Raw genomic sequence first — 56,142 nt, forward strand, 5'->3', positions numbered from 1 at the left:
GCAAGCATCGTGCGCCTGACCGGGATCTATGGCCCTGGGCGTGAGTGGCTCCTGAGCCAGGTGCGTCAGGGCTATCGGGTGGCCACCGAGCCGCCGCTGTATGGCAACCGTATTCATGCCGAGGATGCCGCAAGCCTGCTGGCGTTCCTGCTGCAGGCCGATGCCGAGGGTGTGGCGTTGGATGATTGCTACATAGGCGTTGATGACGACCCTGCGCCACTGGCCGATGTGGTCGGCTGGTTGCGAGCGTACATGGGCGTTACCGAATGGTCCGATGAGCAGCGGGTGCGCCGCACTGGCAGCAAGCGCTGCAGCAATGCCCGGGTGCGGGCATTGGGCTGGGTACCGCAGTATCCGAGTTACAAGGAAGGGTACGCGGCGATCCTGAAAGGCGAAGGCTGAAGCCTGCTGGCCCTATCGCCGGCAAGCCGGCCCCACGCTGGGCAGTGTCAGACCGCAGGCCTGCACCGTAACTGTGGGGCCCGACTTGCCGGCGATCAGGCCAGTGAAGCCAGGCGGGGCTTGAGTCAGTCCTTCTCCAGCACCCACTGGCGATTACCGGCGGCCAGTTGCGGGATTTCATCGGGCTGTGCACGGTTGAGCGCCTGGAAGATCTCCAGCTTGTCGCCATCGCGCTTGAAGATGAATGGCGCGCCACGCTGGTTACGCTCCAGCCACAGGCTGTCGTTGCTGCCCCCCATGCTGGCGCAATCGCCGGCCAGGCACAGAGCGTAGCGGTCCGGGCCGGGCAGGCCGGTTACGCCGCCGTTGTCGGCGAAGTGGACGACGCTACCTTTGCCCTGGCCTTCGACGATCTTCCAGTCCCCACCCAGGTACGCCTGGTACAGTGCTTTTTCGAAGCTGCTACCCAGGCTCACATTGCCGGGTTGTTTGGCGCGGACGAAGCTGCGTTCGGCGCCGGTTGTGTCTGTGGCCTTCAGTTCGTCGCCATCGAGCGCCAGCTGTTCGGTCTGGCCGCCCGGGAAGCTGGCCTGCCACTGCTTGTCAGTGGCACTCAATTGGCCGTCAGCGGCCTCGAAACCATTGCTGTAGCTGGCCCGCTGGCTGGCCACATCGAGTTTCCACTCGAAGATGGGGCCGTGCTCATCGAGGGCCTGACGCAGGCTGCCACCTTTGACGGCGGCGTCGATGGCGTCCTGGTTGATCCAGGTGCCGTTGAAGTCTTCGGGTTTGTGGCTGGCGCAGCCGCTCAGAAGCAGGGCTGCCAGCGCGAAGGGCAGTGCTTGACGCATGGTAGGTTGACCTTGAACTGAAAGGTGACGGGCAGGGTGCCCGTCACCTGCGGCATCAATCGATGACCAGGATGGCGTCCATTTCTACCTGGGCGCCTTTTGGCAGCGCGGCAACACCAATGGCAGCACGGGCTGGATATGGCTGCTCGAAATAGCGGCCCATGACTTCGTTGACCTTGGCGAAGTGGCTCAGGTCGGTGAGGAAGATGTTCAGCTTGACGATGTCCTTGAACGAACCGCCGGCAGCTTCAGCGACGGCCTTGAGGTTCTCGAAGACCTGTACGGTCTGGGCCTCGAAGCCCTCAACCAGTTCCATGGTGTTCGGGTCCAGCGGGATCTGGCCCGACATGTAAACGGTGTTGCCGGCTTTGATCGCTTGCGAGTAGGTACCGATGGCGGCAGGGGCCTTGTCGCTGTTGATGACGGTCTTGCTCATGATGACTCCTTGCGGTTGGCGGACTACGCACGCATGCGGGTGATGCGGACCACGCCGGTCAGCGTACGCAGCTTCTTGATCACACGAGCCAGGTGCACGCGGTCGTGCACGCTGACCACCAGTTGGACAACGCTGATGCGGCCGTCGCGTTCGTCCATGCTGATCTTCTCGATGTTGCCGTCGGCGGCATTGACGCTGCTGGCCAGCAGGGCGATCAGGCCGCGCTGGTGCTCCAGCTCGACACGCAACTCGACATTGAATTCGCCGGTGATGTCCTTGGCCCAGGAAAGCTGTACGCACTTCTCCGGGTTATGGCGGATTTCACTGATGTTGCGGCAGTTCTCCAGGTGCACGACCATGCCCTTGCCTGCCGACAGGTGGCCGACGATCGGGTCGCCCGGGATGGGCGTACAGCACTTGGCGTAGCTCAATACCAGGCCTTCGGTGCCGCGGATCGCCAACGGGCCTTCCGGCGCCGGCAGCTGCTCGCCTTCGGCTGACAGCAGGCGGCGGGCCACCACATAGGCCATGCGGTTGCCCAGGCCGATGTCTTCGAGCAGGTCCTCGATCAGTTCCAGGCGGTACTCGGCGAGAATCGCGTTGATACGCTCCTGAGGGATTTGCTCGAGGCTGCTGTCGAAACCGGTCAGCACCTTGTTCAGCAGGCGCTCGCCCAGGTTGATCGACTCGGAACGTCGCTGCTGCTTGAGTGCGTGGCGGATGTGCGTACGGGCCTTGCCAGTGACCACGAAATTGAGCCAGGCCGGGTTGGGCCGCGCGCCCGGGGCGCTGACGATCTCAACCGTCGAACCGCTCTGCAGCGGCTCGGACAGTGGCGCCAGGCGCCGGTTGATGCGGCAGGCGATGCAGCTGTTGCCCACATCGGTATGCACCGCATAGGCGAAATCCACGGCGGTGGAGCCTTTGGGCAGCTCCATGATCCTGCCTTTGGGCGTGAAGACATAGACCTCGTCAGGGAACAGGTCGATCTTCACGCTCTCGATGAATTCCAGCGAGTTGCCGGCACGCTGCTGCAGCTCGAGGATGCCCTTGACCCACTGGCGGGCGCGCGCATGGTTGCCTTTGGGCTGCTCGTCGTTGGACTTGTACAGCCAGTGCGCGGCGATGCCGTTGTTGGCCATCTCTTCCATTTCGCGGGTACGGATCTGGATTTCGATGGGCACGCCGTGCATGCCGAACAGCGTGGTGTGCAACGACTGATAGCCGTTGGCCTTGGGGATCGCGATGTAGTCCTTGAAGCGCCCGGGCAGCGGCTTGTACAGGTTGTGCACGGCACCGAGCACGCGGTAGCAGGTGTCGACCTTGTCGACGATGATGCGGAAGGCGTACACGTCCATGATCTCAGTGAAGGCGCGGCGCTTGCCGCGCATCTTCTTGTAGATGCCATAGAGGTGTTTCTGCCGGCCGCTGACCTCGCCTTTAATACCGTCGGCAGCCAGGCAGTTGGCCAGCGAGTGCTCGATCTTGGCGACGATCTCTTTGCGGTTGCCGCGTGCGCTCTTGACCGCCCGATGGATCAGCGACGACCGCATGGGGTGCATGGCCTTGAAGCCAAGGTCTTCGAACTCTACGCGCACCGTGTGCATGCCCAGCCGGTTGGCGATGGGGGCGTAGATTTCCAGGGTTTCCTTGGCGATGCGTCGGCGTTTTTCGCCAGACAGCACTTCCAGGGTGCGCATGTTGTGCAGGCGGTCGGCAAGCTTGACCAGGATCACGCGGATATCGCGGGCCATGGCCATGGCCATCTTCTGGAAGTTTTCAGCCTGCGCTTCGGCCTTGGTCTCGAAGTTCATCTGGGTCAGTTTGCTGACCCCATCGACCAGCTCGGCAACCGTTTCGCCAAACTGCTGGCTGAGCGCTTCCTTGGCGATGCCGGTGTCTTCGATCACGTCGTGCAACATGGCCGCCATCAGGCTCTGATGGTCCATGTGCATGTCGGCGAGGATGCTGGCTACCGCCAGCGGATGGGTCACGTAGGGCTCGCCGCTGCGGCGGCGTTGCCCATCGTGTGCCTGTTCGGCGTAGAAATAGGCGCGCCGAACCAGGTTGACCTGTTCGGGGCCCAGGTAGGTCGACAGCCGTTCGGCTAAGGCTTCTATGCCCGGCATGATTTCACCTCTTGCCGAGGAAGAGGGCCTTGTGCCGCGCGACGTCGACCAGGCATGGATCAGACAGCCTCGTTGGACTCGTCCTCGAAGGCGGCGAAGACCGGATCCTCGGTAACGATCTCTTCAGCAGCAATGAATTCGTTGGTGACGATGCCTTCTGCGATTTCACGCAGGGCAACGACGGTTGGCTTGTCGTTTTCCCACGCTACGCGCGGCTCTTTGCCGCCGGTAGCCAGCTGACGGGCGCGCTTGGTCGAGAGCATGACCAGCTCAAAACGGTTATCCACGTGTTCCAGGCAGTCTTCAACAGTTACGCGGGCCATGGTCTTCCTCAGTAGCAAATGCGATGGGCGTGCAGCCCAATATGGGCAGGCGGACTCGATAGTTTAAAAAATCACCAGCCAATAGGGAAGCGCTGTTTTGCCGGCTACCCAATCAGGCCTGCATCCTTCACCCTGCGCACGCGGCCTTGTCGAGGCGCCGAACCACCGCGAAAGGGCCGTAACAGACACACTCATCTTGTATCTCACAACATCGCGCCGCGCAACCTCGGGGTCAGCTCTTCGAACAATGTCTGCACCGAGCGCAAAGCCCGGCAATCGGGCCGGGTCAGCAACCACAGTTGGGTGTCGCAACCGGCCAGCGGTCCGCTCAGCGCCTCGACGCCAGGCAGCGCGTGGACCATGTAGTCGGGCAGTGCCGCAACGCCCAGCCCCGTGCTCACCAGCTGTGCAATGGTCGACATGCTGCTGCACTGGTAGCGCGGGCTCAGCCCGGGGTACTGCTGGTTGCGCCAGACCACGGTGGGGTGGTCCTGCATGGAGTCGTCCGGGGCAATCCATGGCACGTTGTGGTGAGACTCGCTCAGGCGTTCGCGCCATTGCGCCTGGCCACAGATCACATAGGACGTCGAACCCAGGCAACGGCCGACCAGGTGCTCAGGCGGCGTATTGGTCAGGCGCAGGGCAATGTCGGCATCGCGCCTGCTGAGGTTGGCGAAGGTGTTGGACGTGCCCATCTCCAGCGACAGTGCCGGGTAATTGGGCATGAACTCGGCCAGGGCCGGCAGCAGCAAGCTGTGCATGACCGCCTCGGTGCACGTCAGGCGCACGGTACCGCTGACCACCTGCTCGCCACTGGTCATGGCGATGCGCGCGGCATCCAGTGCCTGCTCGGCGCGTTCGGCCTGCTCGGCCAGGGCCTGGGCCGTGTCGGTCGGCAGGTATCCCTTGCGGCTCTTGACGAACAGTGCGGTGCCCAGTGCCGACTCGAGCCGGCGAATCGAACGGAACACGGTCGATACATCGACCTTGAGCAGTTCGGCGGCCTTGGCCAGTGAGCGCCCGCGCTCCAGGGCCAGGACCAGGGAGAGGTCGGCGTGGGTGATCTGATATTGCATTGGTGCACGCTCTACTTGCCGAAATGCCAATGTCTGTTGCGTTGAGGCCATTTTATAGTGGAACTGCCCCCGGGAATCAATGCGCTCGGTCGGGCAACCAATCCCCACGATGGGAAAGTTAAAAAAACAACAGCTGCAACCATCGTCGCCCGTGAGGCGCCAGCCGTATCCCCCTATCGCCGCAGCCCTTCAAAGGATGTACACCATGACGTCGGTCACCCCGTGCGCCAGTTCTTCCAGCGAGATGAAAGACTTCCTCCAGGCCCATCCGGAAACCCAGTACGTCGATCTGCTGATCTCCGACATGAATGGCGTGGTACGTGGCAAGCGCATCGAGCGGGCCAGCCTGCACAAGGTGTACGAAAAGGGGATCAACCTGCCGGCATCGCTGTTCGCCCTCGATATCAATGGCTCGACCGTTGAAAGCACAGGGCTTGGGTTGGACATCGGCGATGCCGACCGGATCTGCTACCCGATCCCCGGGACGCTGTGCAACGAGCCCTGGCAAAAGCGCCCGACCGCCCAGTTGCTGATGACCATGCACGAGTTGGAGGGCGAGCCGTTCTTCGCTGACCCACGCGAAGTGTTGCGCCAGGTGGTGAGCAAGTTCGATGACCTGGGCCTGGACATCTGCGCCGCGTTCGAGCTGGAGTTCTACCTGATCGACCAGGACAACCTCAACGGTCGCCCGCAGCCGCCGCGCTCACCCACTTCAGGCAAGCGTCCGCAGTCGACCCAGGTCTACCTCATCGACGACCTCGACGAATATGTCGACTGCCTGCAGGACATGCTGGAAGCCGCCAAGGAGCAGGGCCTGCCGGCCGATGCCATCGTCAAGGAAAGCGCCCCCGCGCAGTTCGAAGTCAACCTGCATCACGTTGCCGACCCGCTGAAGGCGTGCGACTACGCGATCCTGCTCAAGCGCCTGGTCAAGAACGTCGCCTACGACCATGAAATGGACACCACGTTCATGGCCAAGCCGTACCCGGGGCAGGCGGGCAACGGCCTGCACGTGCACATTTCGCTGCTCGACAAGAAGACCGGCAAGAACATCTTTGCCCATGAAGACCCGCTGCAGAGCGACGCGCTGCGCCATGCCATTGGTGGCGTGCTGGAGACCATGCCGGCGTCGATGGCGTTCCTGTGCCCGAACGTCAATTCCTACCGCCGGTTCGGCGCACAGTTCTACGTGCCGAACGCGCCGAGCTGGGGCCTGGACAACCGTACCGTGGCTGTCCGCGTACCGACTGACAGCAGCGAAAACGTGCGCATCGAACACCGCGTGGCGGGGGCCGATGCCAACCCTTACCTGATGCTCGCCGCGGTTCTCGCCGGTATCCACCACGGCTTGACCAGCAAGGTCGAACCTGGTGCGCCGATCGAGGGCAATTCGTACGAGCAGCTGGAGCAAAGCCTGCCGAACAACCTGCGCGATGCGCTGCGCGCGCTGGATGACAGCGAAGTCCTCAACCAATACATAAGCCCGGACTACATCGATATCTTCGTGGCCTGCAAGGAAAGTGAGCTGGCCGAGTTCGAAGTATCGATCTCCGACCTCGAGTACAACTGGTACCTGCACACGGTGTAAGCCCATGAGCGCATTTGCGGTCCCCTTGATCGGTGTCAGCGCCTGCCGTCAGCAGGTAGGAAAAAACTCGTCGCACACGGTGGGTGACAAGTATGTCGAGGCGGCCGGCTTTGCCGGGCTCCCACTGATCCTGCCGGCCCGCGACGGCGGCAGCGACACGCAGGCTTTGCTGGCACGGCTCGATGGCATTCTTTTTACCGGCTCGCCTTCAAATGTCGAGCCGCATCATTACAATGGCGCCCCCAGCGCGGAAGGTACCCGGCACGATCTTGCACGTGACCGCCTGACCTTGCCGCTGCTGCAGGCGGCCATCGCCGCCGGCGTGCCGGTGTTCTGTATCTGTCGTGGTTTCCAGGAATTGAACGTGGCCCTCGGCGGCAGCTTGTACCAGCGCGTGCACGAGCTGCCGGGTTACCTGGACCACCGTGAACCTGAGGACGCACCCCTGGAGGTGCAATACGGCCCTCGTCATCCTGTCGGCATTGTGCCTGGCGGGGTGTTCGAGCGCCTGGGCCTGGCTGCGCAGTTCGAGGTCAACTCGCTGCACAGCCAGGGTATCGACCGCTTGGCCCCGGGCCTGCGTGTCGAGGCGCGGGCCCCGGATGGCCTGATCGAAGCGGTGTCGATGCCTGATGCGCCTGGCTTTGTGCTCGGCGTGCAGTGGCACCCGGAGTGGCGTTTTGCCGAAAACCCGGTCTCCAAGCGCCTGTTCCAGGCGTTTCGCGAGGCCTGCATTGCCCATGCTGCACGGTAGGGTCGTTACCCGAAGGTCTTGGATGACTGATACCGATACGCAAGCTTTCAATGAGTGAAAGCGCCTTGTTCGCAGGGCCTGTGACAACAATTCCAATAGTTACGGCAAATACTCATGAGCAATTACACAGAAGCTGGCCGCCCACCCGATGTGGCCGATTCAGGCAGCACTCAGCGCAGCAAAGGCCTGGCAAAAGGGCGTCTTGGCCTGTTGGCCAGCGTGGTGCTGGGCATCTCCACAATCGCCCCGGTCTACACCCTGACTGGGGCCCTTGGCCCCACCGTGCGGGAGGTCGGCCAGCACCTTCCGGCCGTCTTCATCGTTGGCTTCCTGCCTATGCTGCTGGTTGCCCTTGGCTACCGTGAGCTGAACGCGGCGGAGCCGGACAGCGGTACTTCCTTTACCTGGTCGGCCCGTGCCTTCGGCCCGATGATCGGCTGGATCGGTGGTTGGGGGCTGGTCGTTGCCACCACCATTGTGTTGTCCAACCTGGCCGGCGTGGCCGTTGATTTCTTCTATCTATTCCTGGGGCAGATCACCGGTCACCAGGGGTTGGCTGCCTTGGCGGATAACCTGCTGATCAACATCACCACCTGTTGCGTGTTCATCGCCATGGCCGTGTGGATCTGTTGTCGCGGCATGGCCACCACCATGACCGTGCAATATGGATTGGTGGCCTTGCAGCTGCTGGTGCTGATCGGCTTCGCCTTCGCCGCGTTCGGTGAGACCACCGCGCCTGCCCCGCTGGAGTTCGACCTGGCCTGGTTCAACCCCTTCGGTGTGGAGTCGTTCTCGGCCTTTGCCGCCGGCCTGTCCTTGTCGATCTTCATCTTCTGGGGGTGGGACGTGTGCCTGACCGTCAGTGAAGAATCGATCGGCAGCGACGAGGTACCGGGCAAGGCGGCGACCTGGACCGTGCTGCTGATTCTGGGTCTGTATCTGCTCACTGCCATCGCTACCCTGCAATTCGCCGGGATCAGCGAGCATGGGCTGGGCTTGAACAATCCGCGTATCCAGGAGAACGTCTTTGCCCACCTGGCCGGGCCCGTCATGGGGCCGCTGGCGATCCTGATGTCCATCGCCGTGCTGGCGAGCACCGCCGCTTCGCTGCAATCGACCTTCGTCTCGCCAGCGCGCACGCTGCTCGCCATGGGTTACTACGGTGCGGTGCCTGAGCGTTTTGCCAAGGTTTGCCCGCGTTCGCAGACGCCACGTTACGCAACCATCTGTGCCGGCGTCGCCGCAGGCCTGTTCTACGTGACCATGCGTACCCTGAGCGAAAACGTGCTGGCGGACACCATCACCGCCCTGGGCATGATGATCTGCTTCTACTATTCGCTGACCGCGTTCGCCTGCGTGTGGTATTTCCGCCACAGCCTGTTCGACAGCCTGCGCCACTTCTGCATGCGCGGCCTGTGCCCGTTGTTGGGTGGGGTGATCCTTTCGGTGATCTTCGTGCGCACCGCCATCGACAGCGCGTCGCCGGACTTTGGCAGTGGCTCGCATGTGGCTGGCGTTGGGCTGGTGTTCGTGATTGCGGCGATCATCTCGGCACTGGGGATAGTGCTGATGATGCTGTCGCGGATGCGTGCGCCGGCTTACTTCCTGGGCGCTACCCTGCGACAGCAGGCGACCCTGCAGCTGCAGGACTGATGCTTGGGGCGCGCTGTGCGCCCCAGCTCTCTTCAGCCGATCAACTGCTTGAGCAATGCCCCGTGCCGCTCCTGCTGCTTGTTCAGCAGCAGGCGGTTGGAGCGGAACACCGCCTTCAATTCCTCCAGCGCGGCATCGAAGTCATCGTTGATGATGACGTACTCGTACTCGTCGTAGTGCTGCATCTCGCTGACGGCCTCTTTCATGCGGCCGGCAATGATCTCATCGCTGTCCTGTCCGCGCCCGTCCAGGCGCTGGCGCAGCGCCTCAAGGTTCGGCGGCAGGATGAAGATCGAGCGGGCTTCAGGCATCAGCTCACGCACCTGGCGGGCACCTTGCCAGTCGATTTCCAGAATCAGGTCGTCGCCCCGGTCCAGCACTTGCTGCAGCGTGCTACGCGAGGTGCCGTAGAAGTTGCCGAACACTTCGGCGTGTTCAAGGAAATCGTTCTTGTCGATCAGCGCCTTGAATTCGTCATGACTGACGAAGTGGTAGTTGACGCCATGCTCCTCGCCCGGGCGCTTGCCGCGTGTGGTGTGCGAGACGGAAACGCTGATGCGTTCGTCTTCCTTGATCAGGGCGTTGACCAGGCTGGTCTTGCCGGCACCTGACGGGGCCGAGACGATATAGAGGGTGCCGCTGCTGTGGTTCATGGTAGGGGTGGCCTTACTCGATGTTCTGTACTTGTTCACGCATTTGTTCGATCAGTACCTTCAAGTTGACCGCCGCTTGCGTGCTACGCGGGTCGAAGGCCTTGGAGCCCAGGGTATTGGCCTCGCGGTTGAGCTCCTGCATGAGGAAGTCCAGGCGCCGGCCAGCGGCCCCTCCGGACTTGAGCACCCGACGTACTTCATTGACATGGGTACTGAGGCGGTCCAGTTCCTCTGCGACGTCGCTCTTTTGTGCCAGCAGCACCATCTCCTGCTCGAGCCTTTGCGGGTCGAGCTCGGCCTTGAGGTCGCCGAAGCGGTCGATGATCTTCTGCCGTTGTGCGGCCAGCATCTGCGGTACCAAGGCACGCAGTGTGGTGACCTCGCTAGCCATGCTGTCGAGCCGCTCGTTGATCAGGCGGGCCAGCTCTTGGCCTTCGCGCAGGCGCCCGGCTTTCAATTCGGCCAGGGCCTCGTCGAACAGTGCCACCGCTTCGGCATTGAGCGCCTGCGGGTCGCTGGCGTCGGCCACCAGCACGCCCGGCCAGGACAATACCTCCAGCGGGTTGAGCGGTGCCGGCTGCTTGATCAGGCCGGCCACTTCTTCGGCGGCGGCAACCAGTTGCGCGGCGCGCTCGTGGTCGACCTTCAGGGGTTTGCCGTTGCTGTCTTCGTGCAGGCGCAAGGTGCATTCAACCTTGCCGCGCGACAGGCCTTGGCGCAGCCCCTCACGCACCGCCCCTTCCAGGTCGCGCAGGGCGTCGGGCAGGCGCAGATGAGGTTCAAGATAGCGGTGGTTGACCGAGCGCAGTTCCCAGACCAGGGTGCCTTGGCTGCCTGCGCGCTCGACACGAGCAAAAGCGGTCATGCTGTGCACCATGGTGAGTACCTCGCGTAGATGATGTGAACGGGAAAGCCTTTCGGCTGCAAGGCGCAGGATTGTAGCGCAGTGTGCCCTTGGCGCCCAATCCGCCCATGTTACAGAGCCCTCGTCTGCCGGTGGGAAAAGGCGACAGGCTGTGCGCGGCGCGACGATAAGCATGTCCTCACCGGGCTACGGGCTTTATAATGCCCGGCAGATTCAAAGTCCCAGTACAGGTATCCCAGATGAAACGTCCAAGTGGTCGCGCCGCCGATCAGCTCCGCTCGATCCGCATCACCCGCAACTACACCAAGCACGCCGAAGGGTCGGTACTGGTCGAGTTCGGTGACACCAAGGTCATCTGCACGGTCAGCGTTGAAAACGGTGTGCCGCGCTTCCTCAAAGGCCAGGGTCAAGGCTGGCTGACCGCCGAGTACGGCATGCTGCCGCGCTCCACCGGTGAGCGTAACCAGCGCGAAGCCAGCCGTGGCAAGCAGGGTGGTCGCACCCTGGAAATCCAGCGCCTGATCGGCCGCTCGCTGCGCGCCGCGCTGGACATGAGCAAACTGGGTGACATCACCTTGTACGTCGACTGCGATGTGATCCAGGCCGATGGCGGCACCCGCACGGCCTCGATCACCGGCGCCATGGTCGCCTTGGTCGATGCCCTGGCAGTGATCAAGAAGCGTGGTGGCCTGAAGGCCGGCAACCCGCTCAAGCACATGATCGCCGCCGTATCGGTGGGCATGTATCAGGGTGAAGCCGTACTCGACCTGGACTATCTGGAAGACTCCGCTGCCGAGACCGACCTGAACGTGGTCATGACCAGTGCCGGTGGTTTCATCGAAGTGCAGGGTACTGCAGAGGGTGCGCCGTTCCAGCCCGAAGACTTCAACGCCATGCTGGCGCTGGCGCAAAAGGGCATGAACGAGATCTTCGAACTGCAGCAGGTCGCTCTGGCCGACTGAGTGAGCAGCAGGTACAAAAAAGCCGACATCGATGTCGGCTTTTTCGTGCCTGAGCAGTGCTCAGATGGTCAACGTCCAGTCATAGTCGACGATCAGCGGCGCGTGCTGCGAGAAGCGCGGCTGTCGCGGCAGGCGCGCATTGCGCACAAAGCGCCGCAGGCCTGGGGTGAGGATCTGGTAGTCGAACCGGTAGCCCAGGTTGAGCATCTCGGCCTGCTCGTTGTCTGGCCACCAGCTGTACTGGTCACCCTCACGGCTGACTTCGCGCAGGGCATCCACGTAGCCCATGTCGCCAGTGATCGCATCCATCCAGGCACGTTCAGGCGGCAGGAAGCCGGGCGACTGCTGGCTGTCACGCCAGTTCTTGATGTCGAGCTTCTGCTGCGCCACGTAGAACGAGCCGCAATAGATGTACTCACGACGCTTGCGCCGCTGCTTGTCCAGGTACTTGGCGAAGTCGTCCATCAACTTGAACTTCTGGTTCAAGTCGTCGTCGCCGTTCATGCCCGAAGGCAATAGCAGGCTGGCAATACTGACTTTGTCGAAATCTGCTTGCAGATAACGCCCGTAGCGATCGGCTGTCTCGAAGCCCAGGCCGGTGATGACTGCCTTGGGCTGCATGCGCGAGTAAAGTGCCACGCCACCTTGGGCGGGTACCTCCGCGTCGCAGGCATAAAGGAAATAGCCATCGAGCTGGAAAGCTGGGTCGTCGAGTTCAAAGGCCGAGGCGCGGGTATCCTGAAGGCAGATGACGTCGGCATTCTGGGCTTGCAGCCAACTGAGCAATCCACGCTCGGCTGCAGCCTGAATGCCATTTACGTTCACACTGATGATCCGCATAAATGGCCCCAAAAATCTCGTGCGTGTATGATACCCGAGCTCAACCCATTTAGCTAAATCCGTGGTGTCCGGGACTTTCCATGCAGCCGTATCAGCGCGACTTCATCCGTTTTGCCATCGATCGCGGCGTTCTGCGCTTCGGTGAATTCACCCTGAAATCGGGGCGTACCAGCCCGTATTTCTTCAATGCCGGCCTGTTCAACACAGGTTCTGCCCTGGCTCAGTTGGGGCGTTGCTATGCGGCGGCCATCGTCGACAGCAAGATCCCGTTCGACGTACTGTTCGGCCCGGCCTACAAGGGTATCCCGCTGGCTGCGGCCACCGCCGTGGCCCTGGCCGAGCAACATCAACTGGACGTACCGTGGTGCTTCAACCGCAAGGAAGCCAAGGATCACGGCGAAGGCGGCAGCCTGGTCGGCGCGCCATTGGCCGGTGATGTGCTGATCATCGACGACGTGATCACCGCCGGTACCGCCATCCGCGAGGTCATGCAGATTATCAATGCCCAGCAGGCCAAGGCCGCTGGCGTGCTGATCGCGCTTAACCGCGAAGAGCGCGGCAATGGCGAATTGTCGGCGATCCAGGAAGTGGAGCGCGACTTCGGTATCCCGGTAGTCAGCATCGTTTCGCTGACCCAGGTGCTGGAGTTTCTGGCCGATGATCCGCAGCTCAAGCAGCATCTGCCGGCGGTCGAGGCCTATCGGGCGCAGTACGGGATCTGACTGCGGCTCGGAAATGAAAAAGGCGACCTTAGCGGGTCGCCTTTTTTTATGCGCTGCCTATACGGGCGCTATCGCCGGCAAGCCGGCTCCCACATGGATTGCGCCGGCTTTTGGAAGTTGGGCAAGCCGGTTGCTTCCAAAGGTAAAGCGCCGGCCTGAAGAGCTACGCGGTCGTGGTGGGAGCCGGCTTGCCGGCGATGGGCTGCGCAGCAGCCCCCATAGCGGAGCTGCAATAGCCCGAGCGCGATCGATCGGGCCAGCGAGCATCTGGAGCCACTTCCGGCGATCAGTGACGCTTGCGGTTGCTGATCAGGGTGCCCACGCCACTGTCTGTGAAGATCTCCAGCAGCACCGCATTCGGTACGCGGCCGTCGATGATGTGCGAGGTCGTCACGCCGCCCTGAACCGCATCCAGCGCGCACTTGATCTTTGGCAGCATGCCGCCGTAGATGGTGCCGTCGGCTATCAGTTCGTTCACCTGCTCGGTGGTCAGGCCGGTCAGGACCTGGCCTTGCTTGTCCATCAGGCCGGCGATGTTGGTCAGCAGCATCAGCTTCTCGGCCTTCAGTGCTTCGGCCACCTTGCCTGCCACCAGGTCGGCGTTGATGTTGTACGACTCACCGTTGGCGCCCACGCCGATAGGCGCGATCACCGGGATGAAGTCGCCTTTGACCAGCATGTTCAGCAGGTCGGTGTTGACGCTGACCACTTCGCCGACGTGGCCGATGTCGATGATTTCCGGCTGGGTCATCTCCGGCGTCTGGCGGCTCACGGTGAGCTTCTTGGCGCGGATCAGCTCCGCGTCCTTGCCGGTCAGGCCGATGGCGCTGCCACCGTGACGGTTGATCAGGTTGACGATATCCTTGTTGACCTGGCCCCCCAGCACCATTTCAACCACATCCATGGTTGCCGCGTCGGTGACACGCATGCCGTCGATGAAGTGGCTTTCGATCGACAGGCGCTTGAGCAGGTCGCCGATCTGAGGGCCGCCACCGTGCACGACCACCGGGTTGATGCCCACGGCCTTCATCAGCACGATGTCACGGGCGAACCCGGTCTTGAGCTCTTCGCTCTCCATCGCGTTGCCGCCGTACTTGATCACCAGGGTCTTGCCGACAAAACGGCGGATGTAAGGCAGCGCTTCGGACAAAACCTCGGCTACATGGGAAGCGGCATCGCGATCGAGGGTCATGCAGGGCTCCTGTAAGGAACAGATAGTCGGTCAGAACGGCAGTTGCAGCTCAGGGGCAACCCGCAGCAACTGGGCGCGGAAAACATCCTTGATACGTTGCAACTCGGCGTCGGTTTCGGCCTCGAAACGCAGCACCAGCACCGGTGTGGTGTTGGAGGCGCGAACCAGGCCCCAGCCCTGGGCATAGTCGACCCGCACACCGTCGATGGTGGTCAGGCTGGCTTGGCCCCAGTCGGCGTCGCGTTGCAGTGCATCAATGATGCTGAATTTACCCTCGTCGGTCACATCAATATTGATTTCCGGCGTCGAAATATCGTTCGGGAATGCGGCAAACAGGCTTTCGGCGTCCTGCTCGGCCTTACTGAGGATCTCCAACAGGCGTACGGCGCTGTAGATGCCGTCGTCGAAACCGTACCAGCGCTCCTTGATGAAGATGTGCCCGCTCATCTCGCCGGCCAGCAACGAACCACTCTGCTTCATCTTCTTCTTGATCAAAGAGTGACCAGTCTTCCACATCAAGGCGCGGCCGCCGTGTTGCTCGATCAGCGGTGTCAGGCGGCGGGTGCACTTGACGTCGAAGATGATCTCGGCCCCCGGGTTGCGCGCCAGCACGTCCTGAGCGAACAGCATCAGCAGGCGGTCGGGGTAAACGATGCTGCCGGTGTTGGTCACTACACCGACGCGGTCACCGTCGCCGTCGAAGGCCAGGCCGATATCGGCACCGGTTTGCTTGACCTTGGCAATCAGGTCTTCAAGGTTTTCAGGCTTGCCCGGGTCCGGGTGGTGGTTGGGGAAGTTGCCATCCACCTCGCAGAACAGTGGGATGACTTCGCAGCCCAACGCTTCGATCAGCTGCGGCGCGATGACGCCGGCAGCGCCGTTGCCGCAGTCCACCACCACCTTGAGCTTTTTCGCCAGCTTCACGTCAGCGACGATCTGCTGGAAGTAGCGCTCGAGGATCTCGACCTTCTCCACGCTGCCTTCGCCACGGGTCAGGTCATTGGTTTTCAGGCGGGTCAGCAGGGCCTGGATCTGTTCGTTGGCCAAGGTATCGCCGGCGATGACGATCTTGAAACCGTTGTAATCCGAAGGGTTGTGGCTGCCAGTCAGCATCACGCCGGACTTGCCGGCCAGGACGTTGGCAGCAAAATACAGTGCCGGGGTCGGCACCAGGCCAACATCGCTGACCTGGCAACCGGCATCGGCCAGGCCTTTGATCAGCTGTTCGACCAGCAGCGGGCCGGACAGGCGGCCATCGCGGCCAACGGAAATCTGTGGCTCGCCTTGGGCGAGCGTCTGCGCGCCAATGGCGCGGCCGATCCAGTAAGCGGTGTCGGCGTGCAGGGTCTTGCCGACCACGCCACGGATGTCATAGGCGCGGAAAATACTGTCGGGCAGTGCGGGGACCCGTTGGGCCATGTCGTTCATCTCTGGAAGCTCCATTAGTCAAAGGCTGTCTGGGCAGGCGCAAACTGAACGCTTGGACGGTGGTTTCATCAGAGAGTTCGCCATCCATGGCCTGAACGGTCGCCGGTCGCCGGTCGGCTCAGTGGCTGCCGGAATGGCCGAAACCGCCGGTGCCGCGCTGGCTTTCGTCGAAGGCCTCGACGACTTCAAAGTGCGCTTGTACCACCGGTACCAGCACCAGCTGGGCGATGCGCTCGCCAACGGCGATGGTGAAAGGCGTGTTGCCACGGTTCCAGCACGACACCATCAGCTCACCCTGGTAGTCCGAGTCGATCAAGCCGACCAGGTTACCCAGCACGATGCCATGCTTATGGCCCAGGCCCGAGCGGGGCAGGATCATCGCGGCCAGGCCCGGGTCGCCGATATAGATCGACAGGCCGGTAGGAATCAGCAGGGTCTGGCCCGGCTCCAGGACGGTGTCTTCCTTGAGCAGGGCGCGCAGGTCCAGGCCGGCGGAGCCAGGGGTGGCATATTGCGGCAGCGGAAATTCACTGCCCAGGCGTGGGTCGAGGATCTTGGCTTGAAGAGCGTGCATGTAACTTATTGAACCTGGTTGAGCCGTTCGGCGATGAAGGCGACCAGTTGCCGGGCAATCTTGCCTTTGCTGGTCTGCGCGAAGAGGGTTTGATGCTGCTGGCGGTCGATCACGGTCAGGGCATTTTCCTCGCTGTTGAAGCCGATGCTGGGGTTGGCCACATCATTGGCGACGATCAGGTCGAGGTTCTTGTCCTTGAGCTTGCGCGTGGCGTAATCGAGCAGATGTTCGGTCTCGGCAGCGAAGCCGACACTGAACGGGCGGTCGTCGCGTCCAGCAATGGTGGCAAGGATATCGGGATTGCGCACCATCTGCAGCAGCATGCCGTCGCCTGTCGTGGGATCTTTCTTGAGCTTTTGTGTGGCAACGACCTCCGGGCGGTAGTCCGCGACCGCTGCCGAGGCGATGAACAGGTCGCACGGCATGGCCGCCTCGCAGGCTGCAAGCATGTCCCGCGCGCTGACCACGTCGATCCGGTTGACCCGGTCCGGGGTCTGCAGATGCACAGGGCCGGTGACGAGGGTCACCCGAGCACCGGCTTCTGCGGCCGCCTCGGCCAACGCGAAACCCATCTTCCCGGAGCTATGATTGGTGATGTAACGCACCGGGTCGATGTTTTCCTGGGTGGGCCCGGCGGTGATCAGCACATGTTTGCCGGTGAGCGCCTGGCGCTTGAAGCTCTCGGCGGCGCACCAGGCCAGGTCGGTGGCTTCAAGCATGCGACCCAGGCCTATGTCGCCGCAGGCCTGGCTGCCGGAGGCCGGGCCGAACACCTGGATGCCACGGGTCTTGAGCAGGTCCAGGTTGGCCTGGGTCGCCGGGTCGCGCCACATGGCCTGGTTCATGGCCGGCGCCACGGCCACGGTGGCGTCGGTGGCCAGTACCAGGGTGGTCAGCAAGTCGTCGGCCATGCCTTGTGCCATGCGCGCCATGAGGTCGGCGGTGGCGGGGGCGATCAGTACGAGGTCGGCCCATTTTGCCAGCTCGATATGGCCCATGGCCGCTTCGGCGGCAGGGTCGAGCAGATCCATGTGTACCGGGTGGCCGGACAGCGCCTGCAGGGTCAGCGGGGTGATGAATTCAGCACCACCACGGGTCATGACGACGCGCACTTGCGCGCCGTGCTCCAGGAGTCGGCGAATCAGCTCGGCGCTCTTGTAGGCGGCAATGCCGCCCCCCACGCCGAGAACGATGCGCTTGCGATACAGCCGCTGCATAGGCTTGCCTTTTTCCAGAGAGAGCGGGCAGCGACGAACAGGATTGCCTGCGGCAGAACGTCGCATGTACTAGGCGAAATAGATTAACACAGGGCCTAAACGTGTCGCAGCAGGGCGCAGAGGAGATGCAATGAAGATAAGGGAGTGGCCAGCCGAGGAGCGGCCCAGGGAAAAGCTGATGCAGCGAGGGGTGGGCAGCCTTTCGGATGCCGAATTGCTGGCTGTGTTTCTCGGCTCTGGCGTGAGAGGCCGCAACGTGGTGGAGCTGGCGCGAGGGTTGCTCGCCAGGTTCGGCGGCTTGCGCCAGTTGCTTGAAGCTGACAGGGAAGCATTCGTGGGGGAGCTCGGGCTTGGGCCGGTGCGGTATGGGCAGCTGCAGGCACTGCTGGAGATCGGCCGGCGCAACCTTGCCACTGCGATCGAGCGCGACTGCGCCCTGGAGAGCCCGTCGGCGGTGCGCAGGTACCTGAAAGCCATGCTGCGTCATGAGCCCAGCGAAGTATTTGGCTGCCTGTTCCTGGATAGCAAACACCGGCCGCTGGCGTTCGAAATCCTGTTCAGAGGGACGATCGACCGGGCCAGCATCTATCCGCGGGAGGTGGTGCGCCGTTCGTTGATGCATAACGCTGCGGCATTGATTCTCTGCCACAACCATCCTTCGGGTAACAGTGAGCCGAGCCAGGACGATGTGCACATGACGCTTGCATTGAAGCAGGGGTTGGCGCTGATCGACGTGCGGGTGCTCGATCACATCATCGTCGGTGATGGGGAGCCGCTGTCGATGGTGGAGCAGGGGTGGATTATCGCTTAGTTGCTGCCTGGCTGCAGGCTCGACCAGCCGCCGGCAAGCCAGCGGTGGGTCGAGCCTGCAAAGCCAAGGGTCAGCGTTTCACCGAGACCTTGCTCAGGTCCAAACGCCCGAACGGACTCACCTGGTACCCCTCGACCCCGTCGCGCAACAGCGCTGCCGCCGTCGGGTGCGCCAGCGGCACCCAGAGCGCCTGTTGCTGAATCAGCGTCTGCGCCTGCTGGTACAACCGGCTGCGCACGCTCTGGTCGTTGGTGGTGCGCCCTGCACTGATCAACTGGTCCAGCCGGTTGTCACAGAACCGCGCGAAGTTGGTCCCCGACTTGACCGCCGCACAGGAAAACTGCGGGCTGAGGAAGTTGTCCGGGTCGCCATTGTCACCGGCCCAGCCCATGAACAGCAGGTCATGCTCGCCGGCCTTGGCCCGACGGATCAGCTCACCCCATTCGATCACGCGGATTTCAGTCTTGATGCCGATCTTGGCCAGGTCTGCCTGGAGCATCTGCGCGCCCAGGCTTGGGTTGGGGTTGAGCAGGCTGCCCGACGGGCGGGTCCAGATCGTGGTGCTGAACCCCTCTGCGTAACCGGCTTTGCTCAGCAGCGCCTTGGCTCGCTTGAGATCCAGCGGGTAGCCGGGCAGGTCCTTGGCATAGCTCCAGGTGTTCGGCGGGTAGGGGCCGTTGGCGGCGGTGGCGGTGCCTTCGAAAACGGCCTTGAGGTAGGCCTGCTTGTCGAAGGCCAGGTTGATTGCCTGGCGCACTTCAGGTTTGTCCAGCGGCGGGTGCTCGCTGTTGATGGCCACGAAGGCTGTCATGAAGGCCGGCGTCGTGGCGACCTTCAGGTTACCGTCCTTGCTGGCTTCGGCAACGTCCAGGGGCTTGGGCGACAGGGCGACCTGGCATTCCCCACGTTTGAGTTTCTGCAGGCGTACGTTGGCGTCGGTGGTGATGGCGAAGATCAGTGGATCGACCGCAGGCTTGCCATCGAAGTAGTCAGGGTTGGCGCGGTAGCGCACCACGGCGTCCTTCTGGTAACGCTGGAAGACGAACGGGCCGGTGCCGATCGGCTGGCTATTGAGCTTTTCCGGGGTGCCTGCCTTGAGCAGTTTGTCGGCGTACTCGGCGGAGTAGATCGAAGCGAAGCCCATGCTCAAGGTGGCCAGGAACGTGGCGTCGGCGTGGGTCAGGGTGAAGCGTACGCTGTTCGGCTCCGGGGCCTCGATCGATTTGATCAGGCTGCCCAGTTGCAGTGATTGGGCGTGCGGGTAGCCACCCGGTGCGGTCTTGTGCCAAGCGTGAGCGGGGTAGAGCATGCGCTGGAAGCTGAACAGCACATCGTCGGCATCGAGCGCGCGGGTTGGCTTGAAATAAGGCGTGGAATGGAATTTGACCCCGTCACGCAGCTTGAAGTCGTACACCAGGCCGTCAGTCGACACTGTCCAGCTCTGCGCCAGGCTTGGGACGACCTTGCCTTGGCTTGCGTCGAACTCGACCAGGCGGTTCATCAGAACGTCGGCCGAGGCGTTGGTGGTGGTCAGCGAGTTGTACTGGACCACGTCGAAGCCCTCGGGGCTGGCTTCGCTGCAGATACTCAGTGGCGCGGCCTGGGCGATGCCGGCAGCAAGCAGGGTGGTGAGCATTAAGGAAAGGGCGGCGGCACGCATCGTGGCTCCTTGGCTGTCAGTGGCCCATCTGCCAGAGCAGTCTGGAAACGTCCTACCCTAGTGTGCGCATCAGCAAATGACCACCCTCTTTTTATGCGGGTTGGCGACGAGTGGTCGACAGTTCGCCGGGCTAGCCGCTATGCTGCTCGCGCACGATTTGTCTCCGGCAGATGCTCATCAGCAGTTGTTGCAATGCAGTCTTTCTGGTATAAAGCAGCGCTCTTTTCTAGGGGCTCGGCCTGTCGCATCAGCGGATCCGGTCGGTAAGACCTCCAGAATCACGGCGCCTGGCGCCAAAGACTGAGAGATTAAGCGGCCAACCCATGCCGGGTTGGGCATGTGGTTTTAGAGGGCTGAGTCATGTCGAGAGTCTGTCAAGTTACTGGTAAGGGTCCAGTAACCGGGAACAACATTTCCCACGCAAACAACAAAACCCGTCGTCGTTTCCTGCCGAACCTGCAGCACCACCGTTTCTGGGTTGAATCCGAGAACCGTTTCGTGCGTCTGCGCGTCTCTGCCAAAGGCATGCGCGTCATTGACAAGCGTGGTATCGACGTAGTGCTGGCCGAGCTGCGTGCTCGCGGCGAAAAGTTCTAAGGAGAACGTCATGCGTGAATTGATCCGTCTGGTTTCGAGTGCTGGCACTGGCCACTTCTACACCACCGACAAGAACAAGCGCACCACCCCGGACAAAATCGAGATCAAGAAATACGATCCCGTTGTTCGCAAGCACGTGGTGTACAAGGAAGCCAAGATCAAGTAATTGATCGGCGACCTGAAAAAAACCCGCATCCGAAAGGACGCGGGTTTTTTTTTACGTGGATGCCAACAGCAGTGGATATCAGCTGATGCGCAGGCCGTCGATGGTGCCGTTGGCATCGACGCTGATCATCACCCGGTCGGAGCGTATGTCCAAGGTGGTGACGTCGCGTGGGCCGGCGGCGCTCAGCAGGCCAGTAAGTTCGAGAATGTAGGGTTTGACGCTTTCTACATACTGCGAGCCAATCACGTGACGAGCACGGTCGAGGATATCGCTAGTCATGGTGTTCTCCTTGAGTTGTCCCGAATTGGACGCATCAAGGATCACGCCGTTGGCTTGCCGGGCTGTGGTACATAATCACCACGCTGGCGTCGCAATCATTTCTGCTCGAACATCACATAAATCTTGCGGCACGGCTCCAGCACTTCCCAGGTGCCCTTGAAGCCAGCCGGGATGACGAACCGATCACCGGCACGCAGGGTCTTGGCCCCGCCATCCGGGTCGCGCAATACTGAAACGCCCTGCACGATCTCGCAGTATTCGTGCTCGGTGTAGTTCACCGTCCACTGCCCCACTTCACCTTCCCAGACACCTGCGGCGAACTGCCCGCACGGGCTGGAATAGTGGTTGTAGACAGCCTGGTCTGGTTCGCCCTTGAGGATTTTTTCTGCCGCGGGACGGTAGCGTTCAGCCTCGGTGAGGACCTGGGCGAAGTCGATGATGCTGGCGATGTTCATGGTGCGGCTCCTATTTTTGTTTAATAAAATGCACATCAGTAGGCTTTTGAGCCTCTTGTGTCAAATATATTGATAGTTTGCACTGGCTGGTTTAGGGTATCGCTTGCCAGTGTGCGCTTGTCGCCCGGCCAGAATTCTGACAACGCCTGTGAGTCCTCAGTGCGGCGTTGCACCTAAACAAGAGGAGGAGTTTCGTATGACCACCCTGACTCGTGCAGACTGGGAGCAACGTGCCCAGCAATTGAAGATCGAAGGGCGTGCCTTCATCAACGGCGAATACACCGACGCCGCATCCGGTGAAACCTTCGACTGCCTGAGCCCGGTCGACGGACGCTTCCTGGCCAAGGTTGCCAGCTGCGACCTGGCCGATGCCAACCGCGCGGTGGAAAACGCCCGTGCAACCTTCGATTCCGGCGTCTGGTCGCAGCTGGCTCCGGCCAAGCGCAAAGCCAAGCTGATCCGCTTCGGCGACCTGCTGCGCAAGAACGTCGAAGAGCTGGCGCTGCTGGAAACCCTGGACATGGGCAAGCCGATCGGCGACTCCTCCAGCATCGACGTGCCAGGCGCGGCCAATGCCATCCACTGGACCGCCGAAGCCATCGACAAGGTCTACGACGAAGTTGCACCCACCCCGCATGACCAGCTAGGCCTGGTCACCCGCGAGCCAGTGGGTGTGGTCGGTGCCATCGTACCGTGGAACTTCCCGCTGCTGATGGCCTGCTGGAAGATCGCTCCAGCCCTGGCCACCGGTAACTCGCTGGTACTCAAGCCATCCGAGAAGTCGCCGCTGACCGCTATCCGCATCGCCCAGCTGGCCATCGAAGCCGGCATCCCGGCCGGTGTGCTGAACGTACTCCCAGGCTACGGCCACACCGTCGGCAAGGCCCTGGCCCTGCACATGGACGTCGATACCCTGGTGTTCACCGGCTCGACCAAGATCGCCAAGCAGCTGATGGTGTACGCTGGCGAGTCGAACATGAAGCGCGTCTGGCTGGAGGCCGGCGGCAAGAGCCCGAACATCGTCTTCGCCGACGCCCCGGACCTGCAGGCCGCTGCCGAAGCTGCCGCCAGTGCCATCGCCTTCAACCAGGGCGAAGTCTGCACTGCCGGTTCCCGCCTGCTGGTCGAGCGTTCGATCAAGGACAAGTTCCTGCCCATGGTGGTTGAAGCGCTCAAGGGCTGGAAACCAGGCAACCCGCTGGACCCGCAGACCACCGTCGGTGCGCTGGTCGACACCCAGCAGATGAATACCGTGCTGTCGTACATCGACGCCGGCCACAAGGACGGCGCCAAGTTGCTGGCCGGTGGCAAGCGCACCTTGGAAGAAACGGGCGGCACTTATGTCGAGCCGACCATCTTCGACGGCGTGACCAACGCCATGAAGATCGCCCAGGAAGAAATCTTCGGCCCGGTGCTGTCGGTCATCGCCTTCGATACCGCCGAAGAAGCCATCGCCATTGCCAACGACACGCCCTATGGCCTCGCCGCTGGTATCTGGACCTCGGATATTTCCAAGGCCCACAAGACCGCCCGTGCCGTGCGCGCGGGCAGTGTCTGGGTCAACCAGTACGACGGCGGCGACATGACCGCGCCGTTCGGCGGCTTCAAGCAGTCGGGCAACGGCCGTGACAAGTCGCTGCATGCGCTGGAGAAGTACACCGAGCTGAAGGCGACCTGGATCAAGCTGTAAATCCATAGGGGCTGCGCTACAGCCCCAACAACAGCCGGGCCGGTTCACGCCGTCCCGGCTGTGTCGTTTCTGCTATTCAAGAATTCTGCCTGGGAGGCTGCTATGCGCTGGGGAACCTACTTTGCCGTGCTGGCATCGGTGCTGAGCGTCGGGCTCGCGCTCGGCGTGAGCATGCCGCTGGTGTCCCTGCGGCTGGAGGCCTGGGGCTACGGCAGCTTCGCCATCGGCGTGATGGCGGCTATGCCGGCGCTGGGTGTGCTGCTCGGGGCGAGCCTGGCCAGCCGCCTGGCCGGGTGGGTCGGCGTGCCTGCGGCCATGCGCTTGTGCCTGTGGGGCGGGGCGTTATCGATCGGCCTGCTGGCGGTGTTGCCGAGCTACCCGCTGTGGTTGGCGCTACGCTTGCTGATCGGTATGTCGCTGACCGTGGTGTTCATCCTTGGCGAGAGCTGGATCAACCAGTTGGTGGTGGAGCAGTGGCGCGGGCGCCTGGTGGCGCTGTATGGCAGCAGCTACGCCTTGAGCCAGCTGGCCGGGCCACTGGTACTGGGCTTTCTCGGCTCCGACGATGACTTTGGCTTCTGGGCTGCGACGGGCCTGTTACTGCTATCGCCCTTGCTGCTGTTGGGCCGTGGCGGCGCACCGAGTACCGAGGCCTGCAGCGTTACCTTCCGCGACCTGTTCGCCTTCTGTCGCCGACTGCCGGTGATCGCCTGGGCCATCGCGCTGTTCGCTTCCTTCGAGGCGATGATCCTCACCCTGTTGCCGGTGTATTGCCTGCAGCAGGGTTTCACCACCGAGCTGGCGCTGTTCATGGTCAGTACCGTGGTGGTGGGTGACGCGGTGCTGCAATTGCCGATTGGCGCCTTGGCCGACCACATGTCGCGGCGCGCACTGTTCACCGCTTGTGCGGTGACCTTGCTGTGTTCCAGCCTGGCGATTCCGTTGCTTTTGCACACGCCGGCGATCTGGCCGTTGTGGGTGCTGTTCGGTGCCAGTGCCGGTGGCCTGTTCACCTTGTCGCTGATACTGATCGGCGAGCGGTACCGGGATGATGCCCTCGTGCGGGCCAATGCCCATGTGGCGCAGCTGTGGGGTATCGGCTGCCTGCTGGGGCCGTTGCTGGCAGGTGCTGGTAGCCAGTGGCTCAGTGGCCATGCCTTGCCGCTGCTGATGGCAATTGGGGCGGCCGGATTGGTGGTGTTGACCCAGCGGCGCGGTGCCTTCGAGCCCGCCGCCGCCTGAGGCCCCGGGCTAAAGCATTTTCTCCAGCCCGACGGCCTTGCTGATCCACGCATTGAACCGCCGCCAGAGCCCGCCGGGCTCTGCCGTCAGGGTGTGCAGTTGGCCGTTGTCCTCGGTCACCCAGGCCAGCTGGTCATTTTCGAGCCTGACCTGATAACTGAGCGCTGGCGCCATACCCTGAACGGCCAGCTCGCGGGTGTATTCGGCCAGCTCCGGGCTGTCCACCAGCACCCCGACCTCGGTATTCCACAGCACCGAACGCGGGTCGAAATTGAACGAGCCGATGAAGGTCTTGCGCCGGTCGAACACGATCGCCTTGCTGTGCAGGCTGGAATCCGAACCGCCTTGGTAACTCAGGCGTCCGGCACTGGGGTCGCCCGGCTGGCGGCGTAACTCGAACAGCTGCACGCCGTGTTCGAGCAGCGCCCGGCGGTAGGGTGCATACCCGCCATGCACCGCCGGTACATCGGTGGCCTCCAGTGAGTTGGTCAACAGCTTGACCGACGTACCGGCGTCCGCACGGCCGGTCAGGTACAGCAGCCCCGGCTCGCCAGGGACGAAATAGGCCGAAACCAGGATCAACTCGTGATGCACGTTAGCCAGGTCAGGGGCCAACTGCTGGCTCATCAGCAGCTGCGGATCCGGCTCGTCGTCTGCCAGCACCTTGCTCGGTGCGTCCCACAAGGCCTGACTGTGGGCCCAGATCAGCTCATTACGCCAAACATCCAGGCGTGGCTCTGACTGATAGGCCATCAGGCGGTCATACAGCGCCTTGCGTTGTACCCGCGCCTCGGCCAGGGACACTTCCAGGCGGTGGCGGCTGGCGGCAAGGTCGGCGGCATCCGGCAGTTGCCAGAGGAAGTCAGTGACAGGCCTGCTCAGGGCACTGTTCCAGTATTGGTCGAAGCTGTGCCCGAGCTGCTCGGCCACCGGGCCCACGCCGAGCATGTCGATGTCAGTGAAATTCAGGTTGGGCTCGGCATCGAAATATTCATCGCCCAGGTTGCGCCCGCCGACGATGGCCATGCTGTTGTCCACCAGGAACAGCTTGTTGTGCATGCGCCGGTGCTGGCGCGACAGGTTGAACAGGCGCCCGAACGCCCGCGTCACCCCTGTGCTGCGGCCAAGGTGCAGTGGGTTGAATACACGGATCTGGATGTTCGGATGGGCATCCAGGGTGCCCATGATGGTGTCCAGGCCATCGCTGGTGGTGTCGTCGAGCAGAATGCGCACGCGTACGCCCCGATCGGCCGCGCGCAGCAGTTCATGGACCAGGGCGCGGGTGCTCAGGCCGTCGTGGACGATGTAGTACTGCAAGTCGATGCTGGCCTGGGCGTTGCGGATCAGCTCGGCGCGGGCACGGAAGGCCTCGTTGCTGTTGGGCAGCAGACGGAAACCGGACCGTCCCTCATAGGGTGCGGCCTGGCGCAATACCGAGCGGCCGAAAGCTGAATCTTTGGCCGGCAATGCCTGGCTGGTCTCGCGGGGTGTACCGACGCTGGCGCAGCCTGCAAGGCCTAGCAGCGCCAGCAGCAGGGGCAGAGCTCGCTGGAGTCTCAAAGGTGGATCGTCCTGTGCGGCAAGGGCTTGAGAGGTAGGACCGTCAAGGGCGGCGCAAAGTTACCCGTCGGTGTGACTTTCATCCAGTAGACGAAGGGCGGTTTCCCCCACTTTGCGCACCGCGTCCTCGATTTGCGGGGTTGGCCGCGCGGCAAAATTCATCCGCAGGCAGTGGCGGAACTTGCCAGAGGCCGAAAAGATGCTGCCCACGGCAACCTGCACGCCCTGTTCCAGTAAAGCGCGGTTCAGCCGCAGCGTGTCGAAATGTTCTGGCAGCTCCACCCACAGCATGAAGCCGCCCTGAGGCCGGCTGACGCGTGTGCCAGGCGGGAAGTAGCGGTTTACCCAGTCGCTCATCAGGTCGCGGCCGCGCTGGTACTGGCTACGCATGCGCCGTACATGGGGGTGGTAGTGGCCGCTGGCGATGAAATCGGCGATCGCCAGCTGCGGCTGGGTGGCCGTGCTGCCGGTGCTGATGTACTTCATGTGCAACACCCGCTCCAGATAGCGCCCTGGCGCCACCCAGCCGATGCGCAGGCCCGGGGCGAGCGTCTTGGAGAACGAACTGCACAGCAGCACGCGACCGTCGCCGTCGAACGACTTGAGGGTGCGCGGGCGAGGGTAGGTGTAGGCCAGGTCGCCATACACATCGTCTTCGAGGATGGCGACATCGTAGCGCTGGGCCAGGTTCAGCAGGGCCTTCTTGCGCGCTTCGGGCATGATGTAGCCAAGCGGATTGTTACAGCTTGGCGTGATCTGGATGAGCTTGATCGGCCACTGTTCAAGTGCCAGTTCCAGCGCTTCCAGGCTGATGCCGGTGATAGGGTCGGTAGGGATTTCCAACGCCTTCATGCCCAAGCCTTTGAGGGTTTGCATGGCGCCGTGGAAGCTCGGCGAATCTACCGCGACAATGTCGCCCGGCTCGCAGACTGCGCGGATACTGCACGACAACGCCTCGTGGCAGCCGGTCGTCACCACCAAGTCCGCCGGGCCAAGGCGGCAGCCCGAGTCCAGCACCAGGCGGGCAACCTGCTCGCGCAAGGCGAGGTTGCCGTGGATGTTGTCGTAGTACAGCCCCGGCATGTCCTGGCGCCGGCTGAGCTGGGCCAGGCTGCGCAGCAGGGGCTTCAGGCTCGGGCTGTCGATGTCGGGCATGCCGCGGCCGAGCTGTATGACGTCTTGACGAGGCGTGCTGCGTACCAGCTCCAGGACCTGTTCCCACTGCGAGATGTCCACTGGCCGCTGGGCCGGGCGGCTGACGGCGGGCAGTGCGGCGAGGCGGCGATGGTCGTTGACGAAGTAGCCGGATTTGGGACGTGGCGAAACCATGCCGTTGTCTTCCAACAGGCGGTAGGCCTGCTGCACCGTACTCAGGCTGACCCCGTGCTCCACGCTCAGGGCGCGCACCGATGGCAGGCGCTGGCCGGGGCGGTAGAAGCCCTGCTCGATACGGGTGCCGAGCAGCTCGGCGAGGTTCAGGTAGAGCGTCACGGCATACTCCTGTGGCGATTGCCCGCCCGACCAGTACAGTTGCGCTGAAAATACAGCATTCAGGCAGAAATTGGCCAATTCTGTATGGGAATAATAAGGGTGTATTGAATCTGTATTGCTGGTGCTGGCAACGCGCATGCTTTCTCCACGTAATCACTGAACGGGAGAACGCAGCGATGGGCGGGATGAGCGATGTGCGCTTGCAATTGTTGGCCAGGGAGCTGGAAGCCGGGCAGCAGGCCAAGGTGTTCAACGCCCCGCAAGGGATGGGGCGCTGGGGCCTGATGCTGCATCGCTGGCACACCCGCAGGGCGTTGCTGCAGTTGACTGATGCCGAGCTGCGCGATGTTGGGCTGAGCTGGGAGCAGGCGCTGAGCGAAGGGCGTAAACCCTTCTGGAAAGACTGACCTGCATGACCCTGCGCGGTCCTTGCTGGACCGCTCAGGTTTCAGGCCAATTCTTTGAGCCTGTGCCAGAGCATCCCCAACGCCAGCAGCGGCGAACGCAGGTATTTGCCGCCAGGGAAGGTGATGTGTGGCACCTTGGCGAACAGGTCGAAGCGCCCGCTTTGCTGGCCGCTGATGGCTTCACCCAGCAGGCGCGCTGCCAGGTGAGTGGCGTTGAGCCCATGGCCAGAGTAGGCCTGGGCGTAATAGACATTCGGCTGGCTGGCCAGGCGGCCGATCTGTGGCAGGCGGTTGGCGCCGATGCCGATCATCCCACCCCACTGGTAATCGATGCGTACATCGGCCAGTTGCGGGAACACCTTGAGCATCTTCGGCTGCATGTAGGCGGCAATGTCCTGTGGGTCGCGGCCGGAGTAATGGCAGGCACCGCCGAACAACAGGCGGTGGTCGGCGGACAGGCGATAGTAGTCCAGTGCCACGCGCTGGTCGCACACCGCCATGTTCTGCGGCAGCAGCTGGCGCGCGCGTTCCTCACCCAGCGGTTCGGTGGCGATGATGTAGCTGCCTGCTGGCAGCACCTTGCCGCCCAGTTCGGGGTTCAGGCCGTTGTGATAGGCATTGCAGCACAGCACCAGGGTTTTGGCGCGCACCCTGCCTTGGGCGGTGTGCACTTTCACTTCAGGGCCGTACTCGATGCGGCTGACGTGCGATTGCTCGAATAGCTGCACACCGAGGCGGCTGGCCACGGCTGCTTCGCCCAGCGCCAGGTTGAGCGGGTGCAGGTGCCCTGAGCCCATGTCGATCAGGCCGCCCACATACCGCTCGGAGCCGACCACGCTGTGGATAGCGTCTTTGTGCACCAGACGCAGTTCGTGACGGTAGCCCAGGCTGCGCAATTCTTCGGCATCTTCGGCGAAGCCTTGCAGCTCGCCGGGCTTGTTGGCCAGGTCGCAGTAACCCCAGGTCAGGTCGCAGGCGATGGCGTGGCGCTCGACCCGCTCGCGGACGATGTCCACGGCTTCCAGGCCCATCAGCTTCATGCTGCGTACGCCTTCTTCACCGATCACCGCACGGAACTGCTCCAGGCCGTGGCCCACGCCCCGGATAAGCTGGCCGCCATTGCGACCGCTGGCACCCCAGCCGAGCTTGCGCGCTTCGAGCAGGATCACCGACAGGCCGCGTTCGGCCAGCTCGATGGCGGTATTGAGGCCCGAGTAGCCGCCGCCAACGATGCACACGTCGGCGCTGTGCTCGCCTTGCAGGTACGGATGATCGGGGTGTGGCGCGCTGCTGGCGGCGTAGTAGGAGGCGGCGTGCTGCGCGCTGTGGATCATTGGCGGGTCCTGGGTGTCGAGACAGAGGAGGGAGGATAAGCCGGGTTTTCGGGGTCGGGCAACCGGCCTCATTCTGGGCAAGCCGGCGATGAGGCCTATAATCGAGCCTCAATCTTCAATGTGTTTGTCACCATGTCCTGCAACCGCCACAAGATCCAGTTCCTGCGTGAACTCATCCCTTCCTTCGAATGCGAGCCCGGTTGTCACGACTGTTGCGGCCCGGTAACCACGTCTGCCGAAGAGATGGCCCGCCTGCCGCGCAAGTCGCAGGCTGAGCAGGATGCGGCACTGGAGCGCCTGGACTGTGTGCACCTGGGGCCCAATGGCTGCACCGTCTACGAAGAGCGGCCGATGATCTGCCGCCTGTTCGGCACCTCCCCGCGCATGGCCTGCCCACGCGGCCGTGGCCCGGAACAGATGATCGAACCGCAGGCCGAGGAGCTCGTCCACCGGTTCATCGCCACCACCCGGCAGGTGCTGGTCTAGCGTCAATCCGGGATCGGCAGGCAGAGGCTTTCCTTCACCTCCTCCATCACGATGTAGCTCTTGGATTCACGCACATGCGGCAGCTTGAGCAGGATGTCGCCAAGCAGCTTGCGGTATGAAGCCATCTCCGAAATACGTGCCTTGACCAGGTAATCGAAATCGCCCGACACCAAGTGGCATTCCAGCACGTGGGGCAGCTTGAGTACCGCGCGGCGGAACTCCTCGAAGGTGTCGCCCGACTTGTAGTCCAGGCTGATTTCCACGAATACCAGCAGGCTGCCCTTCAGGTGCTGAGGGTTGAGCCGGGCGTTGTAGCCCATGATGATGCCCTCCCGCTCCAGGCGGCGCACGCGCTCGGTGCAAGGGGTGGTGGAAAGCCCGACTTTCTCGCCCAGTTCGGTGAAGGAAATGCGCCCGTCATTCTGCAGGATCCGCAGGATGTTGCGGTCGATCTTGTCCAGTTCACGCTTGCTCTGGTGCTGGGTTCTCATAGGGGATGCCCCTCCGTGAAAGGCGTTTTTGCCGAGAATTCTCGCCAAATATAGGCTTTTATATAGTGAATTGCACTGGCCTGTAATTTTTATACTGCGCGCATCCATGCCATTTCAACAAAAATGCGGTGCGCCGCGTGCGAGGGATCAACGATGCGAGTTCTGGTACTTGGTAGCGGTGTAATCGGAACCGCCAGTGCCTATTACCTGGCCCGGCAAGGTTTTGAAGTGACTGTGGTCGATCGCCAACCGGCGGTGGCGATGGAAACCAGCTTCGCCAACGCAGGCCAGATCTCGCCCGGCTACGCCTCGCCGTGGGCCGCCCCAGGCGTGCCGCTCAAAGCCATCAAGTGGCTGCTGGAGCGCCACGCGCCGCTGGCCATCAAGCTGACCGGCGACGTCGACCAGTACCTGTGGATGGCGCAGATGCTGCGTAACTGCACCGCCAGCCGGTATGCAGTGAACAAGGAGCGCATGGTGCGCCTGTCTGAGTACAGCCGTGATTGCCTCGACGAACTGCGCGCCGAAACCGGTATCGCTTACGAAAGCCGCACCTTGGGTACCACCCAGCTGTTCCGCACCCAGGCTCAGGTCGATGCTGCTGCCAAGGACATCGCTGTGCTCGAGCAGTCGGGGGTGCCCTATGAGCTGCTGGACCGCGATGGCATTGCCCGTGTCGAGCCCGCCCTGGCCGGGGTCAAGGGCATTCTTGCCGGCGCCCTGCGCCTGCCCAACGACCAGACCGGCGACTGCCAGCTGTTCACCACCAGGCTTGCTGACATGGCCCTCAAGCTGGGTGTCGAATTCCGCTTCGGCCAGGACATCCAGCGCCTCGACTTCGCCGGTGACCGAATCAATGGCGTATGGGTCGACGGTAAGCTTGAAACCGCCGACCGCTACGTGCTGGCGCTGGGCAGCTACTCGCCGCAGATGCTCAAACCGCTGGGCATCAAAGCACCGGTCTACCCGCTCAAGGGGTATTCGCTGACCGTGCCGATCACCAACGCCGACATGGCGCCTACTTCGACCATTCTCGATGAGACCTACAAGGTCGCCATCACCCGCTTCGACAACCGTATCCGTGTCGGCGGCATGGCTGAGATCGCCGGCTTTGACCTGTCGCTGAACCCGCGCCGGCGCGAAACACTGGAGATGATCGTCAACGACCTTTATCCTCGCGGCGGTGACCTGAGCCAGGCCAGTTTCTGGACCGGCCTGCGGCCGGCGACCCCGGACGGCACCCCGATCGTGGGGGCTACCGCGTTTCGAAACCTGTTCCTCAATACCGGCCACGGTACGCTGGGTTGGACCATGGCCTGTGGTTCCGGGCGCCTGCTGGCTGACCTGATTGCGCGCAAAAAGCCGCAAATCAGCGCTGAGGGGCTGGATATTTCACGCTATGGCAACACCCGGGAAGCCGCCAAGCAAGGCCATACGGCGCCTGTGCACCAGTAATCGCCTGGCGTCACCGGCCCATCGCTGGCCTGCCGGCGATGGGTTCAACACTGTTTTCAACCTGAACCACCATAAGGCTGCCGCCATGCGTCCCGCCCGCGCCCTGATCGACCTCCAAGCCCTGCGTCACAACTACCGCCTTGCCCGTGAACTGACCGGCGCCAAAGCCCTCGCCGTGATCAAGGCCGACGCCTATGGCCACGGTGCCGTGCGTTGCGCCCTTGCACTGGAAGCCGAAGCCGATGGCTTTGCCGTGGCGTGCATCGAAGAGGCGCTGGAGTTGCGTGCGGCAGGCATCAAGGCGCCGATGCTGCTGCTCGAAGGCTTTTTCCAAGCCAGCGAGCTTTCCCTGATCGCCGAGCATGACCTGTGGTGCGTGGTGCACTCGCTGTGGCAGCTGGAGGCCATCGAAAATACCCCCGTGCATAAGCCATTGACCGTTTGGCTCAAGCTCGACAGCGGCATGCACCGTGTCGGCCTGCACCCCAAGGACTATCACGACGCTTACCAGCGCCTGCTGGCCAGCGGCAAGGTTGCGCGCATCGTGCTGATGAGCCATTTCGCCCGTGCCGATGAACTGGATGCCGACGCCACTGAGCAGCAGATTGCCGTGTTCGAGGCCGCCCGCCAGGGGCTGGCTGCCGAATGCAGCCTGCGCAACTCGCCCGGCGTGCTCGCCTGGCCTCATGCCCCCAGCGACTGGGTGCGCCCTGGCATCATGCTGTATGGCGCAACCCCGTTCGACGTGGCGCAAGCCCAGGCCGAGCGCCTGCAGCCGGTAATGACCCTGCAATCGCAGGTGATCAGCGTGCGGGAACTGCCCGCTGGCGAGCCCGTAGGCTATGGCGCCAAGTTCATCAGCCAACGCCCCACCCGGGTGGGTGTCGTTGCCATGGGCTATGCCGATGGCTACCCCCGCCAGGCCCCGACCGGTACCCCGGTGATGGTCGCCGGCAAGCGCAGCCAGCTGATTGGCCGGGTTTCCATGGACATGCTGTGCATCGACCTGACCGACGTGCCCGAAGCGACCATCGGCAGCCCGGTCGAGCTGTGGGGCAAGCACGTGTTGGCCAGTGACGTCGCCATGCACGCAGGGACCATCCCCTACCAGATCTTCTGCAACCTCAAACGCGTGCCACTGGACTACGTCGGCGAATGACACGCTGAAGCGGACAGCCTGAGGGGCGGTGTGTTGTAAATACTGAACGGCATTGCCATGATATCGTTCACATTCACCCCGCCATCTCACCGTTTCAGGAGGCTCCAGCTTTGGACGTCGGCGAACGACTGCAAGCCATCCGCAAGCTCAAGGGCCTGTCCCAGCGTGAACTCGCCAAGCGTGCGGGCGTGACCAACAGCACCATCTCGATGATCGAGAAGAACAGTGTGAGCCCCTCGATCAGTTCGCTGCGCAAGGTGCTCAGCGGCATTCCCATGTCCATGGTCGAGTTTTTCTCCGTGGAACTGGAAGCGCAAAGCCAGGCCCAGATTGTCTACAAGGCCCACGAGCTGATCGACATTTCCGACGGCGCGGTGACCATGAAGCTGGTAGGCAAGTCGCATCCCAACCGCGCGATCGCCTTTCTTACCGAGGTCTACCCGCCGGGTGCCGACACCGGAGCGGAGATGCTCACCCACGATGGCGAAGAGACCGGCATCCTCCTGGAGGGCCGGCTGGAACTGGTGGTAGGCACCGAGACCTTCATCCTCGAAGAAGGTGACAGCTACTACTTCGAAAGCACCCGCCCGCACCGTTTTCGCAACCCGTTCGATGAGCCGGCCCGACTGATCAGCGCGGCAACGCCCTCGAACTTTTGATCCAGCGCAGTGCATTGATTCGGCAATACCCCTTTCCTGAGTAGGGTCGTTTCACGGCTTGTGGGTTCCCGCTATACTTTTCAACGCTCGCATTACCGTGGCCGCGGGCGTGATTAGCCACCATGAGGGTGTTCGCGTGAACCAAATCAAGAAGATGCTGGCCGTACCAGCAGCCGTATTCGCCCTTTGGGCAATGAGCGCAACCGCTGCGACCAATGATGACATTGCCAAACGCCTCGAGCCGGTGGGTCAGGTGTGCGTCCAGGGCCAGGAATGCAAGGGCATGGAGGTGGCCGCTTCGGCTGGCGGTGGCGGTGCCAAGACACCGGATGAAGTCATCGCCAAGCATTGCAACGCCTGCCATGGCAGCGGCCTGCTCGGCGCGCCGAAAATTGGCGATACCGCCGCATGGAAAGAACGTGCCGACCACCAGGGCGGCCTCGATGGGATCCTTGCCAAGGCCATAACCGGCATCAATGCCATGCCCCCCAAGGGCACCTGCGCCGATTGCTCGGATGAAGACCTCAAGGCCGCCATCCAGAAGATGTCCGGGCTTTGAGCCAGCGTTGAATTGCCGATAGCCCGCCTTCCATGGCGGGCTTTGTCTTTGCGCAGGCAACGAACCGCTGTCGATTCCTGTCCAACCCCTGAACCTACGGAAGACTCAGGAGGCCAAGATGCACCTCTGCTCCATCGACCAGGCCGTCGAGCAGGTCTTGTCACGCTTGCCCGCCCACATTCACATGGGCCTGCCGCTGGGGCTTGGCAAACCCAATGCCTTCGTCAATGCGTTGTACGCCCGGGTGCGTGACCTGCCAGAGCGCCGCTTGACGATCTACACGGCTTTGTCGCTTGGCCGCCCACCCTTGGGCGACGGCCTGCAACGACGTTTCCTCGAGCCCTTCGTCGAGCGTGTGTTCGCCGATTACCAGGAACTCACCTACCTGGCCGACCTGCGCAACGACCAGCTGCCGCCGAACATCCGCGTCGAGCAGTTCTTCATGCAGCCCGGCGGCCTGCTACACAGTGATTGCGCGCAGCAAGACTACGTCAGCAGCAATTACAGCCACGCAGCCCGCGACATCAACGCCAAGGGCCTGAACCTGATCGCGCAATTGGTCGCCGCCACGCCGGAAAGGCCGGTGCACTTGAGCCTGGCCTGCAACCCCGACATCACCCTCGACCTGCTGCCGATGATCGCCAAGCGCCGCGAGGCCGGCGAAACCATCCTCATGCTCGGCCAGGTGCATGCCGAGCTGCCCTACATGCCAGGCGATTCGGAGTTGGGCATGGAGGCGTTCGACCTGCTGATCGATCAGGTGGAACAGCGTCGGCTGTTCTCCACACCGAACATGCCGGTAACCACCCAGGACCATTGTATCGGCCTGCACGCCAGCACCCTGGTGCGCGATGGCGGCACCCTGCAGATCGGCATTGGCGCCATGGGTGATGCCGTGACCGCTGCGTTGCTGGCGCGCCAAGGCGACAACCCTGGGTATCGGGCATTGATGGGTGAGCTGGATGTAGGGCCCTGGCACACCCTGATCGAGCGTGAGGGCGGGCTGGATGCGTTCGCCCAAGGCCTCTACGGGTGCAGTGAGATGTTCGTCAACGGCCTGCTGGCGCTGGCCGAAGCCGGGGTGGTGCGGCGCCCGGCTGACGAGCAAGGCGTGCTGGTACATGGCGGCTTCTTCCTTGGCCCGCAGGCGTTCTATCAACGCTTGCGGGAGATGCCACTGGAGCAGCGCGCGCAGTTTGCCATGACGCGTATCAGCTTCATCAACGAGCTGTATGGCCAGGAAGAACTGAAGCGCCGCCAGCGGCGTGATGCCCGCTTCATCAACACAGTGTTCACCATGACCCTGCTCGGCGCGGGGGTAGCCGACCAGCTGGAAAATGGCCGCGTGCTCAGCGGCGTGGGCGGGCAGTACAACTTCGTCGCACAGGGCCACGCGCTGGAGGGCGGGCGATCCATCCTGTTGCTGCGCAGTTGGCGTGAGGCGGGGGGCGAGGTCAGCTCCAACCTGCTCTGGGCCTACGGCCACTGCACCATCCCCCGGCACTTGCGTGACATCGTGGTGACCGAGTACGGCATCGCCGACTTGCGGGGGCAGACCGACAGCGAAGTGATCGCCCGGCTACTGGCAATCACCGACTCCAGATTCCAGGGCGAGCTGATCGAACAGGCCAAGCAGGCAGGCAAGCTCGCAAAAGACTTTCAACTCGATGCGCGGTTTACCGACAACACGCCTGAGCGACTTGAGCAGATCAGGGCGCGGCATGCACGGCTGTTCCCTGAGTACCCGTTGGGGACTGATTTCACTGCCGAGGAACGGGACTTGCTGCGGGCGCTGGGCTGGCTCAAAAGCAAGTTCAGGTTGAGCGAGGTGCTGGAGCTGGGCAAGGCAGCGCTGGATGCGCCGGGGCCGGAGGGGTATGCGGCGCAGTTGGCGCGCATGCAGCTCGATGAGCCGCGAGGGCTGAAAGAAGAGCTGTATCAGCGGTTGGTTTTGGCAGGGTTGGCGGCTACGCGATAATTACGGGCCTGCTTTGCAGCGGACTGCCGGCACGCCAGCTCCTTTGGGAGCCGGCTTGCCGACGATGAGGCCGGTACAGGCTCAATCGATGAAGCTGACCACGCCACCTTCCAGCGACTTCACCCGGGCCAGGGATTCAACGCGGTAACCTTGGCTATCCAGCTCGGCACGGCCACCCTGGAACGATTTCTCGATGACGATACCCAGGCCGGCAACGGTGGCACCGGCTTGCTTGATGATCGAGATCAGCGCCTGGGAGGCCTTGCCGTTGGCCAGGAAGTCATCGATCACCAGCACGCGGTCGCTGCTGTTGAGGTGGCGCGGGGAGATGGCCACGGTGTTTTCGGTCTGCTTGGTGAAGGAATACACCGAGGCCGTCAGCAGGTTTTCGGTCAGGGTCAGGGACTGATGCTTGCGCGCGAAGATCACCGGAACGCCCAGCTTCAGGCCAGTCATCACCGCCGGCGCAATGCCCGAGGCTTCGATGGTGACGATCTTGGTCACACCGGCATCGGCGTAAAGGCGAGCGAATTCGTCACCGATCAGCTGCATCAGCGCAGGGTCGATCTGGTGGTTGAGAAACGCATCGACTTTGAGAACCTGATCGGAAAGCACGATGCCTTCGTCGCGAATCTTCTGCTGCAGTGCTTCCACTGTGTATCTCCGATGTAGCAAAGGTGGCCGCAAAGAGCGGCAGAGTTAAAGAGTAATGGTTGATCAGCGTTTGAGCATTGCCCGGATATCGGCCAGTGCGTTGTTGCCACGCGCGGCTTTGACTTCCACTGGCGCATCGTCCAGGCCTTCCCAGGCCAGGTCGTCCGGCGGCAGTTCGTCGAGAAACCGGCTGGGCGTGCAGTCGATGATTTCGCCATACTGCTTGCGTTTGGCAGCGAAGGTGAAGGCCAGGGTCTGGCGGGCGCGGGTAATGCCCACGTAGGCCAGGCGGCGTTCCTCTTCGATGGTGTCGGCTTCGATGCTCGAGCGGTGGGGGAGGATTTCCTCCTCCATGCCCATGATGAACACGTACGGGAATTCCAGGCCTTTGGACGCGTGCAGGGTCATCATCTGCACCCCCTCGGCGTTTTCTTCCTCTTCCTGCTGACGCTCGAGCATGTCACGCAGCACCAGCTTGCCGATGGCGTCCTCGATGGTCATGTCACCCTCTTCGTCCTTCTCGAGGGTGTTCTTCAGTGCTTCTACCAGGAACCAGACGTTGCTGATGCGGAACTCGGCGGCTTTGTCGCTGGCCGTTTGCTGGCGAATCCAGTTTTCATAGTCGATGTCGCGGATCATCTCGTGCAGCGCTGCGATCGGGTCTTCCAGGGCGACTTTGTGGCGCACGCCGTCGAGCCAATGCTTGAAACGCTGCAGACGCTCGGTATAACGCGCGTCCAGATGCTCGCCCAAGCCCAGTTCTTCGCTGGCGGCATACATCGACACGCCCCGTTCGGTCGCGTAGTTGCCGAGCTTTTCCAGGGTGGTCGAGCCGATCTCGCGGCGCGGTACGTTGATCACCCGCAGGTAGGCGTTGTCGTCATCCGGGTTCACCAGCAAGCGCAGGTAGGCCATCAGGTCCTTGACTTCCTGGCGGCCGAAGAAGCTGTTGCCGCCCGACAGGCGATACGGCACCTGATGGTGCTGCAGTTTCAGCTCGATCAGCTTGGCCTGGTAGTTACCGCGGTAGAGGATGGCGAAGTCACTGTAAGGGCGGTTGGTGCGCAGGTGCAGGGTGAGGATTTCCATGGCCACACGCTCGGCCTCGGCGTCCTCATTCTTGCAGCGGATCACACGGATCTCGTCGCCCACGCCCATCTCGCTCCACAGCTGCTTCTCGAAGGCATGCGGGTTGTTGGCGATCAGCACGTTGGCGCAGCGCAGGATGCGGCTGGTGGAGCGGTAGTTCTGTTCGAGCATGACGATTTTCAGGGAAGGGTAGTCTTCCTTGAGCAGCATCAGGTTCTCGGGGCGCGCACCACGCCAGGCGTAGATCGACTGGTCATCGTCACCCACCACGGTGAACTGGTTGCGCATGCCGATCAGCATCTTCACCAGCAGATACTGGCTGGCGTTGGTGTCCTGGTATTCGTCCACCAGCAGGTAGCGCACGCGGTTCTGCCAGCGCTCCAGCACTTCGGGGTGCTCCTGGAACAGCTTGACCGGCTGCAGGATCAGGTCGTCGAAGTCCACCGCGTTGAACGCCTTGAGCGTGCGCTGGTAATGGGTGTAGACGATGGCGGCGGTCTGCTCGCGCGGGTTTCGCGCTTTTTCCAGGGCTTCGGCGGGCAGGATCAGGTCATTCTTCCAGGCACCGATCATGTTCTTGATCTCGTCGATGCCGTCGTCGCCGGAATACTCCTTCTGCATGATGTCCGACAGCAGCGCCTTGATATCCGACTCGTCGAAGATCGAAAAGCCCGGCTTGTAGCCCAGCTTGTCGTGCTCCTTGCGGATGATGTTCAGGCCCAGGTTGTGGAAGGTACACACCGTCAGGCCTCGGCCTTCCCCCGGGCGCAGCAGGGTGGCGACCCGCTCCTTCATCTCGCGCGCAGCCTTGTTGGTGAAGGTCATCGCGACGATGTACTGGGCACGGATGCCGCAGTTCTGGATCAGGTGGGCAATCTTGCGCGTGATCACGCTGGTCTTGCCGGAGCCTGCACCGGCGAGCACCAAAAGAGGGCCGCCGACGTAGTCACGGGCTTCCTGTTGCCTGGGATTGAGTCGGGACATGCTAGAAACCGGGGGTCGCCAGAAAATAGCCGCGCATTCTAACAGGCATGGGGCCATTGTGGCGCGACCGTCTGACGTCTGAGTCAGACTTTGTGTCGCGTATAGCATTAGTCAGGCTCATGCTATTCATGGAAAAAATCGTATTTGCTGGTTTAACCGCTTTCGAGCAGGATGCACGTCAAAATGTGTCGGGACGCACTGTGGGCAAGGATGTGTCTAAAAGTGAAAATCATTTTCATTTATCCAGTAGCATACCCGGCCACCCTTTTGCCACCGTCCTCGCTTTAAGGAGCCCGCTTGTCCACGCCTGTCGAACCTTTGCGTTTGCTGTTGTTGGCTGATGAGCCGGAATGGGCCGCCTTGTTGCGCGAATGCCTGCTGCCGCTGAACGGTACAGCGGTACTGCTGACTGCGCCCAACTGGGCTGCAGTGGACAGCCTGTTCAGCCAAGACCGCCAGGCCGTGATCCTGGCCACCCAGGCCCTGCAACCTGCGCCGGGGCGTTGCGAGCTGCCGACCATCTTGTTGCTGGACGAGGAGCCGCTGACCCCACCCACAGGCGTCAGCGACTGGCTGGTGCGCAGCCAGTTGAATACCGATGCGCTTCGCCGTTCCTTGCGCCACGTACGCGAACGTGGCGTGCTGGTGGCCACCTTGCAGCGCCTGGCCGAGCAGGACCCGCTGACGGGCATCGCCAACCGCCAGGGTTTCCAGGCCCTGCTGACCGCCCGGCTGGCTGAGAACGACGGGCGCGGAGTAGCCCTTGGGCACCTGGACCTGGACAACTTTCGTCATGTCAACGATGCCCTCGGCCACCAGGGTGGCGATCGGCTGATCCTGCAGGTGGTGTCACGCCTGAAGCAGCAACTGGCGGCCGGCGACCAGCTGGCGCGCCTGGGCAGTGATGAATTTGCCCTGCTGATCGACACCCGCCGCGACAACGGCCGCGCCGAACGCATCGCCGAATGCATCGTCGAAGCCCTGGCCGAGCCTTACTGGATCGACGGCGAAAGCCTGTTGCTTGGCTGCAGCCTGGGCCTTGCCCATGCCCGCGCGCAAAGCGGCGCCGACCCATTGATGTGGCATGCACATATCGCCATGCGCCAGGCCAAAAGCAGCCAGGGCTGTACCTTCCATGTGTTCAATGAGCGAATCAACCGCAACGCCCGCAGCCTCGCCGACCTGGAAGGCGAACTGCGCAGGGCCCTGCGTCGTGATGAGCTGGAGCTGCACTACCAGCCACGGCTGAACCTGGGCGATGGCAGCATCGTCGGCCTTGAGGCGCTGGTGCGCTGGCGTCATGCCGAGCGCGGCCTGTTGCCGCCGAGCGAGTTCGTGCCGTTGGCCGAGCAGAGCGGGTTGATCGTGCCGTTGGGCTACTGGGTTATCTCCCGTGCCCTGCGTGACATGCAGGCCTTGCGCGAGAGCGGCCTGGCCCCCCTGCACATGGCGGTCAACCTGAGTTTTCGCCAGTTCCAGGACAGCCAGCTGCTGGCGACCCTGAGCCGGCTGATCATCGAACATGGCGTCGACGCCCGCTGGCTGGAGTTCGAACTGACCGAAACGGCGGTGATGCGCCGCAATGAGCTGGTCCGCCAGACCATGGATGCTCTGGGGCGCCTTGGCGTGCGCTTCTCGCTCGACGATTTCGGCACCGGTTTCTCATCCTTCGTGCACCTGAACAGCCTGCCGATCACCTTGCTCAAGGTCGATCGCAGCTTTGTCGCCGAAATGGAGATGCGCGAGGAAAACCGCAAGCTGGTGCACGCGATGATCAACCTGGCGCACAATCTCAACCTCGAGGTAGTGGCCGAGGGCGTTGAAAGCCCTGAGCAGATGGCCTTGCTACGCGAGTTCGGCTGTGACCAGGTGCAGGGGTTTCTGGTCAGCAAGCCACTGCCGGTGGATGAGCTGGTGGCGTACCTGCGGCAGGCGTGTGAGCGCAAGCTGACGCAAGTGCTCTAGCGCCGTATCGCTGGCAAGCCAGCTCCCCGCGACTGCCTGGTTCTTCAGGTCTGTGTTTTACCTTAGGGAGCCGGCCTGCCGGCGATGTGGCCCAGCAGTCAGGCCGAAACAGCAGCCTGTGCACCCGCTCCCGCCTTGCCCAGCATCCGCTTCATCCGCCACTCAAAGGCCAGGGTCAGCGCCACCGAAGCACACGCCAGCCCCAATGCCAGCCCCCACCACACACCGACTGCACCGCCACCCAGGTTGAAGGTCAGCAACCACGCACTTGGCGCTCCGACCAGCCAGTAGCAGCAAAGGCCGATCAGGAAGGTGGTCTTGGCATCCTTCAACCCGCGGATCGAACCCATGGCGATGGTCTGCACACCATCGAACAGCTCGAACCAGGCCGCCACCATCAGCAAGCTCACTGCCAGCTGGTAGATCGGCGCAAACGCTGGATCATTACCATCGATGAACAGGCTCACCAGCATCTCCGGGCGCAGCCAGAACAGTGCCGCGAAGGCGAACATGATCAGCGCGCCAAAGCTGATGCCTACCCGCCCGGCACTGCGCGCCGCCGGCAGGTTGCCGGCACCGTAATACAGCCCTACGCGCATGGTCACCGCATACGAAAGCCCGGTCGGCACCATGAATGCGGTAGAAACGATCTGCAGGGCAATCTGGTGGGCCGCAAGCTCGGTGCTGCCAAGTACACCCATGCACAGCGCGGCAAACGCGAACAGGCCGACCTCCACCATGTAGGTGCCCCCGATCGGCAAGCCCAGGCGCCACAGCTCGCGCAAGGCCGGCAGCGAAGGGCGCGACAGGCCCTTGCGCAGCGGGTAGGCGGCATAGGCCGGGTGCCAGCGGATGTACAAGGCCAGCGCGATGGCCATGCCCATGGACACAACGGCGGTGACCAGGCCGATGCCCATCAGCCCAAGCTTGGGCAGGCCGAACATGCCTTCGATCAGCGCGACGTTGAACAGGTAGTTGAGCACCGTACCGATCAGGCTGATGACCATCACCGGGGTCGAGCGGCCCAAGGCGCTGGTGAAACCGCGCAGGGCCATGAAGGTCAGGTAGCCCGGCAGCGCCAGTGGCAAGAGGGTGAGGAATTCGGTGGCCGAGGCGACGTTTTCAGGCTGTTGGCCGAACAGCAGCAACACCGGTTTGAGGTTCCACAACGCCAGCGCGGCCACCAGCGCCAGCCCCCAGGCCAGCCACAAACCGTTTTGCGCCAGCCGGGTGGCGCCTTCGATGTCATTGGCGCCCTTGCGGATCGCCACCAGCGTGCCGACTGCAGCGATCACCCCCAGGCAGAAGATCGACACGAACGAATAGCTCGCAGCCCCCAGCCCACCGCCGGCCAAGGCCTGGGGGCTGATGCGGGCCATCATCAGGGTGTCGGTCAACACCATCAGCATGTGCGCCAACTGCGAGGCAACCAGCGGCCCGGCCAGGCGCAGCAAAGCCTTGAGTTCTTTAGTGGGCGCGACGTGCATGGGGGTGGTCCTTCTGACTCTGTGAGCGAGGGACGATTCTGAGGCTTCGGTCAACTTTGCACAAAAGGATAAAAACGATGATTGGCATGAGTTGAACTCATGCATATATGATTCCATGCATCCCCTTTCTGCCCCCGTATGCAGGTGCCATATGTCCCGTCAGCTGCCTGCGCTGTATGCGCTGCGCGCATTCGAAGCCGCCGCCCGGCTCAGCTCGTTCACCCGTGCCGGCCAGGAGCTGTCGATCACCCAGAGTGCGGTCAGCCGCCACATCCGTACCTTGGAGGAGCACTTTGCCTGTCGCCTGTTCATCCGCAGCGGCCGCAGCCTGCAATTGACCGAGGCCGCCCGGGTGCTGCTGCCCGGCGTGCGTGAGGGCTTTGCCGCGCTGGAGCGCGCGTGCGACACCTTGCGCGGTGAGGACGACATACTGCGCATGAAGGCGCCGTCGACGCTGACCATGCGCTGGCTGCTGGCGCGCCTGAGCCAGTTCCGGCACTTGCAGCCGGGCAATGAAGTGCAGTTGACCAGCGCCTGGATGGATGTCGACCACGTGGACTTCAACCAGGAACCTTTCGACTGCGCGGTATTGCTCAGTGATGGCGCTTTTCCGCCGGACTGGGAGGTACGCCGGCTGTTTTCCGAGCTACTGATCCCGGTGGGCGCACCCGACCTGCTCAAGGAAGGCCCTTTGGACGAGCGCAGGCTGGCCGGCATCGAGCTGTTGCACCCGACCCCCGACAAGCGTGACTGGCGAGAATGGCTGGAGCGCATGGGGCTGGCTGACAGCGTTTCACTCAAGGGTGGGCAGGTGTTCGACACCTTGGAGCTGGGGATGATTGCGGCGGCGCGTGGCTACGGGATATCCATGGGTGACCTGCTGATGGTCGCCGAGGATGTTGCGCAGGGTCGTTTGAGCCTGCCATGGCCGACGGCGGTGCCCAGTGGCATGGATTACTACCTGGTCTGGCCGAGAACCCGGCCGGGTGGGGAGCGGTTGCGGCGGTTGAGTGTATTTCTGCAGGAAGAGGCCGCGGCGGTGAGCCTGCCGGCTGTGCAAATACTGCCGGCCGTCTGATTGCCTGCGCCGGCTCTATTGCCGGCAGTCCAGCCGGTGGGGGCCAGCTTGCCAGTGATTAGCGCCGCTGCAGCAGTGGAAAACGTTTGCGAATATCCCGGCCCGACACTCAAGTATTCGCCAGCGACGCCGATCTAGTTGCACCAGCGTCCCGGAAGAGGGCGCGACTCTCCGTTGATAACAGCAGGTGGTCGGGGTGATCAGGATGATCCGGGCCGCCTGCCAGGAGCTCCCCATGTCTCAACCGCGTGCCCGAATCGCCTCGCAGCTTGGTATCGCTCTCGCCATCGTGCTGGCGCTGGTGATTACCGGCAGTACCTTGTTCGCCCTGCGTTCCCTGGACGACGCCAACCTCATCACTCGCCAGGAACACCTGGCCAGCGAGGCGCGGCTGTTGGCCGACCAGCTCGACACTTTCCATGGTTCGCTCAAGGACAACACCCAGCGCCTGAGCGGCCTGTTCGAGCGCCGCTTCGCTTCGGGGCTGTCGCTGCATGCCGGTGAAACCGTGCAGGTGGCCGGCCAGCCCACACCGGCGCTGTACCTGGGTGATCAACTGCTCAACAACGACTTCCACCAGGTCGATGAATTTCAGCAGCTGACCGCAGGTGTAGCGACCCTGTTCGTGCGCAGTGGCGACGACCTCGTACGCATCAGCACCAACCTGAAGAAACAGGATGGCAGCCGGGCCATCGGCACCCAGCTCGACCGCCAGCACCCGGCCTACGCAAAACTGATGGCGGGGCAGACTTATGTCGGCCGTGCCCTGCTGTTCGAGCGCAACTACATGACCCGTTATGTGCCAGTGACCGATGGCAGCGGGCGGGTGATCGCGGTGCTGTTCGTTGGCTTTGACTATACCGACGCGCAAAACGCGCAGTTCGCCAACCTCAAGCGCTTCCGGATTGGCGATACCGGGTCGCTGGCCTTGCGCGACGAGCAAGGCAAGTGGCTGGTACCCCCAGCCAATGCCGACCAGCCTCTGTACAGCGCTTCTGCACCCTTTGCCGAAGGCCCCTGGACGGTAGTCGCCAGCATGCCCCTGGAGGAGATCCGTGCGGTGACCTGGAGCGTTGGCTTGCGCCTGGCCATCGGCAGTTTGCTGGCAATGCTGCTGGCAGTGGCCGCCACGCTGTGGCTGTTGCGCCGCAAGTTGCGCCCGTTGGATGACCTGGTGCGCCAGGCCGAGGCGCTGGGCGCAGGCGACCTGAGCGCGCGCCTGGCCGTGACCAGCCATGACGAGATCGGCCAACTGGCACGCAGCTTCAACAAGATGGGCGAAGCGTTGGCGACCATGGTCGAACACATTCGCGGGGCTTCCGAGCAAGTCAGCAGCCGTGCCCGCTCGCTGTCTGGCCTGTCGGCCGGTGCCTGCGAAGGCATGGACCAGCAGTCCGGCGAAATCACCAGCATGGCCGGTGCGGTAGAGGAGTTCAGCGCTACCTCGATGAACATCGCTGACAACATGGCGGGCACCGAGCGCATGGCCCGTGACAATGCCCAGCAGACCCGCATCGGCCGTAGCGCGATGGATGAAGCGTCGAGTTCGTTGCGCCAGATCGCCGAGGCCCTGGGTGGCACTGCAACGGTGATGGACACACTGGGTGCACGCTCCCAGGAAATCGGTGGCATTGTTGGGGTGATTACCGCCATTGCCGAACAGACCAACCTGTTGGCGCTCAACGCGGCCATCGAAGCGGCGCGGGCGGGCGAGCAGGGCCGTGGATTTGCCGTGGTGGCTGACGAGGTTCGTGGCCTGGCGGCGCGTACGCGTCAAGCGACGGATGAAATCTCCGGGATGATCGCCAGTATCCAGCAGCAGACCGGCCATGCCATCAGCACCCTGGAGCAGGGCAACCAGCTGATGCAGGAAGGCCTGACACGCAACGACAAGGTGGCTGAAGCGCTGGCGCGTATTGACGAGCAAAGCCGCGTCGCGGGTGAGCAGTTCACGGTGATCAGCACTGCCACCCAGGAGCAAAGCAGCACCGCAACGGTGCTAAGCCGTAACCTGCAGAGCATTGCCCAAGCCAACAGCGAACAGCGTGACGTGGCCAATGAGCTGGCCTTTACCGCCAAGGAGCTGGAAGGGTTGGCGGCGCAGTTGCGCCAGGAAGTCGACCGGTTTCGTTGAGTAAACCGGGGCCGCGCCTGCGGATCTTCGTAGGCGCGGCCTTGGTCGCCAAAGGGCGCACCGCGCCCCCAGCAATCCTGAGGCTTACACCAACTCCAGGTTCAATGCCTGCGCACAAGCCTGCACCGAGCGCTGCTCAGTCTGCGCGTACAGCGCCAGCTCATCCAGTACCTGCAGCCCCAATGCCGCTTCGAAGGCCTCGCGGTTGGCGTTGCTGCCATACTCGGCCTGGGCATCGTCACCCAGGTTGGACTGGAAGATCCCCGCCGCGCTCACTGGCAGGAAGTCTTCGTAGACCAGCGCCTCGAAGTGCACATGGCCGGCCTCGATCAAGCCCTGCAGAGTGGTCGGGCGCTCAGCCTGCTCGCGTGCGGCCATGCCCTTCTCGGTCGCGAAATAGCGGAAGTACGCCAGCCCTTGCTCACGCATCTGTGCCAGGTCATCCGGAAACGCGGCAAAGTGCTCTTTCAGCAGTGCCATGTAGCGCTCGGCATTGGCCTCTGCCGGTGCGCCGCCCAAGGCTGCACGGGTAGCGTCGAGCAGCGTGTCATACAGCTGCCGGCCTTTGGGCGTGAGTGCCGCGCCGCGCTGCTCGATCTCGCCGAAACGTGCGGTGTGGCTGCCTTCGCTACCGTGCTGGTCCCTGAACGCAACCTTCTCCTGCAGAGCCTTGAAGCTGGTCTGGCGCAGCAGGATTGGGTGGCGGCGAGTGGGCGGGCCTTCGACAACGGCTTTGGGCGGGATACCTTTGGCCGGCATGCCCAACTGGATCGCATCGATGTCCAGGGTGCGCGGGGTCAGGTGATTGATGTGCGGGCCCTTGAACGCCACCACGTCAGCGATCAGGCGGTGCTGGTCGTGTAACTGCTGGTACTGCTCGGCGGTAACCGTAGCCTCCTGGTGCCAGCGGAAGGTGTGCAGGGCCTCCTGCACGAACGCCTCGGCGTCGGTCGCGTTCAGGCCGCCATCGCGCTCGCACTGGGTGATCAGCTCAAGGGCGCGGGCGGTGAAGATCTTGCGTTTGGCCAGGAGGCTCTGTGCCAACTCACGCAGTGCGGGATCGTCGATCAGTTCCAGGCGCAGCAGCGAGGTGAAGACGCGGAACGGGCTGATGTGCAGTGCCTGTTCGTGCACGGCGCGAAACGCGGTGGAGTGCACGGGCACGCCTGCGCTGCTGAGGTCGTAGTACCCAACCGGCTGCATGCCCATCACCGCGAACAACCGGGCGATGGTGGCCAGCTCTTGTGCTGTGCCGACCCGGATGGCGCCGTGGCGCTCCTGGTCCAGGCGCTCCACCTCGCCGGTCCAGCGCAGCGCCTGGGCCACCTCAGGCTGCTGGGCCATGACCTGCTGGTTGATTTCGCTCACCAGCGCCAGCAGCGTGCCGTACAGCGGCACTTCCTGTTTGTACATGAGCGACATGGCGGCAGAGAACTGCGCGCGGATGCTGTCGGGGCTGACGAAATCGTGGGCGGGCATCGCTAGCTTCCTGGTTGGGTTCGGACGCTTACATGAAAGCTGGGAATGCACTATGGCCACAAGCGAAAAAAAGTGGCTGTGTCATTCCTTTTTTGATCGACCTTCGAGGCCTTTCGCCGCAATGGCGATTCTCAAGCCTGCAACTGCTCCAGAACCCATTGCGCCAACGCCCGCACCTTCGGCACCTCTGCCGCATGCTCGGCATAAGCCAGGTAATGCGCCCCGGTACTGTTCATCGCATGGTTCCAAGCAATCACCAGGCTGCCTTCGCTCAACTCCTTGGCCACCAGGTAGCGCGGTACCAGCGCTACCCCGCAGCCCGCCTGGGCCGCACTCAGCGCCATGTAGAAGGTATCGAACCGTGGCCCGTGGTAGGCGCTGACGCTGTGCAGCCCCAGCTCCAGGAACCACTCGTGCCAGGCTTCGGGCCGCGACGTGCTTTGCAGCAGCACCAGCTCCGCCAGCTCGGCCGCATCCCCCAGTTCACGCCCGGCCAGCAGCTCCGGAGCGCACACCGGCACCACTTGCTCGCGGAACAATTCGATGCAGGTCGCCCCCGGCCAGGTGCCTTGGCCATAGAAAAACACCACATCCGCCGAGCCCTGCAGCAAGGCGAAAGGCTCCATCTCGTTACGGATGTCCAGATGGATGTTGCTGTGGCGCTTGCCGAAGCCTTTGAGGTGCGGGATCAACCAACGCACGCCAAAACTCGGTTGAGTGGCTACCTTCAATATCTCGGTCTGCTCGCCATAGGTCAGCACGTAGCGGCTGGACATGTCCACCTGGGTGAGGATCTTGTTGACCTCGGCCAGGTACAGACTGCCAGCGGGGGTTAGTTGCAGGCGCCGGCGGATACGCAGGAACAGGTGGTGGCGCAGCATCTCTTCGAGCTGTGCGACCTGCTTGCTGACCGCGCTCTGGGTCAGGTGCAGCTCTTCGGCGGCACGGGTAAAGCTCAAGTGGCGGGCTGCAGCTTCGAAGCACTGCAGGGCGGTCATGGAAGGCACGAGGCGTTTGGACATAGCGGTCTCTGCAGCTCAAATCATTACCTGACGGAATGATATGCGGAATAAAGGTCGTTTGTTGCACTGGTGTGATCGGATTAATACTGATCCACATCATTTTTCCACCCCATCACCCGATGTAGGAGAAGCACAATGGTTGCTGGATTGCTCGAGCGCCTTGGCGTTGCCGCCACGGCTTACACCCAGGGCGACTACCCTGTTCACACCCCGATCGACGGTAGCCAGATCGCCTCGGTGAAACTGCTTGGCAAGGCCGAGACCACCGCCCGCATCGACCAGGCGCAGAGTGCCTTCCAAGCCTGGCGCAGCGTGCCGGCCCCGCGCCGTGGCGAACTGGTGCGCCTGTTCGGTGAAGTGCTGCGTGAACACAAGGCCGACCTGGGCGAACTGGTGTCGATCGAAGCCGGCAAGATCACTCAGGAAGGCCTGGGTGAAGTCCAGGAAATGATCGACATCTGCGATTTCGCCGTTGGCCTGTCGCGTCAGCTGTACGGCCTGACCATCGCATCGGAGCGCCCTGGCCACCACATGCGTGAGAGCTGGCACCCGCTGGGCGTGGTCGGCGTGATCAGCGCCTTCAACTTCCCGGTGGCCGTGTGGGCCTGGAACACCGCGCTGGCCCTGGTGGCCGGTAACGCGGTGGTGTGGAAGCCTTCGGAGAAGACCCCGCTGACCGCACTGGCCTGCCAGGCACTGTTCGAAAAAGCCCTGAAAGCTTTTGGCGATGCCCCGGCTGGCCTGGCACAACTGGTCATCGGTGGCCGCGAAGCGGGCGAAGCCTTGGTCGACGACCCACGCGTGCCGCTGGTCAGCGCCACCGGCAGCACCCGCATGGGCCGTGAAGTCGGCCCGCGCGTTGCTGCCCGTTTCGGCCGCAGCATCCTGGAGCTGGGCGGTAACAATGCCATGATCCTGGCACCGAGCGCCGATCTGGATCTGGCCGTGCGTGGCATTCTGTTCTCCGCTGTGGGCACCGCCGGCCAGCGCTGCACCACCCTGCGCCGCCTGATCGTGCACCGCTCTATCAAGGACGAAGTGGTTGCCCGTGTGAAAGCCGCCTATGCCAAGGTGCGTATCGGCGACCCGCGCAAGGACAACCTGGTGGGCCCACTGATCGACAAATTGTCGTTCGACGCCATGCAGGGCGCGCTGGCCAAGGCCCGCGACGAGGGTGGCCAGGTATTCGGTGGCGAGCGCCAGCTGGCCGACCAGTTCCCTAACGCCTACTACGTGTCGCCAGCCATCGCCGAGATGCCCGCGCAGAGCGACGTGGTGCGCCACGAAACCTTCGCACCGATCCTCTACGTACTGGCCTACGATGACTTCGAAGAGGCCCTGCGCCTGAACAACGAAGTACCGCAAGGCCTGTCGTCGTGCATCTTCACCACCGACATCCGTGAGGCCGAGCGCTTCCAGAGCGCCTCGGGCAGCGACTGCGGTATCGCCAACGTCAACATCGGCACCAGCGGCGCCGAAATTGGCGGCGCCTTCGGTGGCGAGAAGGAAACCGGCGGCGGTCGTGAGTCGGGTTCCGACGCCTGGAAAGGCTACATGCGTCGCCAGACCAACACCGTGAACTACTCGCGTGAGCTGCCGCTGGCGCAGGGTATCGTGTTCGACTGATGCTGCATGGCCGGGGGCTTTGCCCCCGGTTCGCCGGCAAGCCGGCTCCCAGTGATCGTGCGGGCGATGCGATCCTTGTGGACGCCGGCTTGCCAGCGATGGGTCGCGCAGCGGCCCCAACAAGAACAATAGTGCTGGAGCCGGCCATGTCCGAACTGCGTCAACAATGCTTGTGGGAACACGTCAGCCAACCTACCGTCGCCGCTCAGGCCCTGGCCGGTGAACACAAGGCCGACGTCTGCGTCATCGGCGCCGGCATCACCGGCCTGTCGGCGGCCATCCACCTGCTCGAACAGGGCAAGTCGGTGATCCTGCTGGAGGCCTGGAAGATCGGCCACGGCGGCTCCGGACGTAACGTAGGCCTGGTCAACGCTGGCACCTGGATCCGCCCTGACGATGTCGAGGCAACGTTGGGCCAGAAGCAGGGCAGCCGCTTGAACAAAGTGCTCGGCGAGGCGCCAGGCGAGGTTTTCGCCATGATCGAACGCCTCGGCATCGATTGCCAGGCGCAGCACAAAGGCACCCTGCACATGGCGCACAACGCCACCGGCATCGCCGACCTCGAAGCGCGCCATGAGCAATGGCGCCGACGCGGCGCCGATGTGCAGCTGCTGACCGGCGCCCAGTGCCAGGAGTACTGCGGCACCGACAAGATTTCCGCTGCGCTGCTCGACCGCCGCGCCGGCACCATCAACCCCATGGGGTATACCCAAGGCCTGGCCGCGGCGGTTGCGCGCCTGGGCGGCAAGTTGTTCCAGCAATCGGCCGTGGAAGGCCTGGAGCGCGAAGGCGATGCCTGGCGGGTCAAGACTGCCCGCGGTTCGGTGCGCGCCGAGAAGGTGGTGATCTCGACCGGCGCCTACACCGAGGGTGATTGGAGCAACCTGCAGAAGCAGTTCTTCCGTGGCTACTACTACCAGGTCGCTTCCAAGCCGCTGCACGGTGCTGCTGCCGACAAGGTTCTGCCACATGGCCAAGGCTCGTGGGACACCCGCACGGTGCTCAGCAGCATCCGCCGCGACGACCAGGGCCGCCTGCTGCTTGGCAGCCTTGGACGGGTAGATAACAAACCTGCATGGTTCGTGCGCAGTTGGGCTGACCGCATCCAGAGCCATTACTACCCTGAGCTGGGCAAGGTCGAGTGGGAGATGCACTGGACCGGCTGCATCGACTTCACCCCTGACCACCTGATGCGCCTGTTCGAGCCGGCGCCGGGGTTGGTTGCGGTGACGGGCTACAACGGGCGCGGCAATACCACCGGCACGGTGATTGGCCGGGCGTTCGCCGAGTTTCTGCTCAAGGGTGAGGCGGACAGCCTGCCGATCCCGTTCTCGCCGATGACCGGGGTGAGTGCGCCATCGTTGCGCACCGCGTTCTACGAGTCCGGGTTCTCGCTGTACCACGCGGGGCAGTGTTTGCGGGTAGTGCTGTAGGTGTTTGTACCGGCCCTATCGCCGGCAAGCCGGCTCCCGCAGGGTTCTGCGGCGCTGCGGATGGCGCAGGTGGCACAGACTCATTTTGGGCGCCGCTTGCCGGCGATAGGGCCGGTGCAGGCGTCAGCATTACCTGTGCAACCAGCTGAGAAAGCCACCTTTCTTGATCGCTGTCGGCTTTTGCAGCAGCAATGACTCCCGGCTCTGGCGCCGGAACCGCTGCAACTTGGTCAACGCCGTCTGCACCTCGCCGCGCTGTACCAGGCAGCTGCGCACCTGCTCCTTCTCGATGCGATACAGCACGCAGCTGGTCAAGGTACGGAATTCGGCAAACGAGTCATCCTCATCGATGAGGCCCTCGATCCCCAGCACTTCCCCCGGCCCCATGCGCCCGGCTTCCACTAACGTCTCGCCATCGCGAATCGCCGCCGAAACCACGCCGCTACCGATCACCAGCAAGTGATCGGAATGCTCGCCCACGCCCAGAATCACTTGGTCTGCCAGGTACTCGACGGCAGTCATGCGCTGGCTCAAGGCATCGCGCTCCTCGTCAGTCAACGAACGGAACACCCGTACCTCGTCCAGCACTTCACGCTGACGGCTGCGCGGCGGCATGGCCAGGTCGACGTTCCACATCACGCCACTGGCCTCCAGGTGCCGATGTGCAAGGTCGAACAGCTGGTTGCGCGCCTCGGTCTTGCCGCCCATGTCAGCGACGAAGCCGCTGGCTTCGTACTCCACCGATTCCAGCGTCGAGGCCTTCACCGTCACTTTCGGCTTGGGTGATGCGAGTATCGCGCGGGTGCCTTGCAAGGCCTTTTCCAGCGCATCGAAGACCCGCTTCGGCCTTACCTTGGCGGGTACCACCACACTGATCGACACCCCATGCACATCGGCCGGGCGACTGTGGTTGAGCAACTTGGCCTTGGCCGCCACCGAGTTGGGGATCACCGCCAGGCTGCCGGAGCCGGTGAGCAGGCGGGTGGCCCGCCAGTCGATGTCCAGCACCTTGCCTTCAGTGCCGTCGATCGAGATCGCATCGCCGATCTGATAAGGCCGCGTGGTGTTCAGCACGATCCCGCTGAACACGTCGGCCAAGGTGCTTTGCAACGCCAGGCCAATGACGATGGCCATCACCCCGGAGGTGGCCAGCAAGCCCTTTACCGGCAGCTGCATCACATAGCCTGCAGCGGCGACCACCGCCGCCAGGAAGATCAGCGCCCCCAGCACATCCTGCAGCAACCGCCCGCCATGGCTGCCGCGCGCCCCCAGCAGCAGGCCGAACACCACCGTCACCGTGCGTGCGCCGAACAGCCACCAGCCGATCGCCAGCACCGTGGCCATCAGGTTGCGCGACACGTCGTCGACCCAGGGCGGCGGTTGCAGCGGGCTCATCCCGGCAGTCACCAGCACCCAGCTGAACAGCAGGAAAATCGCCAACCGTGCGCCGATACGCCATGCCCTGCGCTGAACAGGGATCAGTTGCCAAAGCACGAGGTCGAGCAGGATCAGGGCACAACCGAGCAACAAAGGGGACGACTGGATGAAAGCCAGCATGGTGGTCTCGGGCGTGAGGGGAGGGCTGTGTGTAGTAATAGAGCAGGTTGAGGTGGCCGGCAATGGGGGCGAGTGAACCTTACAGGCGCATTTCACCCGCGCGGCATCGACGGCTGTGGGAGTGCCGTCCAGCCTCCAGCGTGGCTCGCCTTCGATGACGGCGCCTGGAACCCCGCAATGCGGGCGAAGGTGGTTTTGGCGAGCCGGCCCAGGACCAACAATCATCGTTCACAAAACAGAACGCTAAAGCCAAAAATCACTATCTACCGCTCCAAAGGTGGTGGTTTTAAGCTTCTCCCATCAACGCGAAACACCCAACTTACTGCACATCCAAACCCTTAGGAGCACGACCATGACCTACTTCAAATACAACCGCCTGAACAAAGACGACGCCGCCGTTCTGCTGGTCGACCACCAGGCTGGCCTGCTGTCCCTGGTCCGTGACATCGAACCGGATGCGTTCAAGAACAACGTGCTGGCCCTGGCGGACCTCGCCAAGTTCTTCAACCTGCCGACCATCCTCACCACCAGCTTCGAACAAGGCCCCAACGGCCCGTTGGTACCGGAGCTCAAAGCACTGTTCCCGGACGCCCCGTACATCGCCCGCCCTGGCCAGATCAACGCCTGGGACAACGAAGACTTCGTCAAGGCGGTGAAGGCCACCGGCAAGAAGCAGCTGATCATCGCCGGTGTGGTGACCGAGGTGTGTGTAGCCTTCCCGGCGCTGTCGGCACTGGAAGAAGAGTTCGAGGTGTTCGTGGTGACTGACGCTTCCGGCACCTTCAATGCCATGACCCGCGACGCTGCCCACGACCGCATGAGCCAGGCTGGCGCACAACTGATGACCTGGTTCGGCGTGGCGTGTGAGCTGCATCGCGACTGGCGCAACGACGTCGAAGGGCTGGCGGCGCTGTGCTCCAACCACATCCCGGATTACCGCAACCTGATGACCAGCTACAACGCCTTCAACGCCGGCAAGTAAGCCGACCGCCTCGGGCACCGGCAGCGGTGCCCGCCCAGGGCAGCACACTCATCCAATCATCCGCCCGTCCGCCGTTGCACAGTGGATGCGGGCAAGCTCATCCCAAGGAACGCCGATGAACACCGCATTCCAAGACAACCGCAAAGTAGTGACGCTGGTCATCCAGCACAAGGTCCGCGCCCAGGCACTGGCCAGCTACGAGGCTTGGCTCAAGCGTACGGTCAGCACCGCACGGCGCCAGCCGGGGCACCTCGACGTCAACGTGATCCGCCCGGACGACGGCGGGCTGCACTTCACCACCGTGGTGCGCTTCGCAGATGCCAGCCTCTTGCAGGCCTGGGTCAACTCCAGCGAGCGCCAGACGCTGGTCAACGAGGTGCTACCGCTGCTCGACGGCGGCGACCACACCCAGGTGCATGAAGACCCGGAGTTCTGGTTCACACCGCCCAGCATGACGTCCGCGCAACCGCCGCGCTGGAAGCAGGCCCTGCTGACCTACCTGGTGATCTGCCCGATGACCATGATCATTCCGCAATTGCTGGCGCCGTTCTTCACCCGCTTCCCGCAGTTTGGCGGGATGGTCACAGGCAACCTGATCGTCAACCTGTTCGTGATCCTGCCCGTGGTGTTTTTCATCATGCCCTGGGTAACCCGTCGTTGCGCCAACTGGCTGCGCAGCTGATTCATCTCTCGACCAAGACACTTCAAGGAGATACAGACATGACTACGCTCGTTACCCGCGATGGCACTTCGATCTATTACAAGGACTGGGGCAGCGGCAAGCCCGTGCTGTTCAGCCATGGCTGGCCGCTGGATGCCGACATGTGGGACTCGCAGATGGAGTACCTGGCCAGCCGCGGCTACCGCGCAATCGCCTTCGACCGCCGTGGTTTCGGCCGCTCGGGCCAGCCGTGGAACGGTTATGACTACGACACCTTCGCTGACGACATCGCCCAGCTGATCGAGCACCTCGACCTGCGCGACGTGACCCTGGTGGGCTTCTCCATGGGTGGCGGCGACGTCAGCCGCTACATCGCTCGCCACGGCAGCGCACGGGTTGCCGGGCTGGTGTTGCTGGGCGCGGTGACCCCGGTGTTCGGCAAGCGTGACGACAACCCGGACGGTGTCGACACCTCGGTATTCGATGGCATCAAGGCCGGCCTGCGGGCTGACCGGGCGCAGTTCATCGCTGATTTCGCCACGCCGTTCTATGGGCTGAACCATGGGCAGCAGGTGTCTCAGGGGGTGCAGACGCAGACCCTGAACATTGCGCTGATGGCTTCGATCAAGGCCACGCTGGATTGCGTCAGTGCGTTCTCTGAAACCGACTTCCGCCCGGACATGGCCAAGATCGATGTACCGACCTTGGTGATCCACGGTGACGACGATCAGATCGTACCGTTCGAGACTACCGGCAAGCGGGCTGCGGAGTTGATTCGGGGGGCTGAGCTGAAGGTGTACAGCGGGGCGCCGCACGGGTTCGCAGTGACCCATGCGCAGCAGCTGAATGAGGATCTGCTGGCGTTCCTGAGCCGCTGAGCAGGCTAGGGCCGCGTTGCCGCCCATCGCCGGCAAGCCGGCTCCTACCTCGGCCGCATCCGCTTCAAGCCCTGTGCGGTGCCTGTGGAAGCCGGCTTGCCGGCGAAGAGGCCGGCCCTGCCAGCACAAAACGTGAACAGGGCTAACCTTCTTCAACCCACCGCACATCCATGCAATCCCTAGCCAGGCTTGAAGCGGCATGCTCCGCAGTTGCCGCTGCCGCTGCCGCCGCCGCACCCAGACGGAGAAGACCATGTCCCAGGACCCCAACGACAAGACCCGTCGCCAGTTCCTTGCCACCAGTACCGTGCTCGGTGCCGCCGGCGCGCTCTGGTCCGCATTGCCCTTCACCGGCGCCGCCGGCTCCGCCCACGCATCCATCCAAGGAGGTTCCATGACCGCCGACCTGATCCTGTTCAACGGCAAACTGCATACAGTCGACCGTGAAAAGCCCACCGCCACTGCCGTCGCAATCAAAGACGGCCGCTTCATTGCCGTGGGCAACGACGCCGAGGCCATGGCCCACAAGGGTGCTGCCACGCAGATCATCGACCTGAAGCAGCGCACGGTGATCCCGGGCCTGAACGACTCGCACCTGCACCTGATCCGCGGCGGTCTGAACTACAACCTTGAACTGCGTTGGGAAGGTGTACCGTCGGTAGCCGATGCCCTGCGCATACTCAAGGACCAGGCGGCGCGCACCCCAACGCCGCAATGGGTGCGCGTGGTCGGTGGCTGGAACGAATTCCAGTTCGCTGAAAAACGCATGCCCACCCTGGAAGAAATCAACCAGGCTGCGCCCGATACCCCGGTGTTTCTGCTGCACCTGTACGACCGCGCACTGCTCAACCGCGCCGCGCTCAAGGCCGTGGGCTACAGCAAGGACACGCCGAACCCACCGGGCGGTGAAATTCAGCGCGACAAGTTCGGCAACCCGACTGGCATGCTCATCGCCCGCCCCAACGCGAT

General features: G+C 63.0%; 52 protein-coding genes and 2 pseudogenes (2 of these 54 cut by a window edge). 29 read left to right on the forward strand and 25 right to left on the reverse strand.

The genetic code is table 11. The features are described from left to right. Positions 1–402, forward strand: partial view of an SDR family oxidoreductase gene (locus OSW16_RS00825; protein WP_267820032.1) — the 3' end only. Its footprint begins 456 nt before the window's first position; 402 of the gene's 858 nt are visible here — the last part of the coding sequence; the start codon falls outside the window, past its left edge; it ends in the stop codon at positions 400–402. 125 nt (positions 403–527) lie between these two features. Here the strand turns inward: OSW16_RS00825 and OSW16_RS00830 are convergent, their stop codons facing one another. The 5 genes from OSW16_RS00830 to OSW16_RS00850 all read right to left on the reverse strand — a co-directional run bounded on the left by OSW16_RS00830 (position 528) and on the right by OSW16_RS00850 (position 5,217). Next, positions 528–1,253 carry a hypothetical protein gene (locus OSW16_RS00830; RefSeq protein ID WP_241806744.1) on the reverse strand — a complete coding sequence of 242 codons (726 nt, stop codon included), beginning with the start codon at positions 1,251–1,253 and terminating at the stop codon, positions 528–530. A 55-nt stretch (positions 1,254–1,308) separates the two neighbouring features. Continuing rightward, positions 1,309–1,689 (reverse strand): RidA family protein, encoded by a 381-nt coding sequence (locus tag OSW16_RS00835; RefSeq protein WP_012312121.1) that lies wholly within the window; start codon positions 1,687–1,689, stop codon positions 1,309–1,311. A 23-nt stretch (positions 1,690–1,712) separates the two neighbouring features. Beyond that, positions 1,713–3,818 carry a bifunctional GTP diphosphokinase/guanosine-3',5'-bis pyrophosphate 3'-pyrophosphohydrolase gene (spoT, locus tag OSW16_RS00840; RefSeq protein WP_267820035.1) on the reverse strand — a complete coding sequence of 702 codons (2,106 nt, stop codon included), beginning with the start codon at positions 3,816–3,818 and terminating at the stop codon, positions 1,713–1,715. A gap of 59 nt (positions 3,819–3,877) precedes the next feature. Then, positions 3,878–4,141: a DNA-directed RNA polymerase subunit omega gene (gene rpoZ, locus OSW16_RS00845; RefSeq protein WP_012312123.1), complete on the reverse strand. Its 264-nt coding sequence runs from the start codon at positions 4,139–4,141 to the stop codon at positions 3,878–3,880. 203 nt (positions 4,142–4,344) lie between these two features. Continuing rightward, positions 4,345–5,217, reverse strand: a complete 873-nt coding sequence (locus tag OSW16_RS00850; RefSeq protein ID WP_241806746.1) for a LysR family transcriptional regulator — start codon at positions 5,215–5,217, stop codon at positions 4,345–4,347. 244 nt (positions 5,218–5,461) lie between these two features. On the opposite strand from OSW16_RS00850, the gene OSW16_RS00855 reads away from it, so the two are divergent. The 3 genes from OSW16_RS00855 to OSW16_RS00865 all read left to right on the forward strand — a co-directional run bounded on the left by OSW16_RS00855 (position 5,462) and on the right by OSW16_RS00865 (position 9,212). Next, a complete protein-coding gene (locus OSW16_RS00855; protein ID WP_372490517.1) occupies positions 5,462–6,805 on the forward strand; it encodes a glutamine synthetase family protein in 1,344 nt (447 codons plus the stop codon). Positions 6,806–6,809: 4 nt separating this feature from the next. Then, complete coding sequence (locus tag OSW16_RS00860; RefSeq protein WP_267820038.1) at positions 6,810–7,559, forward strand: gamma-glutamyl-gamma-aminobutyrate hydrolase family protein; 750 nt, start codon at positions 6,810–6,812, stop codon at positions 7,557–7,559. Positions 7,560–7,673: 114 nt separating this feature from the next. Further along, positions 7,674–9,212, forward strand: coding sequence for an APC family permease (locus OSW16_RS00865; protein WP_241806750.1), 1,539 nt, complete (start codon positions 7,674–7,676; stop codon positions 9,210–9,212). A 32-nt stretch (positions 9,213–9,244) separates the two neighbouring features. Here OSW16_RS00865 and gmk read toward each other — a convergent pair whose 3' ends face one another. After that, positions 9,245–9,865 (reverse strand): guanylate kinase, encoded by a 621-nt coding sequence (gene gmk, locus OSW16_RS00870; RefSeq protein ID WP_241806752.1) that lies wholly within the window; start codon positions 9,863–9,865, stop codon positions 9,245–9,247. Positions 9,866–9,878: 13 nt separating this feature from the next. Next, positions 9,879–10,742, reverse strand: a complete 864-nt coding sequence (locus OSW16_RS00875; protein WP_267820041.1) for a YicC/YloC family endoribonuclease — start codon at positions 10,740–10,742, stop codon at positions 9,879–9,881. 227 nt (positions 10,743–10,969) lie between these two features. Here OSW16_RS00875 and rph point away from each other — a divergent pair, with 227 nt between their 5' ends. Then, on the forward strand, positions 10,970–11,692 hold the full coding sequence (rph, locus tag OSW16_RS00880) for a ribonuclease PH (protein WP_012312130.1): 723 nt from the start codon (positions 10,970–10,972) through the stop codon (positions 11,690–11,692). Positions 11,693–11,752: 60 nt separating this feature from the next. On the opposite strand, the gene OSW16_RS00885 is transcribed toward rph, so the two are convergent. Continuing rightward, the gene (locus tag OSW16_RS00885; protein WP_012312131.1) at positions 11,753–12,532 is read right to left on the reverse strand and encodes an exodeoxyribonuclease III; all 780 of its coding nucleotides are present in this window, start codon (positions 12,530–12,532) and stop codon (positions 11,753–11,755) included. 80 nt (positions 12,533–12,612) lie between these two features. On the opposite strand from OSW16_RS00885, the gene pyrE reads away from it, so the two are divergent. After that, positions 12,613–13,254 carry an orotate phosphoribosyltransferase gene (gene pyrE, locus OSW16_RS00890; protein WP_011536401.1) on the forward strand — a complete coding sequence of 214 codons (642 nt, stop codon included), beginning with the start codon at positions 12,613–12,615 and terminating at the stop codon, positions 13,252–13,254. Between the two features lie 286 nt (positions 13,255–13,540). Here pyrE and argB read toward each other — a convergent pair whose 3' ends face one another. From argB to coaBC, 4 genes and pseudogenes are all read right to left on the reverse strand, one after another. After that, positions 13,541–14,446 carry an acetylglutamate kinase gene (gene argB / locus OSW16_RS00895; protein ID WP_241806754.1) on the reverse strand — a complete coding sequence of 302 codons (906 nt, stop codon included), beginning with the start codon at positions 14,444–14,446 and terminating at the stop codon, positions 13,541–13,543. A 30-nt stretch (positions 14,447–14,476) separates the two neighbouring features. Then, positions 14,477–15,856: pseudogene (locus tag OSW16_RS00900) on the reverse strand (phosphomannomutase/phosphoglucomutase); the annotation flags it as partial. Between the two features lie 136 nt (positions 15,857–15,992). Next, the gene (gene dut / locus OSW16_RS00905) at positions 15,993–16,448 is read right to left on the reverse strand and encodes a dUTP diphosphatase (protein ID WP_012312134.1); all 456 of its coding nucleotides are present in this window, start codon (positions 16,446–16,448) and stop codon (positions 15,993–15,995) included. A 5-nt stretch (positions 16,449–16,453) separates the two neighbouring features. After that, positions 16,454–17,665, reverse strand: coding sequence for a bifunctional phosphopantothenoylcysteine decarboxylase/phosphopantothenate--cysteine ligase CoaBC (gene coaBC, locus OSW16_RS00910; RefSeq protein WP_267820047.1), 1,212 nt, complete (start codon positions 17,663–17,665; stop codon positions 16,454–16,456). A 130-nt stretch (positions 17,666–17,795) separates the two neighbouring features. On the opposite strand from coaBC, the gene radC reads away from it, so the two are divergent. Further along, the gene (radC, locus tag OSW16_RS00915) at positions 17,796–18,476 is read left to right on the forward strand and encodes a RadC family protein (protein WP_267820049.1); all 681 of its coding nucleotides are present in this window, start codon (positions 17,796–17,798) and stop codon (positions 18,474–18,476) included. Positions 18,477–18,546: 70 nt separating this feature from the next. On the opposite strand, the gene OSW16_RS00920 is transcribed toward radC, so the two are convergent. Next, positions 18,547–20,136: an ABC transporter substrate-binding protein gene (locus tag OSW16_RS00920; RefSeq protein WP_267820051.1), complete on the reverse strand. Its 1,590-nt coding sequence runs from the start codon at positions 20,134–20,136 to the stop codon at positions 18,547–18,549. Positions 20,137–20,496: 360 nt separating this feature from the next. Here OSW16_RS00920 and rpmB point away from each other — a divergent pair, with 360 nt between their 5' ends. Both rpmB and rpmG read left to right on the forward strand, forming a co-directional pair. Beyond that, the gene (gene rpmB, locus OSW16_RS00925; RefSeq protein ID WP_012312138.1) at positions 20,497–20,733 is read left to right on the forward strand and encodes a 50S ribosomal protein L28; all 237 of its coding nucleotides are present in this window, start codon (positions 20,497–20,499) and stop codon (positions 20,731–20,733) included. A gap of 10 nt (positions 20,734–20,743) precedes the next feature. After that, positions 20,744–20,899: a 50S ribosomal protein L33 gene (gene rpmG, locus OSW16_RS00930; protein WP_003253507.1), complete on the forward strand. Its 156-nt coding sequence runs from the start codon at positions 20,744–20,746 to the stop codon at positions 20,897–20,899. Positions 20,900–20,977: 78 nt separating this feature from the next. On the opposite strand, the gene OSW16_RS00935 is transcribed toward rpmG, so the two are convergent. Together OSW16_RS00935 and OSW16_RS00940 are read right to left on the reverse strand one after the other, a co-directional pair. Continuing rightward, positions 20,978–21,178, reverse strand: coding sequence for a hypothetical protein (locus tag OSW16_RS00935; protein ID WP_267820053.1), 201 nt, complete (start codon positions 21,176–21,178; stop codon positions 20,978–20,980). Between the two features lie 95 nt (positions 21,179–21,273). Continuing rightward, positions 21,274–21,633 (reverse strand): cupin domain-containing protein, encoded by a 360-nt coding sequence (locus OSW16_RS00940; RefSeq protein WP_039604882.1) that lies wholly within the window; start codon positions 21,631–21,633, stop codon positions 21,274–21,276. 196 nt (positions 21,634–21,829) lie between these two features. Between OSW16_RS00940 and OSW16_RS00945 the strand changes: the two genes are divergently transcribed. Continuing rightward, a complete protein-coding gene (locus OSW16_RS00945; RefSeq protein WP_267820056.1) occupies positions 21,830–23,323 on the forward strand; it encodes an aldehyde dehydrogenase in 1,494 nt (497 codons plus the stop codon). A gap of 102 nt (positions 23,324–23,425) precedes the next feature. Next, positions 23,426–24,565: an MFS transporter gene (locus tag OSW16_RS00950; RefSeq protein ID WP_267820058.1), complete on the forward strand. Its 1,140-nt coding sequence runs from the start codon at positions 23,426–23,428 to the stop codon at positions 24,563–24,565. Positions 24,566–24,574: 9 nt separating this feature from the next. Here the strand turns inward: OSW16_RS00950 and OSW16_RS00955 are convergent, their stop codons facing one another. Both OSW16_RS00955 and OSW16_RS00960 read right to left on the reverse strand, forming a co-directional pair. Next, positions 24,575–26,125, reverse strand: a complete 1,551-nt coding sequence (locus tag OSW16_RS00955; RefSeq protein WP_267820060.1) for a phospholipase D family protein — start codon at positions 26,123–26,125, stop codon at positions 24,575–24,577. Positions 26,126–26,185: 60 nt separating this feature from the next. Next, positions 26,186–27,616 (reverse strand): PLP-dependent aminotransferase family protein, encoded by a 1,431-nt coding sequence (locus tag OSW16_RS00960; RefSeq protein ID WP_267820062.1) that lies wholly within the window; start codon positions 27,614–27,616, stop codon positions 26,186–26,188. 176 nt (positions 27,617–27,792) lie between these two features. Here OSW16_RS00960 and OSW16_RS00965 point away from each other — a divergent pair, with 176 nt between their 5' ends. Further along, positions 27,793–28,023 (forward strand): DUF1127 domain-containing protein, encoded by a 231-nt coding sequence (locus OSW16_RS00965; RefSeq protein ID WP_241804944.1) that lies wholly within the window; start codon positions 27,793–27,795, stop codon positions 28,021–28,023. A 41-nt stretch (positions 28,024–28,064) separates the two neighbouring features. On the opposite strand, the gene OSW16_RS00970 is transcribed toward OSW16_RS00965, so the two are convergent. Next, positions 28,065–29,357: an NAD(P)/FAD-dependent oxidoreductase gene (locus tag OSW16_RS00970; RefSeq protein ID WP_267820066.1), complete on the reverse strand. Its 1,293-nt coding sequence runs from the start codon at positions 29,355–29,357 to the stop codon at positions 28,065–28,067. Between the two features lie 132 nt (positions 29,358–29,489). On the opposite strand from OSW16_RS00970, the gene OSW16_RS00975 reads away from it, so the two are divergent. Further along, complete coding sequence (locus tag OSW16_RS00975; protein ID WP_267820068.1) at positions 29,490–29,843, forward strand: YkgJ family cysteine cluster protein; 354 nt, start codon at positions 29,490–29,492, stop codon at positions 29,841–29,843. Between the two features lie 2 nt (positions 29,844–29,845). Here the strand turns inward: OSW16_RS00975 and dadR are convergent, their stop codons facing one another. Further along, on the reverse strand, positions 29,846–30,334 hold the full coding sequence (gene dadR, locus OSW16_RS00980; protein WP_003258963.1) for a transcriptional regulator DadR: 489 nt from the start codon (positions 30,332–30,334) through the stop codon (positions 29,846–29,848). 153 nt (positions 30,335–30,487) lie between these two features. Here dadR and dadA point away from each other — a divergent pair, with 153 nt between their 5' ends. From dadA to OSW16_RS01005, 5 genes are all read left to right on the forward strand, one after another. Continuing rightward, positions 30,488–31,789 carry a D-amino acid dehydrogenase gene (gene dadA / locus OSW16_RS00985; RefSeq protein ID WP_267820070.1) on the forward strand — a complete coding sequence of 434 codons (1,302 nt, stop codon included), beginning with the start codon at positions 30,488–30,490 and terminating at the stop codon, positions 31,787–31,789. Positions 31,790–31,874: 85 nt separating this feature from the next. After that, positions 31,875–32,948, forward strand: a complete 1,074-nt coding sequence (alr, locus tag OSW16_RS00990; RefSeq protein WP_267820072.1) for an alanine racemase — start codon at positions 31,875–31,877, stop codon at positions 32,946–32,948. Between the two features lie 110 nt (positions 32,949–33,058). Further along, positions 33,059–33,607, forward strand: a complete 549-nt coding sequence (locus OSW16_RS00995) for a cupin domain-containing protein (RefSeq protein ID WP_241804949.1) — start codon at positions 33,059–33,061, stop codon at positions 33,605–33,607. A gap of 154 nt (positions 33,608–33,761) precedes the next feature. Next, positions 33,762–34,166, forward strand: a complete 405-nt coding sequence (locus OSW16_RS01000) for a c-type cytochrome (RefSeq protein ID WP_267824149.1) — start codon at positions 33,762–33,764, stop codon at positions 34,164–34,166. 118 nt (positions 34,167–34,284) lie between these two features. Next, complete coding sequence (locus tag OSW16_RS01005) at positions 34,285–36,144, forward strand: acetyl-CoA hydrolase/transferase C-terminal domain-containing protein (RefSeq protein ID WP_267820074.1); 1,860 nt, start codon at positions 34,285–34,287, stop codon at positions 36,142–36,144. A gap of 81 nt (positions 36,145–36,225) precedes the next feature. On the opposite strand, the gene OSW16_RS01010 is transcribed toward OSW16_RS01005, so the two are convergent. Beyond that, entirely contained in the window at positions 36,226–36,798 is a 573-nt protein-coding gene (locus OSW16_RS01010; protein WP_241804951.1) for a xanthine phosphoribosyltransferase, read from the reverse strand. 63 nt (positions 36,799–36,861) lie between these two features. Further along, positions 36,862–38,871 carry a DNA helicase Rep gene (rep, locus tag OSW16_RS01015; protein WP_241804952.1) on the reverse strand — a complete coding sequence of 670 codons (2,010 nt, stop codon included), beginning with the start codon at positions 38,869–38,871 and terminating at the stop codon, positions 36,862–36,864. A 128-nt stretch (positions 38,872–38,999) separates the two neighbouring features. Here rep and OSW16_RS01020 point away from each other — a divergent pair, with 128 nt between their 5' ends. Beyond that, entirely contained in the window at positions 39,000–39,212 is a 213-nt protein-coding gene (locus OSW16_RS01020) for a hypothetical protein (RefSeq protein ID WP_267820077.1), read from the forward strand. Then, complete coding sequence (locus OSW16_RS01025; RefSeq protein ID WP_267820079.1) at positions 39,169–40,836, forward strand: putative bifunctional diguanylate cyclase/phosphodiesterase; 1,668 nt, start codon at positions 39,169–39,171, stop codon at positions 40,834–40,836. Before OSW16_RS01020 ends, OSW16_RS01025 begins: the two co-directional genes overlap by 44 nt. A gap of 98 nt (positions 40,837–40,934) precedes the next feature. Here the strand turns inward: OSW16_RS01025 and OSW16_RS01030 are convergent, their stop codons facing one another. Further along, entirely contained in the window at positions 40,935–42,323 is a 1,389-nt protein-coding gene (locus OSW16_RS01030) for a NorM family multidrug efflux MATE transporter (protein WP_241804954.1), read from the reverse strand. Between the two features lie 151 nt (positions 42,324–42,474). Between OSW16_RS01030 and OSW16_RS01035 the strand changes: the two genes are divergently transcribed. From OSW16_RS01035 to OSW16_RS26990, 3 genes and pseudogenes are all read left to right on the forward strand, one after another. After that, positions 42,475–43,401 (forward strand): LysR substrate-binding domain-containing protein, encoded by a 927-nt coding sequence (locus OSW16_RS01035; protein ID WP_267820081.1) that lies wholly within the window; start codon positions 42,475–42,477, stop codon positions 43,399–43,401. A gap of 235 nt (positions 43,402–43,636) precedes the next feature. Continuing rightward, positions 43,637–44,629 (forward strand): annotated as a pseudogene (locus OSW16_RS26985) (Cache 3/Cache 2 fusion domain-containing protein); the annotation flags it as partial. A 219-nt stretch (positions 44,630–44,848) separates the two neighbouring features. Then, a complete protein-coding gene (locus OSW16_RS26990) occupies positions 44,849–45,535 on the forward strand; it encodes a methyl-accepting chemotaxis protein (RefSeq protein ID WP_418942223.1) in 687 nt (228 codons plus the stop codon). 84 nt (positions 45,536–45,619) lie between these two features. Here OSW16_RS26990 and OSW16_RS01045 read toward each other — a convergent pair whose 3' ends face one another. Together OSW16_RS01045 and OSW16_RS01050 are read right to left on the reverse strand one after the other, a co-directional pair. Then, on the reverse strand, positions 45,620–47,014 hold the full coding sequence (locus OSW16_RS01045) for a VOC family protein (protein WP_267820085.1): 1,395 nt from the start codon (positions 47,012–47,014) through the stop codon (positions 45,620–45,622). Positions 47,015–47,145: 131 nt separating this feature from the next. Beyond that, positions 47,146–48,036 (reverse strand): LysR family transcriptional regulator, encoded by an 891-nt coding sequence (locus OSW16_RS01050; protein ID WP_241804958.1) that lies wholly within the window; start codon positions 48,034–48,036, stop codon positions 47,146–47,148. Between the two features lie 135 nt (positions 48,037–48,171). Here OSW16_RS01050 and OSW16_RS01055 point away from each other — a divergent pair, with 135 nt between their 5' ends. After that, positions 48,172–49,662, forward strand: a complete 1,491-nt coding sequence (locus OSW16_RS01055) for an aldehyde dehydrogenase family protein (protein ID WP_277818149.1) — start codon at positions 48,172–48,174, stop codon at positions 49,660–49,662. Between the two features lie 146 nt (positions 49,663–49,808). Further along, the gene (locus tag OSW16_RS01060) at positions 49,809–51,095 is read left to right on the forward strand and encodes an NAD(P)/FAD-dependent oxidoreductase (RefSeq protein ID WP_267820087.1); all 1,287 of its coding nucleotides are present in this window, start codon (positions 49,809–49,811) and stop codon (positions 51,093–51,095) included. Positions 51,096–51,224: 129 nt separating this feature from the next. Here the strand turns inward: OSW16_RS01060 and OSW16_RS01065 are convergent, their stop codons facing one another. Next, the gene (locus OSW16_RS01065) at positions 51,225–52,652 is read right to left on the reverse strand and encodes a mechanosensitive ion channel family protein (RefSeq protein WP_267820089.1); all 1,428 of its coding nucleotides are present in this window, start codon (positions 52,650–52,652) and stop codon (positions 51,225–51,227) included. A gap of 352 nt (positions 52,653–53,004) precedes the next feature. Between OSW16_RS01065 and ycaC the strand changes: the two genes are divergently transcribed. The 4 genes from ycaC to OSW16_RS01085 all read left to right on the forward strand — a co-directional run. After that, positions 53,005–53,634, forward strand: coding sequence for an isochorismate family cysteine hydrolase YcaC (ycaC, locus tag OSW16_RS01070; RefSeq protein WP_267820091.1), 630 nt, complete (start codon positions 53,005–53,007; stop codon positions 53,632–53,634). A gap of 115 nt (positions 53,635–53,749) precedes the next feature. Beyond that, positions 53,750–54,316, forward strand: coding sequence for an antibiotic biosynthesis monooxygenase (locus OSW16_RS01075; RefSeq protein WP_267820093.1), 567 nt, complete (start codon positions 53,750–53,752; stop codon positions 54,314–54,316). Positions 54,317–54,354: 38 nt separating this feature from the next. Next, positions 54,355–55,173 (forward strand): alpha/beta fold hydrolase, encoded by an 819-nt coding sequence (locus tag OSW16_RS01080; RefSeq protein ID WP_267820095.1) that lies wholly within the window; start codon positions 54,355–54,357, stop codon positions 55,171–55,173. A gap of 394 nt (positions 55,174–55,567) precedes the next feature. After that, a protein-coding gene (locus OSW16_RS01085; RefSeq protein WP_267824151.1) for an amidohydrolase crosses the window boundary here: on the forward strand, positions 55,568–56,142 show its 5' end (the start). It continues 1,267 nt past the right edge of the window; 575 of the gene's 1,842 nt are visible here — the first part of the coding sequence; its start codon is at positions 55,568–55,570; its stop codon lies off the right edge, out of view.

It is taken from the genome of Pseudomonas putida, assembly GCF_026625125.1.
GTDB lineage: Bacteria > Pseudomonadota > Gammaproteobacteria > Pseudomonadales > Pseudomonadaceae > Aquipseudomonas > Aquipseudomonas putida_X.

Bases quoted from the DNA above. Each gene is read 5' to 3' on its own strand.
- OSW16_RS01035 (WP_267820081.1), top strand. From the start codon at position 42,475: ATGTCCCGTCAGCTGCCTGCGCTGTATGCGCTGCGCGCATTCGAAGCC.
- OSW16_RS01080 (WP_267820095.1), top strand. From the start codon at position 54,355: ATGACTACGCTCGTTACCCGCGATGGCACTTCGATCTATTACAAGGAC.
- spoT (WP_267820035.1), bottom strand. From the start codon at position 3,818: ATGCCGGGCATAGAAGCCTTAGCCGAACGGCTGTCGACCTACCTGGGC.
- OSW16_RS00855 (WP_372490517.1), top strand. From the start codon at position 5,462: ATGAAAGACTTCCTCCAGGCCCATCCGGAAACCCAGTACGTCGATCTG.
- pyrE (WP_011536401.1), top strand. From the start codon at position 12,613: ATGCAGCCGTATCAGCGCGACTTCATCCGTTTTGCCATCGATCGCGGC.
- radC (WP_267820049.1), top strand. From the start codon at position 17,796: ATGAAGATAAGGGAGTGGCCAGCCGAGGAGCGGCCCAGGGAAAAGCTG.
- OSW16_RS00860 (WP_267820038.1), top strand. From the start codon at position 6,810: ATGAGCGCATTTGCGGTCCCCTTGATCGGTGTCAGCGCCTGCCGTCAG.
- OSW16_RS00850 (WP_241806746.1), bottom strand. From the start codon at position 5,217: ATGCAATATCAGATCACCCACGCCGACCTCTCCCTGGTCCTGGCCCTG.
- rph (WP_012312130.1), top strand. From the start codon at position 10,970: ATGAAACGTCCAAGTGGTCGCGCCGCCGATCAGCTCCGCTCGATCCGC.
- alr (WP_267820072.1), top strand. From the start codon at position 31,875: ATGCGTCCCGCCCGCGCCCTGATCGACCTCCAAGCCCTGCGTCACAAC.
- dadA (WP_267820070.1), top strand. From the start codon at position 30,488: ATGCGAGTTCTGGTACTTGGTAGCGGTGTAATCGGAACCGCCAGTGCC.
- rpmB (WP_012312138.1), top strand. From the start codon at position 20,497: ATGTCGAGAGTCTGTCAAGTTACTGGTAAGGGTCCAGTAACCGGGAAC.
- OSW16_RS00970 (WP_267820066.1), bottom strand. From the start codon at position 29,357: ATGATCCACAGCGCGCAGCACGCCGCCTCCTACTACGCCGCCAGCAGC.
- rpmG (WP_003253507.1), top strand. From the start codon at position 20,744: ATGCGTGAATTGATCCGTCTGGTTTCGAGTGCTGGCACTGGCCACTTC.
- OSW16_RS01075 (WP_267820093.1), top strand. From the start codon at position 53,750: ATGAACACCGCATTCCAAGACAACCGCAAAGTAGTGACGCTGGTCATC.
- OSW16_RS01030 (WP_241804954.1), bottom strand. From the start codon at position 42,323: ATGCACGTCGCGCCCACTAAAGAACTCAAGGCTTTGCTGCGCCTGGCC.
- OSW16_RS00945 (WP_267820056.1), top strand. From the start codon at position 21,830: ATGACCACCCTGACTCGTGCAGACTGGGAGCAACGTGCCCAGCAATTG.
- dadR (WP_003258963.1), bottom strand. From the start codon at position 30,334: ATGAGAACCCAGCACCAGAGCAAGCGTGAACTGGACAAGATCGACCGC.
- OSW16_RS00835 (WP_012312121.1), bottom strand. From the start codon at position 1,689: ATGAGCAAGACCGTCATCAACAGCGACAAGGCCCCTGCCGCCATCGGT.
- OSW16_RS01060 (WP_267820087.1), top strand. From the start codon at position 49,809: ATGTCCGAACTGCGTCAACAATGCTTGTGGGAACACGTCAGCCAACCT.
- OSW16_RS00875 (WP_267820041.1), bottom strand. From the start codon at position 10,742: ATGGTGCACAGCATGACCGCTTTTGCTCGTGTCGAGCGCGCAGGCAGC.
- OSW16_RS00940 (WP_039604882.1), bottom strand. From the start codon at position 21,633: ATGAACATCGCCAGCATCATCGACTTCGCCCAGGTCCTCACCGAGGCT.
- OSW16_RS01055 (WP_277818149.1), top strand. From the start codon at position 48,172: ATGGTTGCTGGATTGCTCGAGCGCCTTGGCGTTGCCGCCACGGCTTAC.
- OSW16_RS01065 (WP_267820089.1), bottom strand. From the start codon at position 52,652: ATGCTGGCTTTCATCCAGTCGTCCCCTTTGTTGCTCGGTTGTGCCCTG.
- OSW16_RS00950 (WP_267820058.1), top strand. From the start codon at position 23,426: ATGCGCTGGGGAACCTACTTTGCCGTGCTGGCATCGGTGCTGAGCGTC.
- ycaC (WP_267820091.1), top strand. From the start codon at position 53,005: ATGACCTACTTCAAATACAACCGCCTGAACAAAGACGACGCCGCCGTT.
- OSW16_RS01020 (WP_267820077.1), top strand. From the start codon at position 39,000: ATGGAAAAAATCGTATTTGCTGGTTTAACCGCTTTCGAGCAGGATGCA.
- OSW16_RS00965 (WP_241804944.1), top strand. From the start codon at position 27,793: ATGGGCGGGATGAGCGATGTGCGCTTGCAATTGTTGGCCAGGGAGCTG.
- OSW16_RS01050 (WP_241804958.1), bottom strand. From the start codon at position 48,036: ATGTCCAAACGCCTCGTGCCTTCCATGACCGCCCTGCAGTGCTTCGAA.
- OSW16_RS26990 (WP_418942223.1), top strand. From the start codon at position 44,849: ATGAACATCGCTGACAACATGGCGGGCACCGAGCGCATGGCCCGTGAC.
- argB (WP_241806754.1), bottom strand. From the start codon at position 14,446: ATGACCCTCGATCGCGATGCCGCTTCCCATGTAGCCGAGGTTTTGTCC.
- OSW16_RS01045 (WP_267820085.1), bottom strand. From the start codon at position 47,014: ATGCCCGCCCACGATTTCGTCAGCCCCGACAGCATCCGCGCGCAGTTC.
- rpoZ (WP_012312123.1), bottom strand. From the start codon at position 4,141: ATGGCCCGCGTAACTGTTGAAGACTGCCTGGAACACGTGGATAACCGT.
- OSW16_RS00920 (WP_267820051.1), bottom strand. From the start codon at position 20,136: ATGCGTGCCGCCGCCCTTTCCTTAATGCTCACCACCCTGCTTGCTGCC.
- OSW16_RS00865 (WP_241806750.1), top strand. From the start codon at position 7,674: ATGAGCAATTACACAGAAGCTGGCCGCCCACCCGATGTGGCCGATTCA.
- dut (WP_012312134.1), bottom strand. From the start codon at position 16,448: ATGCACGCTCTTCAAGCCAAGATCCTCGACCCACGCCTGGGCAGTGAA.
- OSW16_RS01005 (WP_267820074.1), top strand. From the start codon at position 34,285: ATGCACCTCTGCTCCATCGACCAGGCCGTCGAGCAGGTCTTGTCACGC.
- gmk (WP_241806752.1), bottom strand. From the start codon at position 9,865: ATGAACCACAGCAGCGGCACCCTCTATATCGTCTCGGCCCCGTCAGGT.
- rep (WP_241804952.1), bottom strand. From the start codon at position 38,871: ATGTCCCGACTCAATCCCAGGCAACAGGAAGCCCGTGACTACGTCGGC.
- OSW16_RS00935 (WP_267820053.1), bottom strand. From the start codon at position 21,178: ATGACTAGCGATATCCTCGACCGTGCTCGTCACGTGATTGGCTCGCAG.
- OSW16_RS00975 (WP_267820068.1), top strand. From the start codon at position 29,490: ATGTCCTGCAACCGCCACAAGATCCAGTTCCTGCGTGAACTCATCCCT.
- OSW16_RS01000 (WP_267824149.1), top strand. From the start codon at position 33,762: ATGCTGGCCGTACCAGCAGCCGTATTCGCCCTTTGGGCAATGAGCGCA.
- OSW16_RS00885 (WP_012312131.1), bottom strand. From the start codon at position 12,532: ATGCGGATCATCAGTGTGAACGTAAATGGCATTCAGGCTGCAGCCGAG.
- OSW16_RS00830 (WP_241806744.1), bottom strand. From the start codon at position 1,253: ATGCGTCAAGCACTGCCCTTCGCGCTGGCAGCCCTGCTTCTGAGCGGC.
- coaBC (WP_267820047.1), bottom strand. From the start codon at position 17,665: ATGCAGCGGCTGTATCGCAAGCGCATCGTTCTCGGCGTGGGGGGCGGC.